This is a genomic window from uncultured Bradyrhizobium sp. (assembly GCF_947648125.1).
GTDB lineage: Bacteria > Pseudomonadota > Alphaproteobacteria > Rhizobiales > Xanthobacteraceae > Bradyrhizobium.
The window spans coordinates 1-56,277 of the sequence record NZ_CANSMR010000015.1 but is presented as its reverse complement, the minus strand read 5'-3'; the positions used below and the strand labels follow the sequence as shown (position 1 = coordinate 56,277).

The 56,277-nt window shown below is 64.4% G+C and carries 50 protein-coding genes, 1 tRNA gene and 2 pseudogenes (1 of these 53 only partly in view); 27 read left to right on the top strand and 26 right to left on the bottom strand.

Translation table 11 applies throughout. The features are described 5' to 3' along the window. From lipA to Q0030_RS24410, 3 genes are all read left to right on the top strand, one after another. Positions 1-336 carry the end of a lipoyl synthase gene (lipA, locus tag Q0030_RS24420; protein ID WP_298372592.1) on the top strand. It extends 624 nt beyond the left edge of the window, so only the last 336 of its 960 coding nucleotides appear in the window; its start codon lies beyond the left edge, outside the window; the stop codon is at positions 334-336. 84 nt (positions 337-420) lie between these two features. Then, the gene (locus Q0030_RS24415) at positions 421-960 is read left to right on the top strand and encodes a DNA topology modulation protein (protein ID WP_298372591.1); all 540 of its coding nucleotides are present in this window, start codon (positions 421-423) and stop codon (positions 958-960) included. Continuing rightward, positions 960-1,424, top strand: a complete 465-nt coding sequence (locus Q0030_RS24410) for an SRPBCC family protein (protein ID WP_298372589.1) — start codon at positions 960-962, stop codon at positions 1,422-1,424. The genes Q0030_RS24415 and Q0030_RS24410 overlap by 1 nt, the downstream gene beginning before the upstream one ends. Before the next feature lie 146 nt (positions 1,425-1,570). On the opposite strand, the gene Q0030_RS24405 is transcribed toward Q0030_RS24410, so the two are convergent. The 3 genes from Q0030_RS24405 to Q0030_RS24395 form a co-directional block, all read right to left on the bottom strand. Continuing rightward, entirely contained in the window at positions 1,571-1,957 is a 387-nt protein-coding gene (locus Q0030_RS24405; RefSeq protein WP_298372587.1) for a BA14K family protein, read from the bottom strand. A 174-nt stretch (positions 1,958-2,131) separates the two neighbouring features. Continuing rightward, positions 2,132-2,731, bottom strand: coding sequence for a CinA family protein (locus tag Q0030_RS24400; RefSeq protein WP_298372584.1), 600 nt, complete (start codon positions 2,729-2,731; stop codon positions 2,132-2,134). Position 2,732: 1 nt separating this feature from the next. After that, positions 2,733-3,929, bottom strand: a complete 1,197-nt coding sequence (locus Q0030_RS24395; protein WP_298372581.1) for a bifunctional 2-C-methyl-D-erythritol 4-phosphate cytidylyltransferase/2-C-methyl-D-erythritol 2,4-cyclodiphosphate synthase — start codon at positions 3,927-3,929, stop codon at positions 2,733-2,735. Positions 3,930-4,214: 285 nt separating this feature from the next. On the opposite strand from Q0030_RS24395, the gene dusB reads away from it, so the two are divergent. The 9 genes from dusB to mgtE all read left to right on the top strand — a co-directional run bounded on the left by dusB (position 4,215) and on the right by mgtE (position 16,632). After that, positions 4,215-5,216: a tRNA dihydrouridine synthase DusB gene (gene dusB, locus Q0030_RS24390; protein ID WP_298372950.1), complete on the top strand. Its 1,002-nt coding sequence runs from the start codon at positions 4,215-4,217 to the stop codon at positions 5,214-5,216. Next, entirely contained in the window at positions 5,213-6,388 is a 1,176-nt protein-coding gene (locus tag Q0030_RS24385) for a nitrogen regulation protein NR(II) (protein ID WP_298372578.1), read from the top strand. The genes dusB and Q0030_RS24385 overlap by 4 nt, the downstream gene beginning before the upstream one ends. Before the next feature lie 9 nt (positions 6,389-6,397). Further along, positions 6,398-7,840: a nitrogen regulation protein NR(I) gene (gene ntrC / locus Q0030_RS24380; protein WP_298372575.1), complete on the top strand. Its 1,443-nt coding sequence runs from the start codon at positions 6,398-6,400 to the stop codon at positions 7,838-7,840. A gap of 178 nt (positions 7,841-8,018) precedes the next feature. Next, positions 8,019-10,475, top strand: coding sequence for a PAS domain-containing sensor histidine kinase (locus tag Q0030_RS24375; RefSeq protein ID WP_298372572.1), 2,457 nt, complete (start codon positions 8,019-8,021; stop codon positions 10,473-10,475). 17 nt (positions 10,476-10,492) lie between these two features. Next, positions 10,493-11,863 carry a sigma-54 dependent transcriptional regulator gene (locus Q0030_RS24370; protein WP_028331957.1) on the top strand — a complete coding sequence of 457 codons (1,371 nt, stop codon included), beginning with the start codon at positions 10,493-10,495 and terminating at the stop codon, positions 11,861-11,863. Positions 11,864-12,235: 372 nt separating this feature from the next. Continuing rightward, positions 12,236-12,484 (top strand): RNA chaperone Hfq, encoded by a 249-nt coding sequence (gene hfq, locus Q0030_RS24365; protein WP_006020546.1) that lies wholly within the window; start codon positions 12,236-12,238, stop codon positions 12,482-12,484. Between the two features lie 11 nt (positions 12,485-12,495). Then, positions 12,496-13,890 (top strand): GTPase HflX, encoded by a 1,395-nt coding sequence (gene hflX, locus Q0030_RS24360; RefSeq protein WP_298372565.1) that lies wholly within the window; start codon positions 12,496-12,498, stop codon positions 13,888-13,890. A 44-nt stretch (positions 13,891-13,934) separates the two neighbouring features. Beyond that, a complete protein-coding gene (locus Q0030_RS24355) occupies positions 13,935-15,110 on the top strand; it encodes an FAD-dependent oxidoreductase (RefSeq protein WP_298372562.1) in 1,176 nt (391 codons plus the stop codon). Between the two features lie 151 nt (positions 15,111-15,261). Then, entirely contained in the window at positions 15,262-16,632 is a 1,371-nt protein-coding gene (gene mgtE / locus Q0030_RS24350) for a magnesium transporter (RefSeq protein WP_298372560.1), read from the top strand. A 171-nt stretch (positions 16,633-16,803) separates the two neighbouring features. Here mgtE and mazG read toward each other — a convergent pair whose 3' ends face one another. Then, entirely contained in the window at positions 16,804-17,658 is an 855-nt protein-coding gene (gene mazG / locus Q0030_RS24345) for a nucleoside triphosphate pyrophosphohydrolase (RefSeq protein WP_298372557.1), read from the bottom strand. 128 nt (positions 17,659-17,786) lie between these two features. On the opposite strand from mazG, the gene queC reads away from it, so the two are divergent. Then, positions 17,787-18,506 carry a 7-cyano-7-deazaguanine synthase QueC gene (queC, locus tag Q0030_RS24340; RefSeq protein ID WP_298372555.1) on the top strand — a complete coding sequence of 240 codons (720 nt, stop codon included), beginning with the start codon at positions 17,787-17,789 and terminating at the stop codon, positions 18,504-18,506. A gap of 375 nt (positions 18,507-18,881) precedes the next feature. Here the strand turns inward: queC and Q0030_RS24335 are convergent, their stop codons facing one another. From Q0030_RS24335 to nthA, 3 genes are read right to left on the bottom strand one after another with little or no spacing between them, the layout of a single operon-like run. Further along, a complete protein-coding gene (locus Q0030_RS24335) occupies positions 18,882-19,256 on the bottom strand; it encodes a nitrile hydratase accessory protein (RefSeq protein WP_298372554.1) in 375 nt (124 codons plus the stop codon). Then, a complete protein-coding gene (nthB, locus tag Q0030_RS24330) occupies positions 19,256-19,915 on the bottom strand; it encodes a nitrile hydratase subunit beta (protein ID WP_298372552.1) in 660 nt (219 codons plus the stop codon). Before nthB ends, Q0030_RS24335 begins: the two co-directional genes overlap by 1 nt. Beyond that, positions 19,912-20,541, bottom strand: a complete 630-nt coding sequence (nthA, locus tag Q0030_RS24325) for a nitrile hydratase subunit alpha (protein ID WP_298372549.1) — start codon at positions 20,539-20,541, stop codon at positions 19,912-19,914. Before nthA ends, nthB begins: the two co-directional genes overlap by 4 nt. Before the next feature lie 74 nt (positions 20,542-20,615). On the opposite strand from nthA, the gene Q0030_RS24320 reads away from it, so the two are divergent. Beyond that, complete coding sequence (locus tag Q0030_RS24320; protein WP_298372547.1) at positions 20,616-21,422, top strand: enoyl-CoA hydratase/isomerase family protein; 807 nt, start codon at positions 20,616-20,618, stop codon at positions 21,420-21,422. A gap of 27 nt (positions 21,423-21,449) precedes the next feature. Here Q0030_RS24320 and Q0030_RS24315 read toward each other — a convergent pair whose 3' ends face one another. After that, positions 21,450-22,697 (bottom strand): DUF763 domain-containing protein, encoded by a 1,248-nt coding sequence (locus Q0030_RS24315; protein WP_298372545.1) that lies wholly within the window; start codon positions 22,695-22,697, stop codon positions 21,450-21,452. Between the two features lie 234 nt (positions 22,698-22,931). Here Q0030_RS24315 and Q0030_RS24310 point away from each other — a divergent pair, with 234 nt between their 5' ends. Continuing rightward, the gene (locus Q0030_RS24310; protein ID WP_298372947.1) at positions 22,932-23,633 is read left to right on the top strand and encodes a L,D-transpeptidase; all 702 of its coding nucleotides are present in this window, start codon (positions 22,932-22,934) and stop codon (positions 23,631-23,633) included. Between the two features lie 141 nt (positions 23,634-23,774). Here the strand turns inward: Q0030_RS24310 and Q0030_RS24305 are convergent. Then, a pseudogene (locus tag Q0030_RS24305) lies at positions 23,775-23,852 on the bottom strand (DUF892 family protein); the annotation flags it as partial. Positions 23,853-24,397: 545 nt separating this feature from the next. On the opposite strand from Q0030_RS24305, the gene Q0030_RS24300 reads away from it, so the two are divergent. From Q0030_RS24300 to Q0030_RS24290, 3 genes are read left to right on the top strand one after another with little or no spacing between them, the layout of a single operon-like run. Then, positions 24,398-25,417, top strand: coding sequence for a TRAP transporter substrate-binding protein (locus tag Q0030_RS24300; RefSeq protein ID WP_298372542.1), 1,020 nt, complete (start codon positions 24,398-24,400; stop codon positions 25,415-25,417). Positions 25,418-25,451: 34 nt separating this feature from the next. Next, positions 25,452-27,338 carry a TRAP transporter large permease subunit gene (locus tag Q0030_RS24295; protein ID WP_298372538.1) on the top strand — a complete coding sequence of 629 codons (1,887 nt, stop codon included), beginning with the start codon at positions 25,452-25,454 and terminating at the stop codon, positions 27,336-27,338. Positions 27,339-27,363: 25 nt separating this feature from the next. Continuing rightward, positions 27,364-29,013: an acyl-CoA synthetase gene (locus Q0030_RS24290; RefSeq protein WP_298372535.1), complete on the top strand. Its 1,650-nt coding sequence runs from the start codon at positions 27,364-27,366 to the stop codon at positions 29,011-29,013. 9 nt (positions 29,014-29,022) lie between these two features. Here the strand turns inward: Q0030_RS24290 and Q0030_RS24285 are convergent, their stop codons facing one another. The 8 genes from Q0030_RS24285 to Q0030_RS24250 form a co-directional block, all read right to left on the bottom strand. Next, positions 29,023-29,490, bottom strand: a complete 468-nt coding sequence (locus Q0030_RS24285) for a MarR family transcriptional regulator (RefSeq protein WP_298372533.1) — start codon at positions 29,488-29,490, stop codon at positions 29,023-29,025. Further along, positions 29,471-30,229: a nitroreductase family protein gene (locus Q0030_RS24280; protein WP_298372530.1), complete on the bottom strand. Its 759-nt coding sequence runs from the start codon at positions 30,227-30,229 to the stop codon at positions 29,471-29,473. The genes Q0030_RS24285 and Q0030_RS24280 overlap by 20 nt, the downstream gene beginning before the upstream one ends. A 150-nt stretch (positions 30,230-30,379) precedes the next feature. Continuing rightward, positions 30,380-31,186: an MBL fold metallo-hydrolase gene (locus tag Q0030_RS24275; RefSeq protein WP_298372528.1), complete on the bottom strand. Its 807-nt coding sequence runs from the start codon at positions 31,184-31,186 to the stop codon at positions 30,380-30,382. After that, positions 31,183-31,974 (bottom strand): TatD family hydrolase, encoded by a 792-nt coding sequence (locus Q0030_RS24270; protein ID WP_298372941.1) that lies wholly within the window; start codon positions 31,972-31,974, stop codon positions 31,183-31,185. Before Q0030_RS24270 ends, Q0030_RS24275 begins: the two co-directional genes overlap by 4 nt. 14 nt (positions 31,975-31,988) lie before the next feature. Next, the gene (gene metG / locus Q0030_RS24265) at positions 31,989-33,947 is read right to left on the bottom strand and encodes a methionine--tRNA ligase (protein ID WP_298372527.1); all 1,959 of its coding nucleotides are present in this window, start codon (positions 33,945-33,947) and stop codon (positions 31,989-31,991) included. 120 nt (positions 33,948-34,067) lie between these two features. Beyond that, positions 34,068-35,108: a DNA polymerase III subunit delta' gene (locus Q0030_RS24260; protein WP_298372526.1), complete on the bottom strand. Its 1,041-nt coding sequence runs from the start codon at positions 35,106-35,108 to the stop codon at positions 34,068-34,070. Continuing rightward, positions 35,105-35,791 (bottom strand): dTMP kinase, encoded by a 687-nt coding sequence (gene tmk / locus Q0030_RS24255; protein WP_298372524.1) that lies wholly within the window; start codon positions 35,789-35,791, stop codon positions 35,105-35,107. Before tmk ends, Q0030_RS24260 begins: the two co-directional genes overlap by 4 nt. Position 35,792: 1 nt before the next feature. Then, positions 35,793-37,052 carry a D-alanyl-D-alanine carboxypeptidase family protein gene (locus Q0030_RS24250; protein ID WP_298372522.1) on the bottom strand — a complete coding sequence of 420 codons (1,260 nt, stop codon included), beginning with the start codon at positions 37,050-37,052 and terminating at the stop codon, positions 35,793-35,795. Between the two features lie 162 nt (positions 37,053-37,214). On the opposite strand from Q0030_RS24250, the gene Q0030_RS24245 reads away from it, so the two are divergent. Continuing rightward, the gene (locus tag Q0030_RS24245; protein WP_298372520.1) at positions 37,215-38,150 is read left to right on the top strand and encodes an alpha/beta hydrolase; all 936 of its coding nucleotides are present in this window, start codon (positions 37,215-37,217) and stop codon (positions 38,148-38,150) included. A 33-nt stretch (positions 38,151-38,183) separates the two neighbouring features. On the opposite strand, the gene Q0030_RS24240 is transcribed toward Q0030_RS24245, so the two are convergent. Further along, entirely contained in the window at positions 38,184-39,092 is a 909-nt protein-coding gene (locus tag Q0030_RS24240) for a septal ring lytic transglycosylase RlpA family protein (protein ID WP_298372518.1), read from the bottom strand. 877 nt (positions 39,093-39,969) lie between these two features. On the opposite strand from Q0030_RS24240, the gene Q0030_RS24235 reads away from it, so the two are divergent. Beyond that, entirely contained in the window at positions 39,970-40,404 is a 435-nt protein-coding gene (locus Q0030_RS24235) for an NUDIX domain-containing protein (RefSeq protein WP_298372516.1), read from the top strand. On the opposite strand, the gene Q0030_RS24230 is transcribed toward Q0030_RS24235, so the two are convergent. The 3 genes and pseudogenes from Q0030_RS24230 to Q0030_RS24220 form a co-directional block, all read right to left on the bottom strand. Next, a complete protein-coding gene (locus Q0030_RS24230) occupies positions 40,397-40,828 on the bottom strand; it encodes a low molecular weight phosphatase family protein (RefSeq protein WP_298372513.1) in 432 nt (143 codons plus the stop codon). The genes Q0030_RS24235 and Q0030_RS24230 overlap by 8 nt on opposite strands. 722 nt (positions 40,829-41,550) lie before the next feature. After that, positions 41,551-41,688 (bottom strand): annotated as a pseudogene (locus Q0030_RS24225) (cold shock domain-containing protein); the annotation flags it as partial. A gap of 488 nt (positions 41,689-42,176) precedes the next feature. After that, positions 42,177-42,548, bottom strand: coding sequence for a hypothetical protein (locus tag Q0030_RS24220; RefSeq protein WP_298372511.1), 372 nt, complete (start codon positions 42,546-42,548; stop codon positions 42,177-42,179). 711 nt (positions 42,549-43,259) lie between these two features. On the opposite strand from Q0030_RS24220, the gene Q0030_RS24215 reads away from it, so the two are divergent. The 4 genes from Q0030_RS24215 to Q0030_RS24200 all read left to right on the top strand — a co-directional run bounded on the left by Q0030_RS24215 (position 43,260) and on the right by Q0030_RS24200 (position 45,668). After that, positions 43,260-43,457, top strand: coding sequence for a hypothetical protein (locus Q0030_RS24215; protein ID WP_298372508.1), 198 nt, complete (start codon positions 43,260-43,262; stop codon positions 43,455-43,457). A 534-nt stretch (positions 43,458-43,991) separates the two neighbouring features. Then, a tRNA-Ser gene (locus Q0030_RS24210) sits at positions 43,992-44,081 on the top strand. 160 nt (positions 44,082-44,241) lie between these two features. Next, positions 44,242-45,222, top strand: a complete 981-nt coding sequence (locus Q0030_RS24205; protein ID WP_298372505.1) for an acyltransferase — start codon at positions 44,242-44,244, stop codon at positions 45,220-45,222. A gap of 158 nt (positions 45,223-45,380) precedes the next feature. Further along, on the top strand, positions 45,381-45,668 hold the full coding sequence (locus tag Q0030_RS24200) for a DUF5658 family protein (RefSeq protein WP_298372503.1): 288 nt from the start codon (positions 45,381-45,383) through the stop codon (positions 45,666-45,668). A gap of 69 nt (positions 45,669-45,737) precedes the next feature. Here the strand turns inward: Q0030_RS24200 and Q0030_RS24195 are convergent, their stop codons facing one another. Continuing rightward, positions 45,738-46,658, bottom strand: coding sequence for an alpha/beta fold hydrolase (locus Q0030_RS24195; protein ID WP_298372501.1), 921 nt, complete (start codon positions 46,656-46,658; stop codon positions 45,738-45,740). A 179-nt stretch (positions 46,659-46,837) separates the two neighbouring features. Here Q0030_RS24195 and Q0030_RS24190 point away from each other — a divergent pair, with 179 nt between their 5' ends. Together Q0030_RS24190 and Q0030_RS24185 are read left to right on the top strand one after the other, a co-directional pair. Beyond that, positions 46,838-47,278, top strand: a complete 441-nt coding sequence (locus tag Q0030_RS24190) for a helix-turn-helix domain-containing protein (RefSeq protein WP_298372939.1) — start codon at positions 46,838-46,840, stop codon at positions 47,276-47,278. 85 nt (positions 47,279-47,363) lie between these two features. Next, positions 47,364-47,531 (top strand): hypothetical protein, encoded by a 168-nt coding sequence (locus tag Q0030_RS24185; RefSeq protein ID WP_298372499.1) that lies wholly within the window; start codon positions 47,364-47,366, stop codon positions 47,529-47,531. A gap of 12 nt (positions 47,532-47,543) precedes the next feature. Here Q0030_RS24185 and Q0030_RS24180 read toward each other — a convergent pair whose 3' ends face one another. Then, positions 47,544-48,362, bottom strand: coding sequence for an aminoglycoside phosphotransferase family protein (locus Q0030_RS24180; protein WP_298372497.1), 819 nt, complete (start codon positions 48,360-48,362; stop codon positions 47,544-47,546). Between the two features lie 200 nt (positions 48,363-48,562). Here Q0030_RS24180 and Q0030_RS24175 point away from each other — a divergent pair, with 200 nt between their 5' ends. Continuing rightward, positions 48,563-48,820, top strand: coding sequence for a hypothetical protein (locus Q0030_RS24175; RefSeq protein WP_194454311.1), 258 nt, complete (start codon positions 48,563-48,565; stop codon positions 48,818-48,820). A 49-nt stretch (positions 48,821-48,869) separates the two neighbouring features. Here the strand turns inward: Q0030_RS24175 and Q0030_RS24170 are convergent, their stop codons facing one another. From Q0030_RS24170 to Q0030_RS24160, 3 genes are all read right to left on the bottom strand, one after another. After that, the gene (locus Q0030_RS24170) at positions 48,870-50,213 is read right to left on the bottom strand and encodes a sorbosone dehydrogenase family protein (protein WP_298372473.1); all 1,344 of its coding nucleotides are present in this window, start codon (positions 50,211-50,213) and stop codon (positions 48,870-48,872) included. Between the two features lie 138 nt (positions 50,214-50,351). Continuing rightward, positions 50,352-51,845: an HWE histidine kinase domain-containing protein gene (locus Q0030_RS24165; RefSeq protein WP_298372936.1), complete on the bottom strand. Its 1,494-nt coding sequence runs from the start codon at positions 51,843-51,845 to the stop codon at positions 50,352-50,354. Between the two features lie 16 nt (positions 51,846-51,861). Continuing rightward, a partial coding sequence (locus tag Q0030_RS24160; protein WP_298372470.1) for a response regulator occupies positions 51,862-56,277 on the bottom strand: 4,416 nt, incomplete at its 5' end.

Sequence of the window (56,277 nt, the reverse complement as noted above, 5' to 3'; positions counted from 1 at the left end):
CTGCTGCAGCGGGTCAAGGAAATGGACCCGACCATCTTCACCAAGTCGGGCATCATGGTCGGTCTCGGCGAGGAGCGGCACGAGGTGCTGCAGGTGATGGACGATCTGCGCTCGGCCGAGGTCGATTTTCTGACCATCGGCCAGTATTTGCAGCCGACGCGCAAGCATCACGCCGTGATGCGCTACGTGACGCCGGACGAATTCGCTGGCTACGAGCGTGTCGCGTATACCAAGGGTTTTCTGATGGTGTCGGCGAGTCCGCTGACGCGCTCGTCGCATCATGCCGGCGAGGATTTTGCGAAACTGCAGGCGGCGCGCACGGCTCGCGGCCGCTAGATTTTTTAAACGGCGGGAGGCCGGCGCCGCCGCGCGCCGTTGCCTGATCGAGCCTCGACCGAACCTTGATCTTGGACGGGACCAATGCAACGCGTGCTGGTGATGGGATCGTCGGGGTCCGGCAAGTCGACCTTTGCGCGACGGCTGTCCGCCATCACGGGCATCCCGACCGTGTCGATCGACGCGCTGTTCTGGAAGCCGGGCTGGGTCGAGTCCGACAAGCATGAATTCGAGCGCCGCATGATCGAGGTCATGCAGGCGCCGCGCTGGATCATGGATGGGAACTACATGAGAAACGGTGCAGGCGAACTGCGCCGGCAGCTCTCCGATACGGTCATCTGGTTCGACCTGCCGCGGCTGACCTGCATGCTCGGAATCCTGGGGCGGATCGCCGGCAGCTATGGCCAGGTTCGCCCCGAGATGGCGGAAGGCTGCCCGGAGAAGATCGATCTCGAATTCTTCCGTTATGTCTGGACTTATCGCCAGCAGCAACGTCCGAAGCTGATCGAATATTTTTCGGGGTTGCGCGCCGATCAATCGCTGGTCTGCTTCACCGATCGGGCCCAGGCGGACGATTATCTGAAGCGTCTCGCACGCCAGCAAAACCGTGCGAGTATCCACTGATGCCACGATTCTCAAGCAAGCGGCGGGTCGGCCACACCGCACCCCAAATGTTCGATCTGGTCGCCGACGTCGAGCGCTATCCGGAGTTTGTGCCGCTGTGCCAGGCGCTCAAGGTCCGCCAGCGGACGCCCAAGGACGACGGTACCGAGGTCGTGGTGGCCGACATGACCGTCTCGTTCAAGCTGGTACGGGAAACCTTCACCAGCAGGGTGACGCTCGACCGGCCCAACCTGAAGATACTGGTCGAATATCTGCGCGGCCCGTTCAGCAATCTGGAAAACCGCTGGAGCTTCGAGCCGAAGTCGGAGACCGAATGCGATGTCGGCTTCTTCCTGAACTACGAATTCAAGAGCCGGATGCTGGCGATGCTGATGGGCTCGATGTTCGACGCCGCATTCTCGCGCTTTGCCGCCGCGTTCGAGAAGCGCGCGGACCAGGTCTACGGCAAGCCGGCCGTGTCGTAGACCCATCCGTCATTGCGAGCGGAGCGAAGCAATCCACCGCACCGCATACGCAGAAAGATGGATTGCTTCGTCGCTGTCGCTCCTCGCAATGACGGGGAGAGACAAGGGGTATCGTCGCCTTCAGCGGTATGCCCCTTTGCGCTTCGTTACGGGCAGGAACGACGTACACCGCCCTTTGCGATGTAGGTGCCCGAAGCCGGGTCGTAGGAGCGGAAACGCTGGGAGCAATAGGCGTCGTTGTTGGCCTTGGCCTGACTTGCCGCGATGGCGCCGCCGATGATCGCGCCGGCGGCAAGCCCGCCGATGATCGCAGCGCCGTTTCCACCGCCGCCGTGACGATGACCGTAGTAGCCGCCGCGGTAGCCGTGACGCGGGCCGCCATGCCAGTGGCGATACTGCACGTGCTCGACGGAGGTCGGCTGATCCTGCAACCGCGCGGGCGCGAGCGGTGCGGCGAACGAGGGGGCAACAGTCGACAGCGTCATGGCGCCAGAGGTGATTGCGGCCACGACCAAAGTTCCCAACTTCATCATTTTCTCCTTGTTGTGGGATTTTGCCGTTTGGAAAAACAATTCAAACGGCAGAGTTGGAACGATAGAAAACGGCGAAGCGACGGCGCAGTTCCACCTGAGATAGGCGGCACTGGGTCGCAGTTGACGTGAGGGTATCGCGAGGCTGTCGCTTGCGCGACCGGACTTGAGTCGGGCCTATCCGCGCGGCGGCCTACGGCGTTTCGCGGCGTGGCTTCGCGGCGACCGCGCCACCCGCGGCCGCAACCGGCTGGCGGCCTCGCGGCGCGGCTTTGCCGCCTGCGGCGGGCGCGCGAGCTCCATCAGCATGCGCAGCGCTTCAACCACCGAGCGTTGCCGCACCGTGCTGCGGCCGATCGCGCCAAATCGTTGCTCACGATGAACGATGCGGCCGTCGCGCGCGGCGACGGCGAAGTGCACCAGGCCGACCGGCTTGCCAGGCGTCGCGCCGCCGGGGCCCGCGATCCCGGTGATCGAGACCGCAAGGTCGACGCCGGCCTTTTCCAGCGCGCCGATCGCCATCGCGGTCGCGGTCTCCTTGCTGACCGCGCCGAACGTCTCCAGCGTCGCCGCCTTGACGCCGAGCATGACCCGCTTGGCCTCGTTCGAATAGGTGACGAAGGCACGATCAATCACGTCGGACGATCCGGGAATGTCGGTGAGCGCGCCGGCGACCAGGCCGCCGGTACAGGATTCGGCAGTCGCGATGGTCAGCTTGCGCATCCGGCACAGGTCGAGCAGCGCGCGGGAGAGGGCACGAGCGTCGCTGCCGCCCATGTCAGGCACTCCAGCCGGTTTCATCCCAGGGGAGGCGAACCGTGGCGCTCGCGGTCGCCGCGATGCCTTCCTCGCGGCCGGTGAAGCCGAGCCGCTCGCTGGTGGTGGCCTTGACCGCCACGCGCGAGATGTGGACGCCGGAGATCTCCGCGATCTTCGCCCGCATGGTGTCGCGCAGCGGCCCGATCTTCGGCCGTTCGCAGATCAGCGTCACCTCGAGATTGGCGATCCGGCCGCCGCGCGCGGTGACGCGCTCGACGGCATATTTCAGGAATTGGTCGGACGAGGCGCCTTTCCACTTGGCGTCGCTCGGCGGGAAGTGCGAGCCGATGTCGCCGTCGGCCAGCGCGCCGAGGATCGCGTCGACCAGCGCATGCAGCCCGACATCGCCGTCGGAATGGGCCAAAAATCCCTTCGTGTGCGGCACGCGCACGCCGCAGATCATGACATGGTCGCCGTCGCCAAAGGCGTGCACGTCGTAGCCGGTGCCGGTCCTGATGTCACCGAGCTGGCTTGCGAGCCGCGCTTCCTCGCGCACGAAGTCTTCGGGTGTGGTGAGTTTCATGTTGGCAGCATCGCCTTCAAACGTCGCAACGGTCAATCCCGCCCATTCGGCAAGCGCGGCATCGTCGGTGAAATCACTGCGGCCCTCGCGCGCAGCACGACGATGCGCCTCCAATATTACGTCGAAACGAAATGCCTGCGGCGTCTGCGCGATCCGCAAGCGGGCGCGCTCCGGCGTCGCCTCGACATCGCCGGTATCGCCGGTGAGCTTGATCGTGTCGGTGACGGGAATGACAGGGATCGCAGCGCCGGTCCGGCCGGCCGCGGCGATCGCACGGGAGATCACTGCCGACGTGACGAAGGGGCGCGCGGCATCGTGGATCAGCACGATGTCGGGCTTCGCGCTGGCGAGCGCCTCGAGCCCGGCATGGACCGAGGCCTGCCGGGTCGCGCCGCCCGGCGTCGGCGGTTGATGGCGGAGGCCTGCGACCGCTTCGTCGAACAGCGCGGCGTCGTCAGGATTGACCACCGGCTGCACCGCGAACACGTCGGGGTGTCCGGAGAACGCCTCCATGGCGCGATAGATCACCGTCTGTCCGCCGATCGTCCGGTACTGCTTTGGTCCGCCTGCGCCGGCGCGCAGTCCACGGCCGGCTGCGACAAGGATGGCTGCGGTACGCTCAGGCTTCGGCATGTTGAACCAGTGACAGACGAATCGGGGATGAGGGGAGCGGCGGGGACCGCCGCGCACAGCCCTTAGCATGACCGCTGCGCAAAAACAGAGCGTTTGCCGATGACTGTGGGAAAAGCAGATTTTGTTGCAGTGCACCTGCACAGGTGGTAGGAATGTCTAAACCGTAGGCATGAGCCTTGACTGCACAAGAATTGTGCGCAGAATAGGCGACGTCAGCTGCAATGGCGTGGCTGACAGAACGACGAGACGGCTGTGACCGGCGTGCAAAGTACTCCTCGTAACCCATTGAAGATAGGTGATATTGCTGTCGCCAACCGGGTTCTCCTGGCGCCCATGTCCGGCATCACCGACGCGCCCTTCCGGCGACTCGCCGCCAGTTTGGGTGCCGGACTGGTGGTCTCCGAGATGACCGCCAGCGACGACCTGGTGAACGGCAAGCCGATGTCGAAGCTGCGTTGTGAGGCAGCCGGGATCGGGCCGCATGTGGTCCAGCTTGCCGGCTGCCAAACCCACTGGATGGCGGAGGGCGCTCGGATCGCCGAAGGCGCCGGCGCCGACATCATTGACATCAACATGGGCTGCCCGGCGCGCCACGTGACCGGCGGCCAGTCCGGCTCGGCCCTGATGCGCGACCTCGACCACGCAGTCACGCTGATCGAGGCGACGCTCTCGGCGGTCAAGGTGCCGGTGACGCTGAAGATGCGGCTCGGCTGGGACGATCGCTCGCTCAATGCGCCCGAACTGGCGCGCCGCGCCGAGGCATCAGGCGTGCAGATGATCACCGTGCATGGCCGCACACGCTGCCAGTTCTACAAGGGCGAGGCCAACTGGAACGCGGTGCGCGCGGTCAAGGATGCCGTCACGATCCCGGTCGTGGTCAATGGCGACATCACCTCGTTCGACAGAGCGGTCGGCGCGCTGGAGATGTCGGGCGCGGACGCCGTCATGATCGGACGCGGCGCGCAGGGGCAGCCCTGGCTGCCCGGCCAGATTGGCCGTCGGCTCGAGACCGGCATCGCCGAGGCTGCGCCGTCGCTCGCCGAGCAGCTCAAGCATGTTCGCGCGCTCTATGACGAGGTGTGCAGCCACTATGGCCTGCGCATTGGGCTCAAGCATGCGCGCAAGCATCTCGGCTGGGCGCTGGAGACCGCTGCCGCCTATAGCTGCGCACCGGCGGCAACGCTGAAGACCTGGCGGCAGGCGATCCTGACCTCCGAGCAGCCATCCAGCGTGCATCGCGCGCTCGAGGACGCCTACGACGATTTTGCCTGGAGTGCTGCCGCATGACGTCAGCCATGGAATTTCGCCGGCCCGTGCCTACCGACGGCGAGGCCATCCTCAATGCACTGCCCAATCCGGTGCTGCTGGTCGCACCCGACGGACGGATCGTTGACGCCAACATCGCCGCCGAATCGTTCTTCGAGATCTCGACGCAGTTCTTGCGCCGGCAGTCGCTGAAGGAGCTGGTGCCGTTCGGCAGCCCGCTGCTCGCGCTGATCGAGCAGGTGCGGGCGAGCGGCTCGCCGGTCAACGAATACAAGGTCGATCTCGGCACGCCACGGATCGGCGGCGATCGCCAGGTCGACCTGCACGTCGCGCCGCTGACCGAGCGGCCCGGGCATATCGTGGTGATGCTGCAGGAGCGCACCATCGCCGACAAGATGGATCGCCAGCTCACCCATCGCAGCGCGGCGCGCTCGGTGATCGCGCTGGCCGCGATGCTCGCCCATGAGATCAAGAACCCGCTGTCCGGCATCCGCGGCGCCGCGCAGCTGCTGGAGCAGCAGGCGTCCTCCGAGGACCGGCTGCTGACGCGGCTGATCTGCGACGAGGCGGACCGTATCGTGACGCTGGTCGACCGTATGGAAGTGTTCGGCGACGACCGCCCGGTGGCGCGCGGGCCGGTCAACATCCATTCCGTGCTCGACCACGTGAAGCGGCTGGCGCAATCGGGCTTCGCCCGCAACGTTCGCTTCATCGAGGACTACGATCCGTCGCTGCCGCCGGTGCTGGCCAACCAGGACCAGCTGATCCAGGTATTCCTCAACCTCGTGAAGAATGCGGCCGAAGCGGTCGCCGATCTCGGCACCGATGCGGAGATCCACCTCACCACGGCGTTCCGGCCGGGCGTGCGGCTGTCGGTGCCCGGCAAGAAATCGCGGGTCTCGCTGCCGCTGGAATTCTGCGTCAAGGACAACGGCTCAGGCGTGCCGGAAGATCTGCTGCCGAACCTGTTCGATCCCTTCGTCACCACCAAGCAGACCGGCAGCGGGCTCGGCCTCGCGCTGGTCGCCAAGATCGTCGGCGATCACGGCGGCATCATCGAATGCGAGTCGCAGCCGCGCAAGACCACCTTCCGCGTGCTGATGCCGATGTACAGCGCCGCCAAACACCACGACCAAAGCAACCGCGATGACGTTCCGGGTACGTCCTCGCCTGCCTCTCAGGATACACGATGAGGAACACCAATGCCTGCAGGTAGCATACTTGTCGCTGACGACGACACCGCCATCCGGACCGTCCTGAACCAGGCGCTGTCGCGCGCCGGCTACGAGGTGCGCCTGACTGGCAACGCTGCCACGCTGTGGCGCTGGGTCAGCCAGGGTGAGGGCGATCTCGTCATCACCGACGTGGTGATGCCCGACGAGAACGCGTTTGACCTGCTGCCCCGCATCAAGAAGATGCGGCCGAACCTGCCGGTCATCGTGATGAGCGCGCAGAACACCTTCATGACCGCGATCCGTGCCTCCGAGCGCGGCGCCTACGAATATCTGCCGAAGCCGTTCGACCTGAAGGAACTGATCACCATCGTCGGCCGCGCGCTGGCCGAGCCGAAGGAGCGGGTCTCCAGTCCCGCCGACGACGGCGAGTTCGACTCGATCCCGCTGGTCGGCCGCTCGCCGGCGATGCAGGAGATCTACCGCGTGCTGGCGCGGCTGATGCAGACCGACCTCACCGTGATGATCTCGGGCGAGTCAGGCACCGGCAAGGAGCTGGTCGCCCGCGCGCTGCACGACTATGGCCGGCGCCGCAACGGCCCGTTCGTCGCGGTCAACATGGCGGCGATCCCGCGCGACCTGATCGAATCCGAATTGTTCGGCCATGAGCGCGGCGCGTTCACCGGCGCCAACACCCGCGCCTCCGGCCGCTTCGAGCAGGCCGAGGGCGGCACGCTGTTCCTCGACGAGATCGGCGACATGCCGATGGAGGCGCAGACCCGGCTGCTCCGCGTGCTGCAGCAGGGCGAATACACCACCGTCGGCGGCCGCACGCCGATCAAGACCGACGTGCGCATCGTCGCGGCCTCCAACAAGGATCTGCGCATCCTGATCCAGCAGGGTCTGTTCCGCGAAGACCTGTTCTTCCGCCTCAACGTGGTGCCGCTGCGGCTGCCGCCGCTGCGCGAGCGCATCGAGGATCTGCCCGACCTGATCCGGCACTTCTTCTCGCTCGCCGAGAAAGACGGTCTGCCGCCGAAGAAGCTCGACACCCAGGCGCTGGAGCGGCTGAAGCAGCACCGCTGGCCGGGCAACGTCCGCGAGCTGGAAAACCTCGCCCGGCGGCTCGCCGCGCTCTATCCGCAGGACGTCATCACCGCCTCGGTCATCGACGGCGAGCTGGCGCCGCCGGCCGTCACCTCCGGCAGCACCGCGACCATCGGCGTCGACAATCTCGGCGGTGCCGTGGAGGCCTATCTGTCCTCGCACTTCTCAGGGTTCCCGAACGGCGTGCCGCCGCCGGGCCTCTACCACCGGATCCTCAAGGAGATCGAGATCCCGCTGTTGACCGCCGCGCTGGCGGCGACCCGCGGCAACCAGATCCGGGCCGCCGACCTGCTCGGATTGAACCGCAATACGCTGCGCAAGAAGATCCGCGACCTCGATATCCAGGTCTACCGGAGCGGCGGCTAGGGCGGACGGGGCGGAGCGCGAGCCCCGCTACCGTTATTGAGTAGTCACAAATGGTTTTGAGGAACACGGCGCCGCACCGCCGTTGGCGCCGCGGAAATGTCGCAATTCGGCAACATTGTGATATGATTGCATCAGTTCGCAATTCCCGCGGGCGATCGCATTCAGCTCAATTGCCGGTATGACCAGCGCAGAGACCACCGCTTCAACGTTACACGCGCCCCCGGCCGAGCCCAATGCAGAGGCGCGGGGCTTCCCGCTGCGGCGCTGGCTGGCGCCGTTCGCCGTGGCGATCGCGCTGCTGTCGGCCTTCCTGACCTTCGTGGTGCTGACCGGCCTGACCCCGATCGAGCCGACCTCCGAGGTCGTCCGCTCCTTCCTGATGATCAACGCCGCCACCATCCTGCTGCTGGTCGGCATCATCGTCCGGGAAGTCTGGCAGATGGTCCAGGCGAGGCGGCGGGGCCGGGCGGCGGCACGGCTGCATGTGCAGATCGTTGGCCTGTTCTCGGTGATCGCGGTGCTGCCCGCCGTGCTGGTGTCGATCGTTGCCAACGTCACCATCGAGCGCGGCCTCGACCGGCTGTTCTCAGGCCCCACCAAGCAGGTGATCCAGAACTCGCTGACGATTGCCAGCGCCTACATGCAGGAGCACGCGCAGCTCATCAACGGCGACACCCTGGCGATGGCCAACGATCTCGCCCATGCGCGGCCGCTCTACGACCAGGATCGCATGACGTTCCTGCAGCTGATGACGGCCGGCGCCGAGTCGCGCAACCTGCCGGTCGCGGTGCTGATGGACAAGGACGGCAAGATCGTCGCCAGCGCCGAAACCGGCGTCCGCCTGAACTATGAGGCGCCGCCGCCGGACATCCTCAAGGACATCAACGAGACCGAGCCGAAGATTTCGGTCTTCCCCGAAAACTACGTCGCCTCCGTGGTCCGCCTGCGGGCCTATGACGACATGTTCCTGTACGTGGCGCGTCTGCTCGATCCGGCTGTCGTCGCCCAGCTCAAGCAGACCCAAACCAGCGCCGCCGAGTATGCCCAGCTCGAGACCCGCCGGCTCGGCATCCAGGTGGCGTTCGCGCTGATGTTCGCGGTGATCGCGCTGACCATCCTGATGGCCTCGGTGCTGATCGGCCTCAATTTCGCCAACGGGCTGGTGTCGCCGATCCGCCAGCTGATGGGCGCAGCGAGCGAGGTCTCGACCGGCAACCTCAATGTCCAGGTGCCGGTCCACAAATCGGCGAGCGACCTCGCGCTGCTCGGCGAGATATTCAACAAGATGACCCAGGAGCTGCGCACCCAGCGCAACGAGCTGGTCGATGCCAGCGAGACCATCGACAGCCGCCGCCGCTTCATCGAAGCGGTGCTGTCGTCGGCCAGCGCAGGGATCATCGGGGTCGATGCCTCCGGGAGCGTCGGCATTCTCAACCGCTCGGCGGAGAAGCTCATCGGGCATGCCGAGTCGGAGACGCTCGGCCATCCGCTCTCGGACGTGCTGCCAGAGCTCGACGAGATGATGAAGACGGCGCGCGAAGGCACGCAGCGCCTGGTGCAGGGGCAGGTCACGATCCTGCGCGACGGCAATGAGCGCAATCTGTCGGTTCGCGTCTCGGCCGAGCAGACCAGCCAGTCGCGCGACAGCTACATCATCACCCTCGACGACATCACCGAATTGGTCTCCGCGCAGCGTACCTCAGCCTGGGGCGACGTCGCCCGCCGCATCGCCCACGAGATCAAGAACCCGCTGACCCCGATCCAGCTCTCCGCCGAGCGCATCCGCCGCAAATTCGGCAAGACCATCACCGAAGAGAAGGACAAGTCGATCTTCGAGCAGTGCACCGATACCATCGTGCGCCAGGTCGACGACATCAGGCGCATGGTCGACGAGTTCTCGCGCTTTGCGCGGATGCCGAAGCCCGTGATGGAAGGCGAGGACGTCGCCGACGTGGTGCGCCAGGCCGTGTTCCTGATGAAGGTCGCGCATCCCGATCTCGACATCGAGGCCGACATCAGGCAGTCGCCGCTGCCGGCACAATTCGACCGCAGGCTGATCTCGCAGGCCTTGACCAACATCATCAAGAACGCGACCGAGGCGATCGAGCAGGTCCCGCGCGAGGAGCTCGGCAAGGGCCGCATCGACGTCGTGGCGCAGCGCGAGGGCGACGACATCCTGATCGATGTCGTCGACAACGGCATCGGCCTGCCCAAGGTCGCCCGTGCGCGCCTGCTCGAGCCCTATGTCACGACGCGGGCCAAGGGCACCGGGCTCGGCCTTGCGATCGTCGGCCGCGTTCTCGAGGACCATGGCGGCCGCATCGAGCTCAAGGACGCGTCCGATTTCCGCGAAGGCCAGCGCGGTGCCTGGATGCGGCTGCGCTTTTCCGTCACGGGCCAGGCCGCCAAGCCGGACAACAAGGAACAAAAGCCGGACGTGAAGTCATCCGACCCCGACAGTGAAAAAAATCCGCCGCAAGAGCCGACCAACGGCCCGGCACAGGCGACCAACAATGAACCAAAAATCCAAGAACGAATCCAAGAACCCGATCAGCAAGAACCAAATAACCAAGAGCCAAATGCACAAGAGCCAACAAGCCAAGAGCCAAGAATCAAAGCCGCGACGGGCGACTGACAACGCAGGTGTAACCCATGGCAAGTGACATTCTGATTGTCGACGACGAAGCTGACATTCGCGACCTCGTTGCGGGTATCCTGGACGATGAGGGGTTCTCCACGCGCACCGCGCGCGACAGCGATTCGGCGCTTGCCGAGATCGCCAACCGCCGCCCGAACCTGGTCTTCCTCGACATCTGGCTGCAGGGCTCCAAGCTCGACGGCCTGCAGCTGCTCGAGCAGATCAAGAAGGACAATGCCGATCTGCCGGTAGTGATGATCTCCGGCCACGGCAACATCGAAACCGCCGTCGCCGCGATCAAGCGCGGCGCCTATGACTTCATCGAGAAGCCGTTCAAGTCGGACCGGCTGATCCTGGTGGCGACACGGGCGCTGGAGACCTCGCGGCTCAAGCGCGAGGTCAAGGAGCTCAAGCAACTGGCGCCGGCAGCCAGCGTCCTGACCGGCCGCTCGGCCTGCATGAACCAGCTGCGCCAGACCATCGACCGCGCCGCCAAGGCCAACAGCCGCATCCTGATCGTCGGTCCGTCCGGCGCCGGCAAGGAGCTTGCCGCGCGCACGCTGCATCATGCGTCCGGGCGCGCCGAGGGGCCGTTCGTGGTGATCAATGCAGCCGCGATCACGCCGGAGCGCATGGAGATCGAGCTGTTCGGCATCGAGGGATCGAACGGCGAGCAGCAGCGCAAGGCCGGCGCGCTCGAGGAAGCGCATGGCGGCACGCTGTTCATCGACGAGATCGCGGACATGCCGCGCGAGACCCAGAACAAGATCCTGCGCGTGCTGGTCGATCAAACCTTCCAGCGCCAGGGCGGCACCGGCAAGGTTCATGTCGACGTTCGCATCATCTCCTCGACGGCGCGCAACCTTGAGGAGGAGATCGCAGCGGGCCGGTTCCGCGAGGATCTCTATCATCGCCTTTCGGTGGTGCCGATCCGGGTGCCGCCGCTGTCGGAGCGCCGCGAGGACATCCCCGAGCTGATCGACTATTTCATGGACCAGATCTCGGCGGCCACCGGCCTGCCGAAGCGGCAGATCGGGCAGGACGCGATGGCCGTGCTGCAGTCGCATGTCTGGCCGGGCAACGTCCGCCAGCTCCGCAACAACGTCGAGCGCGTGATGATCCTAGCCGGCGGCGGCCCGGAGGCGATCATCACTGCCGACATGCTGCCGCAGGACGTCGGCTCCATGGTGCCGGCGATGCCGACCTCCAACAATGGCGAGCACATCATGGGCCTGCCGCTGCGCGAGGCGCGCGAAGTGTTCGAGCGCGATTATCTGATCGCCCAGATCAGCCGCTTCTCCGGCAACATCTCGCGCACCGCGGAGTTCGTCGGCATGGAACGCTCGGCGCTGCATCGCAAGCTGAAGGCGCTCGGGGTCGGCTGACCCCCATACGCTCGGACCGGTAATCGCCGGCGGCCTGGCGCGAAGCCCCGGCGGTCAGCCGCCGGGGAAGCAGGCCAAGCCTGGATACTGGTGGGCTGGCGAACGAGGCGAGGGCAGGGCCGGCACAACCGGGGGATTTATCCACTCTCTACGAGAATATTCCTCTCTTTCCCTGCGCTTTCTTAGAATTGCCACCGTGTTCCTACCGACTGCTGCGCGAACCGGCTTGCCTAAAAACCGCGCGTAGCCTCTAATCCTACCGCTACGCCTGCCAGAGGGGGATCTCAGGGCAGGTGGGCAGCCGGAGGAGGCTCCGTCAGAGAGCCGCAACCGGTTCAATAAAAAGAAGCACAAGCTTGCGGGACAAAAACAATGGCGGCAGACCGCGCACAAAATCTACAAGACACCTTCCTTAATCACGTTCGTAAGACAAAAACGCCACTGACGATTTTTCTGGTCAACGGGGTAAAGCTGCAGGGCATTGTCACATGGTTCGACAATTTCTGCTTGCTGCTGCGGCGCGACGGTCACTCGCAGCTTGTCTACAAGCACGCGATCTCGACCATCATGCCCGGCGCTCCGATTCAGCTGTTCGAAGGTGGTGAGGACGCACCGGCTTGAGAGTGAACTGATTGGAACCCTTCAATCGTGAAGGGGGCGCCGACCGGAGCAAGTCTAGGCCCGGGTCGGCGGGGGACCTGAGCATCGGGCGGGTGATCGTCATCGGCCCGTACCTGCGCACGCGCCGTGGCGACGGCGATGCGCAAACGGATTCTTCTGTCCGCGACTATGAAGCGCGGATCGAGGAAGCCGCCGGCCTCGCCGGTGCGATCGACCTCACCGTGGTGGAATCCGTCGTCGCGCCGATCAGTCAGATCCGGCCCGCGACCTATCTCGGCAAGGGCAAGGTCGACGAGATCAACGGCCTCGTCGCCGGCGACAAGGTCGAGCTCGTGGTGATGGATTGCGCGCTGTCGCCGATCCAGCAGCGCAATCTCGAGAAGGCCTGGAGCACCAAGGTGCTCGACCGCACCGGCCTGATCTTGGAAATCTTCGGCCGCCGCGCCAAGACCAAGGAAGGCGCGCTGCAGGTCGAGCTCGCCCATCTCAATTACCAGCGCAGCCGCCTGGTGCGGTCGTGGACCCATCTCGAGCGCCAGCGCGGCGGCTTCGGCTTCATGGGCGGCCCGGGCGAAACCCAGATCGAGGCCGACCGCCGCCTGATTGGCGACCGCATCACGCGGCTAGAGAACGAGTTGAAGAAGGTGCAGGCGACGCGGCGGTTGCATCGCGCCGGACGCCAGCGCGTGCCGTATCGCGTGGTGGCGCTGGTCGGCTACACCAATGCTGGCAAATCGACCCTGTTCAATCGCCTGACACGCGCCGACGTGCAGGCCGCCGACATGCTGTTTGCGACGCTCGACCCGACCCTGCGCGCACTCAACCTGCCGCATGGCGGCAAGGCGATGCTGTCGGACACGGTCGGCTTCATCTCCAATCTGCCGACCCAGCTGGTGGCGGCGTTCCGCGCCACGCTGGAGGAGGTGCTGGAGGCCGACATCATCCTGCATGTCCGCGACATCTCCCACGAGGATGCCGAGGCGCAGGAGCGCGACGTCGAGGCGGTGCTGCATCAGCTCGGCATCGATCCCGACGCCGATGGCGGCCAGCGCATCATCGAGGTCTGGAACAAGATCGACCGCTTCGATCCCGAGGAGCGGGACAATCTGCGCAACATCGCCGCGCGCCGGCCACCGGAACGGCCGTGCTTCCTGGTCTCGGCTGTGACCGGCGAGGGGATCGAGGAGCTCTTGACCGCGATCGAGGATCGCCTCGCCGCCAAGCGCATCACGCTCAATCTTTCGATCGACGCCTCCGATGGCGCCGGCATCAGCTGGCTGCATCGCAATGCCGAGGTCCTGAACAAGGAGCTCAATGGCGAGCGCTTCGACATGACGGTGCGGGTCGACGAGACCAAGCGCGACATCGTCATGTCACGATTCGATGCTCTGCCGCACGGGACGTAACGTCCCGGACATCCGTGGCGGCAAGGGGGATCGAAGTGGGATCGATGTTCAACCGTCGAACATTTCTCGGCGGCGGCCTGGCGAGCGCTGCGGTCGCGGGCATTTCAACGCGTGGTGTTGCCGACAACGCTGCCTTCGTCGACGCACCCGCGCTCCGGCCTGTCCTTGCGCGTCCGGATCGCATGTTTCGTGTCACCGTATGCCTGCGTCCGTTCCGCGCCGCCGGTCCGCGCATCGAAGCGGAGTGGATCGACAGCAAATATGTCGTCCACAATTACGGGCACGGCGGCAGCGGCTGGTCGCTGTCCTGGGGCGCCGCGCAGGAGGCCGTGCCGCTCGCCCTGCAATTGAGCGCGCGTAACATTGCCGTCCTCGGCGCCGGCGCGATCGGTCTGACGACCGCGATCACCGCCCAGAGGATGGGCGCGACTGTCACGATCTACGCCAAGGAGCGCTTCCCCCAGGTCCGCTCGGCGCGTGCGACCGGGGACTGGTCGCCGGATTCGCGGATCGCGATGGAAGCAGATGTCGCGCCGGACTTTGCCGACCGCTGGGAGCGGATGGCGCGTGCGACCTTTGCCACCCATCAAAGCTATCTCGGCCTTGCCGGCAATCCGATCGAATGGACCGATCGCTATCTACTCTCCGACGATGCGCCCGACGCCGACGGCCGTCCGCACCGGCGTCAGCATGCCTCGGGCGAGGGCCAGAACAAATTCCTCGAATTGCGCGGCCGGATCAGGTCGCTGACGCCGCGATGGGACTTGCTGGCCGCCGGATCGAATCCGTTTCCCGCGCCATACGCCTGGAAGAGCGCCTCTCTCACCTACAACGTCACGGATCTCTACCGTCAGCTCGAAGCGGAGTTTCAGCGCGCCGGGGGACTGTTCGCGCCGATCGAATTGCACTCGCCGTCCGATCTTTCGAAGATCCGCGAAACCGTCATTGTCAACTGCACCGGCTATGGTGCCCGTGCGTTGTTTCATGACGAGAGCATCGTTCCGGTGCGTGGCCAGATCGCCTGGCTCATTCCCCAGCCGGATGTCAATTACGGCGTCTTCTACCGCAACCTCAGCGTCCTCGGCCGGCGCGACGGCATCGTCGTCCAGCCGGTCGGCGAAAATGATTATTTCGGCTTCAACGACGACAACGAGACGCCGGATCTCGCCGCCGCGCGGCAGGCGGTGGACGACGCAGCCAGGTTGTTCAGCCGGGCCTGATCCGGTACGCCGCCTCGCAACCTGCCGAAATATGACGGCGCTGTGACGCGGCCTCACTCCGGTCCGCCTGCGGCGTCCCGCCGCACTTTCCGTTTGAAATCTGCGCCGCCTTGGTTCATTGCGCTGCTGGACGCAAAGGCGAGGGCGATCGATGCAGGACTCCAGCGAAATCAATACGAAGGAGACGCTCGCCGGTCAGAACGGGGACCTGGCCCATGCGCGGGCGCCCGAAATCGTCGATGCCCTCAACGCGCAGGAACCGGCCGATGCCGCGAAGCTGCTGCAATCGCTGCCGTCCGAAAAGGCGATCGAGGTGCTCGACCTGCCCGGGCTCGACAACACCTGCGAGATACTGGCCGAGCTGCCGAAGGACAGGGCGGTCTCGCTGCTGTCCGGTGTTTCCGACGACCGCGCCGCCGACATCTTCAAGGAACTGGTCGAGCCGCTGCGCACCACGCTGCTGAACGGCCTCAATCCGGATACCCGGAGCGTCATTTCGGGGCTGCTGGCCTATCCCGAGCGCAGCGCCGGCAGCATCATGACGACCGAGTTCGTCAGCGTGCCCTCGAACTGGACCATCGCCGAGGTGCTGCATCACATCCGGATGGTCGAGCGCACCCGCGAGACCGTCTACTCGATCTTCGTGATCGACCCGATCAAGAGGACGCTGATCCAGGCCGTGCCGCTGCGGCGCCTGATCTCGGCCGATCCGCACGCCAATGTGCTGACCGCGGCACCGGCGCGGCGGCCCTTGATGATCTCGCCCGAGGCCGATCGCATGGAGGCGGCGCGGCTGATCTCGCGTTACGATCTGCTTGCGGTTGCGGTCGTCGACGGCCCCGGCCATATCCTCGGCATCGTCACGGTCGACGACGTCATCGACGCCATCGTCGAGGAATCGACCGAGGACGCCCAGAAGTTCGGCGGCATGGAGGCGATCGACGAGCCTTATCTGCGGATCGGTTTCGGCGAGATGATCAAGAAGCGCGCCGGCTGGCTGTGCGCGCTGTTTCTGTCGGAAATGCTGACCGCGACCGCGATGCAGTCGTACCAGAGCGAGCTCGAGAAGGCGATCGTCCTGACGCTGTTCATCCCGTTGATCATGAGCTCCGGCGGCAATTCCGGCTCGCAGGCCACCTCGCTCCTGATCCGTTCGCTGGCGCTGCACGAGGTGCGGCTGCGCGACTGGTGGCGTGTCGCGATGCGCGAACTGCCGACCGGTGTCGTCCTAGGTTCCATTTTGGGTCTGATCGGCATTGTCAGGATCACGCTCTGGCAGACGCTTGGTCTGTTCGACTACGGCCCGCATTGGGCGCTGGTGGCCGCAACCGTCGGCGGCGCCCTGATCGGCATCGTCACCTTCGGATCGCTGTGCGGCTCGATGCTGCCGTTCATCCTCAAGCGCATCGGCTTCGATCCGGCCAGCGCATCCGCGCCGTTCGTCGCCACGCTGGTCGACGTCACCGGCCTCGTGATCTATTTCGGCGTTGCGGCGGTTATCCTGCACGGCACGCTGCTGTGAGGTGAGGGACTGCGCATTTTGACGCGGCCCCTCCACATATTCGATGTCGTCCCTGCGAAAGCAGGAACCCATAACCACCGGCCATCGTTAACGCGCTTGGTCGCAGTTCCACACGACAACTTCGCCCGCCGATGACTCGCGCGGGACTGTCATCGTCACCCAATCGTTAGATCACGCGGTATGGGTCCCTGCTTTCGCAGGGACGACAGCAGTGGCGGCGGTTTTGGCCTCGTTCCACAGCGCGTCCATCTCTTCCAGCGTCGCGCCCTCGAGCGAGCGACCCTTCGCGGCGAGCGCCTTTTCGATATAGGCAAAGCGCCGCTCGAACTTTGCGTTGGTCGCGCGCAATGCGGTTTCCGGATCGGCGTCGACGTGGCGGGCGAGGTTGACCAGTGCGAACATTAGGTCGCCGGTTTCCGCCGCGATCTCCGCTTTGTCGTTGCGGTCGAGCGCGGCCTCGATCTCATCGGCTTCCTCGCGGATCTTGGCGAGCACGGCGCGCGGGTCGTTCCAGTCGAAGCCGACGGTGGACGCCTTGCGCTGCAGCTCCATCGCCCGCGTCAGGGCAGGGAGGCCGGCCTTCACGCTAGCTAGCAACGATGTGTGCGCGGTGTCTTCCGGCGGACGCCGCGCCGAACGTTCGGCCTTCTCCTCGGCCTTGATGCGCTCCCAGGCGCTCTTGACGCCGGCCGGCTGGATATTGCCGTCCTTGTCGGCAAAGACGTGCGGATGACGGCGGATCATCTTCGTCGTGATCGCCTCGACCACATCTCCAAATGCAAAGGCGTTCTGCTCTTCCGCCATCCTTGCGTGATAGACTACCTGCAGCAGCAGGTCGCCGAGCTCCTCGCGCAAATCGTCGAGATCGCCGCGGGTGATTGCATCGGCGACCTCATAGGCCTCCTCGATCGTATAGGGCGCGATGGTCTCGAAATTCTGTACGAGGTCCCATGGGCAGCCGGTCACCGGCGTGCGCAGCGCAGCCATGATCTCGATCAGGCGGGAAATGTCGCGGGAAGGGGTCATGGGACACCGGACTGTGAGGGGTGTACGCCTTATGCCAAATCGGCCCTGTCGATCCCAGCAAAACGCGCCGGAATCGCGGCGCTGTCCACCGATTGGCCATGGCGCCAAGGAGTGCTAAATCGCGTTCCATGACCGATCAGAACAATTCCGACACCGCGCTGGTGCTGTTTTCCGGCGGCCAGGATTCCACTACCTGCCTTGCCTGGGCGTTGGACCGCTTCGCGCGCGTCGAGATGCTCGGCTTTACCTACGGCCAGCGCCACGCGATCGAGCTCGATTGCCGCGACCGTCTCCTGGACGGCATCAGGGCGCTGCGGCCGGACTGGGCAGTAAAGCTCGGCGACAGCCACACGCTGGCGATCCCGACGCTGTCGGAGATTTCCGATACCGCGCTGACCCGCGACGTCGCGATTGAAATGGGTGCGGACGGGTTGCCCAACACCTTCGTGCCCGGCCGCAACCTCGTGTTCCTCACCTTCGCTGGGGCGCTGGCCTATCGGCGCGGCATCCGCCACATCATCGGCGGCATGTGCGAGACCGACTATTCTGGCTATCCGGATTGCCGCGACGAAACCATCAAGGCGCTGCAATCCGCGCTCAGCCTCGGCATGGCCAGGGACTTCGAGCTGCACACGCCGCTGATGTGGCTCGACAAGGCCGCGACCTGGCGGCTCGCGCACGAGCTCGGCGGGGCAGGGCTGGTCGATCTGATCCGCGAGCACTCGCACACCTGCTACCTCGGCGAACGCGGCGCCCAGCACGATTGGGGTTATGGCTGCGGCGAGTGCCCGGCCTGCAGCCTGCGCGCCAAGGGCTGGCGGGAATATGTCGCGCAGGGTGGCCCGTAGCCGTGGGCGGATAGCCGTCCGCAGGGGCGCACTGCCAAAATATCGAAAACAACCCCATGCAAAGGAGCCGGTGGCTGCCAGCGTTCGACACGGCAACTTGACACGTCGGGCAACTCAGCGGTACTTTTCCATTATTCAGAAATCGTGCGGGCTCGGCTCGACCGGGCGATCCGGACAGCGCCTTAAAAACGCGAACCCATTCTCATCGTCGTCCTGGCGAAAGCCAGGACCCATTACCCCAAATGAGAATTGTTGCGCGATGCTGGGGGGCGCGATCCCGTCCATCATCAAATGCGGTGGTTATGGGTCCTGGCTTTCGCCAGGACGACGAGTGTGATGAGGCGCGCGACGACGAACGAAAGAGAGAGGGCGCCGCTACTCGAAATCCGCAGCCGTCAGCACGATCGGCTGGCCGTGCGGGGTGCGGTCGGCGGCGTGGTCCCAGGCGTCGCGGTAGCGGTGCAGCGTCTCCGGTGTCGTGACGCCCTTGGCGGCGACGAGATGTTCGAGGGTCGCGAGCCAATGCTGGTAATAGGTCTCGCCGGTGTCGGGATCGCCGGCCGCCTGTGCGCGCTTGATCTGATCGGCAAGCGCCGCCGCCCATTCGGGCCAGGTGAACACGCCGCGGTCATGCAGCGTCAACGCCATCGCAAACGCCTGCGCTTCCCACGGCGCGCGGAACACCGGGCCGTCCTGATCGCGGGGAATGCTGGAGACAGCGCTGGTCGCGCGCGCGGCGGCGGCATCCATTACACGGCCTCCAGATACGGCTCGAATGCGTCGATCGAGACCTTGATGGTCGGATCGGAGTCCGGTCCCCACAATTCGCGTCCGTCGAACACGACGGTGTACAGCCATTGCGGATGCTCGCCGGCATCGTTGGCCACCGTATCGGGAAACACGTGACAGCCATGATCGCGCTCGACCACCCCGACATGCCCGCGCACGTAGCGCGGCAGCCGCGTGTGCGTGGCGGGATGGATGTTCTTCGCCCGTACCCGATCACCGGCCTTGAATTTCGCCGGGGCCTGTGCGGGGCGGCCGAACTTGCCGCGCACCATGATGCGCTCGACATCGGGGATCGAGAACTTGCCGTGCTTGAGCGACTTCGCCGGCGCGACGGAATGACCGGCCGCGACATCGTCGTTGGAGATATAGCCCTTGTCGAGCAGCAAGGCTTCCAGCCCGAGCAGCCATTTCCTGTAATAGGAACTCGACAGATAGACCTGCGGGGGCAGGGTCTCGCGATAGAAGCGGGACGCATCGATGTTGAAGGCGCCGGCCGCGCCCATGGCGCGGACCATGGCGAGCACCCGCGATTCCCATTCCTGATGGAACATCGGCTCGTTCGGCTCGGGCTCGACCTTGCCGAACCCGTCCATGCCGCCCATGTCGTGGACGCCGTTCACGATGGTGCTCCCGGCGCTTTCGGGAATCCGGTGCCGATCATGGAATCGCGCGTCACGAGGTCGGCGAGCTGTTCTTCGCTCCAGCCCTCGGTGCCCGCGGGCCGCATCGGCAGCACCAGGAAGCGTGTTTCAGCCGTAGAGTCCCAGACCCGGATTTCCGTCTCCTTCGGCAGGCTCACGCCGAAATCGGCGAGCACGCCGCGCGGGTCCTTGACCGCGCGCGAGCGATACGGCGAGGCCTTGTACCAGACCGGCGGCAGGCCGAGCATCTCCCAAGGGTAACAGGAGCAGAGTGTGCAGACGACCATGTTGTGACGGCCGGGCGTGTTCTCGATCGCGACCAGATGGTCGCCGACCCGGCTGACATGGCCGAGAGTGCCGACTGCCTTGGAAGCGTCCTCGAGCAACGCCTTCTTGAAGGCGGGATCGGTCCAGGCCTTGGCGACGACCCTGGCGCCGTTATGCGGGCCGATCTTCGTCTCATAGGCCTGCACGATGGCGTCGAGCGCCGCAGCCTCGACATAGCCCTTTTCGGTCAGGATCGATTCCAGCGCGCGAACGCGCAGTTCGGTCTCCGACAGTTCAGAATGGTCGTGATCGTGGTGGTGATGATCATGTTCGCTCATGCCCAGAGAATAGGCGAAACGGCCGTGCTATGTCGAGGCAAGCAGTGCACAACAATGCGAGCTGGGAGGTATGCGTGGTTGACGATGTGACGATCGAGAAGGGCCTCGGACCGGAGGGCCGCATCGCAGTGGTGCAGTTCGACCGTGGTGACGGTATCAACGCGCTGTCGCCAGAGGCGCTCCGGCAGTTGACCGATGCGGCGCGCAGCTTCGAGGACGATGGCGAAACCTCGGTGGTGGTGTTGACCGGCGGTGCCAAATCGTTCAGCGCCGGCTTCGACCTCAAGGATGCCGAAGGGCGCTCGCGCCAGACCATGGATATGGGCACGCTGCGCCGTCACCTGAAGCTCGGGCCGCGGCTGACGCGCGCCTGGCAGGAGATGGAGCAGGTCACGATCGGCGCGATCGAGGGCTTCTGCGTCGGCGGCGGCTTGGCGCTCGCCGTCGCGCTGGATTTCCGGGTCATGGCGCGCGATGCGCATCTGCGCGTGCCGGAGATTGCGCTCGGCATGAACATGAGCTGGCAGAGCGTGCCGCGCATGCTGCATTTGATAGGGCCGGCGCGCACCAAGCAGGCCGTGATTCTGGCCGACGACCGGATCTCGGCTGGCGAGGCTTACGAATGGGGCCTGGTGGAGCAGGTGGTTGATCCGGGCAAATCATATGAGGCCGCGATGGCGCTCGCGGCCAAGGTCGCTGCCCAGCCGCCGATTTCGGTGGCGATGACCAAGCTGACGGTCAACCGCCTGGCACATGCGCTCGACGATCTCGCCAGCCACATGGATCTCGACCAGTTCGCGCTGGCGAGCCTGACCGACGATCACAAGGAGGGCGTCGCGGCGTTCCTCGGACGGCGCAAGCCGCGCTTCCGGGGACGCTGACAGGCGTCACGGTCGACAAGCGCGGCACTAGCGTTTGGTGATGCGGTCGCGGCCGGCGAGGTCGGCCTCCCAGCCGAACACCGAGCGGCCGTCGAGATCAGGCGAACGCGCGCGCTCGTTGGCGACGTAAGCATCGAAGGACGGCCCGGTTGCGGTCAGCTCGAGCCTGCGGGCCTGATCATCGAGCCGCTTCAGCGCCTGCAGCTCCTCGTCGCGGCCGAGCTTCGCCTGCACCACCGCCGATTTCAGCACGCCGATGGTCTCGTCATAGACCTTGATCGGTACCGGAAATGGATGACGGTCCTTGCCGCCATGCGCGAGCGAGAAGCGCGCCGGATCGCGAAACCGGTACGGCGTGCCGTGGACGACCTCAGCGACCATGGCGAGCGACTCCACGGTGCGGGCACCGACGCCGGGCGTGAGCAGCAGTTCGGGGAAATCCAGCGGCCCGCGCTCAGTTGCTGCGGCGAGGGTGCCGTGCAGGCGGCGGATGAAGACGTCGCTCGAGCGCACGTCGTGATGCTCAGGCATGATCAGGTGCAACAGATCGCCCTGCGCCTCCACCTGCTCGGTCAGTTCGGCATATTCACGCGCGATGCCATCGGGACCGAGCGCGGCGAGCAAGTCGAGCTGAGCCTGGCGCGAGGCGTCGGCGCGGCGGTCGGTGAGATTGACGATCTCGCCCTGGGCTGGACCGTCGATCGCGCTGTGTGGCTCGTCGACGAAGCTGCGCAGCCCCTCGGAATGCCAGTGGTAGCGTCGCGCCTGACGCTTGTGGTCGTTCATGCCTTGCTGGACCACGGTCCATTTGCCGTCCGCGGTGACGAAGAAGCCATGCAGGTAGAGCTCGAAGCCGTCCTGGACCGCGGCGCTGTCGACCTTGGCCACCAGACGGCTGGCGCGGGTGAGGGCAACGCCGTCAAAGCCGGTCCGGTCGCCCAGCGCCGACAATTCGTCCGGCGTGCGCCGCGAATGCCTGCCGCGGCCGCCGCAGACATAGATGCCGAGCTCGTCCTGCAGCGGCGCCAGCCCGCGCTTGAGCGCGCCGATGACGCTCGTGGTGATGCCCGATGAATGCCAGTCCATGCCCATCACGGCGCCGAACGACTGAAACCAGAACGGATGCGAGAGCCGCCGCAGGAACGCGTCACGGCCGTAATGATGGACCACGGCCTGCGTGATGATGGCACCCAGCGTCGTCATGCGCTCCGCCAGCCACGGCGGCACACGGCCACCATGGAGGGGCAGATCGGCGCTGCCGGTACGTCGGGCCATCGGTCTCCAAGCCTCGAACTGGTGTCGTTGAGTCGGGGGCAGACTATCAGGCAAAGCTTTCGGGCGTTGCGAATCCCCGCATAAGACCGACCCACAGAACGGAATTCCTTAGCTTTTTCTTGAAAGTTTCCCTTCATAAAAAAGCGCGAAATCCCCCATAAGAGTGTCGTAACGGGGTGGTTCCCCGACATTAGATTGTCGCGCCTTTTGGAAAATCTCGGAAAACCCGAAATCATGATCATGGACCGTGGAATTGCCGGCGCGATGGGCAAGGGCGCTCTGTCTGGGCCTCGTTCGCCGCGTCTCAACCGCCGGGCGTTTCTATTCGGCTCCGCTGCCGGTCTTGCCGCACTGGGCCTGGCCGGTTGTGCATCCGACTACATGAGCCTGGCCGAGGCTGAGAAAGTCTACGGGCCCGTGCCTGACGAGAAATTCCCGATCCCCGCGGTCGATGTTAGCAAGGTCAAACCGCAATATTTTCGCAAGACAGTGCGCTACGACAGCGATGAGGCACCCGGTACGATCATCATCGATCCCAGCAAGTACTATGTTTACCGCATTGAAGGAGAGGGAAACGCGACCCGCTATGGCGCCAATGTCGGCCGCGATGGATTCCGGTGGAGCGGGGAGGCTTATGTCGGGCGCAAAGCCGAATGGCCTACCTGGACGCCACCCAAGGAGATGATCGCGCGCCAGCCGGAGGCGGGCAAATATGCTCGCGGCATGCCGGGAGGTCTCGACAATCCACTCGGCGCCCGCGTGCTCTACCTCTATCAAAACGGGGCGTACACGCTTTACACGATCTATAGCACCAGCGACCCCGAAACGATCGGGAACGGCATTACGAGCGGCTGTACCGGCCTCCTCAGTCAGGACATGATCGACCTCTATTCGCGAACGCCGCTCAAAACGAAGGTGATCGTGCTCCCGGCCTAGGTAACGGCAGGCCGAGGATGCGCTCGCATCGGAGCAGGCGGCCGTCGCAGGGGATCGCAATCACGCACGATGCGGACAAGAGAATATGACGCGCTTTCTGCATCGAAGGCGCGCGCGTATCCGGTCAGCGCGATCCGGCTATTCGCGCAGATGCTTGGTGAAAGCCTTCCGCAGGTCTTTCGATTGTGCCGCCTTCGCCATCTTCGGCAGTGTCTTCACCCGCGGCCGCGGCTATGACCGACACCGGCGTCTCGCTGACGTCGCAAGGATATCGCCCAACTCCGTGGCCAGCCGGACATACCAGGAGCGACCTTAGGGATCGCAGAGCCGATGATCGCTGCGCCCGAACGCGACGGTCTTATAGGATGCGTTGCGACGGCCCTATGGGATGAAACGGCCTCATGGGATGAAATGCGAACCGTATAGGGGAAGCCACGGCTGGGCCGCCAAGCCGGATCGGCTTCCATATCCGAAATTCGCATAAGGTATATTATGGAATATTTATATCTACAATTAGATCAGTTATTTAGTGGGAAATCTTCGCACCGGCTCGCAGCTTGGCGTCGTGCCGGTCGTTGGTTCGGCTCGCCCGGCCACCACAGCGATCCACGCCCACGCGTCTCGTCAGAAAGCCGATATTGCCGCGGCGTACGGACGCTGCAATAAGCGCCAGCTGTGCAGAGATCGCTGGTGACCCCGCGGCATCAGGTCCGTATAGGATGGCATCTCAGAACAACAACAAGCCTCTCGAGGGAGCAAACCCAATGAGCTTTTCACGACGCACGCTGCTGAAGGTTTCCGCCGCTTCCGCCGTCCTGGGCGGAATTGGCGCGCCGTATGTCGCGCGCGCCCAGTCGGCCGAGTTCTCTTACAAGTTCGCCAACAACCTGCCGGAATCGCACCCGCTGGTGGCTCGCGCCCGGGAGATGTCCGCGGCGATCAAGACCGAGACCAACGGCCGGTTCGACCTGCAGGTGTTCCCGAACAACCAGCTCGGCTCGGATACCGACGTGCTGAGCCAGGTGCGCTCCGGCGGCGTCGAGTTCTTCACGTTGTCCGGCCTGATCCTGGCGACCCTGGTGCCGGCGGCTTCGATCAACGGTATCGGTTTCGCATTCCCTGACTATCCCACGGTCTGGAAGGCCATGGATGGCGACCTCGGTGCCTATGTCCGCGGCGAGATCAAGAAGGCCGGCCTCGAGGTCATGGACAAGATCTGGGACAACGGCTTCCGCCAGACCACGTCGTCGACCAAGCCGATCAACGGTCCTGACGATCTCAAGGGCTTCAAGATCCGCGTGCCGGTGTCGCCGCTGTGGACCTCGATGTTCAAGGCGTTCGATGCATCGCCCGCCTCGATCAATTTCAGCGAGGTCTATTCGGCGCTACAGACCAAGATCGTCGAGGGCCAGGAAAACCCGCTGGCGCTGATCTCGACGGCGAAGCTGTACGAAGTCCAGAAGTATTGCTCGCTGACCAACCACATGTGGGACGGCTTCTGGTTCCTGATGAACCGTCGTGCCTGGGCGGCTTTGCCGGACGATATCAAGACCATCGTCGCCAAGCACGTCAACGCGGCCGCCGTCAAGGAGCGCGAGGACACCGAGAAGCTCAACGCCACCGTGAAGCAGGAGCTTACCGGCAAGGGCCTCGTCTTCAACCAGCCCGAGGTCGGGCCGTTCCGCGACAAGCTGCGCTCTGCCGGCTTCTACGCCGAGTGGAAGGGCAAGTACGGCGAGAAGGCCTGGGATCTGCTTGAGAAGTCCGTCGGCAAACTGTCCTGATCGATCAAGCGGGAGGCGTGCCAGGAGGATTGCCATGGCTCATGTCGAGATGACGCCGGCCGTGGCCGGCGAGGCGGCGTCACAGCCCCCTCGCCGCCGCTCTGTTGTCGGTTCCATCGAGGCTGCGCTCGGATGGCTGGTCGAAATCCCGGCGGCGATCCTTGTGGTCGCCGAGGTCGTGATCCTGTTCGCCGGCGTGGTGTCGCGCTACGTGCTGCATGCGCCGCTGATCTGGTCCGACGAACTGGCGTCGATCCTGTTCCTGTGGCTTGCGATGCTCGGGTCCGCGGTGGCGTTCCGCCGCGGTGAGCACATGCGGATGACGGCGCTGGTCGCGAGCGCCGGGCCGAGGCTGTGGGCCTATCTCGACGTCGTCGCGACCTGCGCCGCGCTCGCGTTCCTGATCCTGATCGTCCGGCCGGCCTACGAATATGCCTACGAGGAAAGCTTCATCACCACGCCGGCGCTGCAGATTTCCAACACCTGGCGCGCGGCGGCGCTGCCGGTCGGCATCTGCCTGATGGCGCTGTTCGCGCTGCTGCGGCTGGCGCGGGTCGGCGACTTCAAAACATTCCTGCTGGCGGCGCTGACCGTCGTCGCGCTGATCGGCGTGTTCTGGCTGGCGCAGCCGATGTTGCGGCCGCTCGGCAACCTCAACCTGATCATCTTCTTCGTCGGCGTCGTCGGCTTCTGCGTGTTCGCCGGTGTGCCGATCGGCTTTGCCTTCGGCATGGCGATCTTCGGCTATCTGGCGCTGACGACGCGGACGCCGCTGATGGTGCTGGTCGGCCGGATGGACGAGGGCATGAGCCACCTGATCCTGCTGTCGGTGCCGCTGTTCGTCTTCCTCGGCCTGCTGATCGAGATGACCGGCATGGCGCGCGCGATGGTGGCGTTCCTGGCGAGCCTGCTCGGGCATGTCCGCGGCGGCCTGCATTACGTGCTGGTCGGCGCAATGTACCTGGTGTCCGGCATCTCCGGATCGAAGGCCGCCGACATGGCCGCCGTCGCACCTGTGCTGTTTCCGGAAATGAAAGAGCGCGGCGCCAAGCCGGGCGATCTGGTCGCCCTGCTCGCCGCCACCGGCGCGCAGACCGAAACCATTCCGCCGAGCCTCGTGCTGATCACGATCGGCTCGGTCACCGGCGTCTCGATCTCGGCGCTGTTCACCGGCGGCCTGTTGCCGGGCGTCGTGCTGGCAATCACGCTGTCGGCGCTGGTGTGGTGGCGCTATCGCGGCGAGGACTTGAGCCACGTCCAGCGCGCCACGGGCAGCGAGATCGGCAAGGCGTTGGTGTTCGCCCTGCCCGCATTGGCCCTGCCCTTCGTGATCCGCTACGCGGTGGTCGAAGGCATCGCCACTGCGACCGAAGTCTCGACGATCGGCATCGTCTACGCCTTCGTCATCGGCCTGTTGATCTACCGCCAGTTCAACTGGCGGCGGCTGGTGCCGATTCTGATCGACACGGCGTGCCTGTCGGGCGCGATCCTGTTCATCATCGGCACCGCGACCGGCATGGCCTGGGGCCTGACCCAGTCCGGCTTCTCGCGGGCACTGGCGGCGGCGATGACCGGGCTGCCGGGCGGCTCGGCGACCTTCATCGCGGTCTCGATCCTGGCCTTCGTGATCCTTGGCAGCGTGCTGGAAGGCATTCCGGCGATCGTGCTGTTCGGGCCGCTGCTGTTTCCGATTGCGCGCCAGGTTGGCGTTCACGAGGTGCACTACGCCATGATCATCATCCTGGCGATGGGCATCGGACTGTTCGCGCCGCCGTTCGGCGTCGGCTATTATGCCGCCTGCGCCATCGGGCGCGTCGATCCGGCCGAGGGTATCCGGCCGATCTGGGGTTACATGCTGGCGTTGTTGATCGGCCTGATCATCGTCGCCATCTTCCCCTGGATATCGATCGGTTTCCTTTAAAGCACCTTGCGGATGGGATAGAGCCATGAGTGCAGCTCAAAACCAGTACTCGATCGGGCTCGACAAGACGCCCGCCAACTACGTGCCGCTGACGCCGCTGAGCTTCCTGGCGCGCTCGGCCGCCGTCTATCCCGACCATCTCAGCGCGGTCTATGAGGGCCGCAGCTTCACCTGGAAGGAGACCTACCAGCGCTGCAAGCGCTTTGCGTCCTATCTCGCAAGCCATGGCATCGGGCATGGCGATACGGTCGCCGCGATGCTGCCGAACATCCCGGCGATGAACGAGCTGCATTTCGCGGTGCCGATGACCGGCGCGGTGCTGAATGCGCTGAACATCCGCCTCGATGCAGCGTCGATCGCATTCCAGCTCGACCATGGCGGCGCCAGGATCATCCTGGTCGACCCCGAATTCTCCGGCGTGATCGCGGAAGCCCTGACCCTGATGACGGGCGCGAAGCCGTTCGTGATCGACGTCGATGACGCCGCCTTCGCCGGCGGCAAGCGGATCGGCGAGATCGAGTATGAAGCGGCGGTCGCCTCCGGCGATCCCGCATTTGTGGAGCGGCCGCCGGCCGACGAATGGGATGCGATCGCGCTGAGCTACACGTCGGGCACGACGGGCAATCCGAAGGGCGTCGTGACCCATCACCGCGGCGCCTATCTCAACGCCGTCAGTAACATCCTCGCCGGCAATCTCGGCCAGCATCCGGTCTATCTCTGGACGCTGCCGATGTTTCACTGCAACGGCTGGTGCTTCCCCTGGACGATCGCGGCGACCGCCGGCGTCAATGTCTGCCTGCGCAAGGTCGATCCGGCAAAGATCTTTGAGCTGATCCCGAAGCACGGCGTCACCCACATGTGCGGCGCGCCGATCGTCTACAACACGCTGATCAACGCGCCCGATGCGCCGACGGGCGGCAAGGCGAAGCCCGTCGTCGGTCTGATCGCGGGCGCCGCGCCGCCGGTCGCAGTGCTCGAAGGCGCCGAGCGCATCGGCATCAAGCTGACCCATGTCTATGGGCTGACCGAAGTCTATGGCCCCGCCTCCGTTTGTGCCGAGCAACCGGGCTGGGACGAGTTGTCGGCCGATGCGCGCGCGCAGCTGAAGCGGCGTCAGGGCGTGGCCTATCCGCTGCAGGAAGACGTCACCGTGCTCGATCCCGAGACGATGCGCGAGGTGCCGCGCGACGGCGAGACCATCGGCGAGGTCATGTTCCGCGGCAACATCGTGATGAAGGGCTATCTGAAGAACGAGAAGGCGACGCAGGAAGCCTTCGCCGGCGGCTGGTTTCATACCGGCGATCTCGGCGTGCTCGACGAGCACGGCTACGTCATCATCAAGGACCGCTCGAAAGACATCATCATCTCCGGCGGCGAGAACGTCTCCTCGGTCGAGGTGGAGGATATCCTCTACAAGCACCCGGCCGTGCTGTTTGCCGCTGTTGTCGCGAAGCCCGATCCGAAATGGGGCGAAGTGCCCTGCGCCTTCCTCGAGCTGAAGGACGGCGCCAAGGTGACCGAGGCCGAGATCATCGCCTATTGCCGCGAGCACATGTCGGGCTTCAAGACGCCGAAGTCAGTGGTGTTCGGCGTGATCCCGAAGACCTCCACGGGCAAGATCCAGAAATTCCTGCTGCGCAACCAGGTCGGATCGGCCAAGGCGATCTCGGCCTGAGCGGCGGGCTCAGCCCTCCGCAAGGCGGCCGAGCAGTTCGTACAGCAGTCGCCTCTGGTCGGCCTTGAGCGGCGCCAGCGTGGTCGCGGTGCATTCGATCTCGATCGGGATCAGCTGCTCGACCAGCGCCACGCCGGCCGCGGTCAGGTCGATCAGGATCAGCCGCTTGTCGGTCGCATCGCGCCGGGTCGCAACCAGGCGCCGCTTCTTCAGCCGCAGCACGACGTCGCGGATATTGGCGGGCTCCATCGCAACCAGCCGCCCGAGCAGGTTCTGCGACAGCGCCCCGCGCTCATAGAGCCGGGCCAGCGTGGCATATTGCGGAGCCGTCAGGTCGTAGGAGCCGATCCGGTCGACCAGGTTGGACGAGGCGCGCTGATACGCCTTGCGTAGCAGGAAGCCGACCTGGTCCTCCAGCCGGTAGTCCGACGCAACGCGCCGGACCGGTGCCGCTGCCTTAGTCGACGTTCTCGGCATCCCGGTACATCACCTTGTGGCGCGTGGTCGACACCCATTCGTCGATCTGGGCTTCGGTCATGAAGTGCTGATCATCGAACCTGTTCCGATTGCTGATATCGGCCAGGCTCTTCTTCCAGCGCTTGTACGGCGGCTTCGCGGGCGGACCGAAGCACATGATGTCGAGCACGGATAATTCCTCGGGAATGCCGAGCAGCGGCTTCATCGCCTGCTGCGCCTTCTCCTGCCCGATCGCGGTCACCCACCAGACGTTATAGCCGAGCGCGGCCGCCGCCAGATGCGCCGACATCGTTGCCGCCGCCACGCTCTGCAGCAGGATCCGCTCGGCATTCTCCTTGTACATCTTGTCGAGTTCGGAGCCGTCGTTGAGCACCGGAAACGCCCTGACCCAGCGGAAGTCGCTGGCGACGACGATGAAGCCGGGGGCCGACGCGAGGCCGCGATAATCGGGCGTCGGAAACTTCATCTTGAGCCGGGCGCGGGCGACCTGCTCCTCGCGGAAATACTCCGTGATCCGGTTCTTGAGGTCCTGATCGGTGACCGCAATGAAATGCCAGGGTTGCGCATTGGCGCCCGACGGTGCGTGCCGCGCGGCCTCCAGGATCATGTCGTAATGCTCCGGCGGCATCACGTAACTGGAGTCGAACGCCCGGGTCGTCAGGCGGTTCTTCACGACGTCCATCAGCGCGTCATATCGCGTGCGATCGGTGTAGTCCCGCACTGCCATAGCTTCCGCCATCGAGGCCTCCCGATATTGTTATGATCATAACGATATCGATAATTCACAAGAGGTCAATGCCCGATAGCAGCGCCGGGCGATCATTGACGCGCGGAACCGTGCGCCCGCGATGGGCGCCCAAGTCCGGCTAGCTCTGCGATGTGTGAGGTTTCAGCCTGCCCGATCGAGCGTCAGACGCATGCCGTCATAGGCCGGGATCACGCCGGCCGGCAGGCTCTGCCGCAGCACCTCGTAGTCGAGGTCGGAATGCATGTTGGTGATGACCGCGCGCTTCGGCTTGAAGCGCTCGATCCACGACAGCGCGTCCGCAACACTGAAATGACTGGGATGCTGCGCATAGCGCAGGCCGTCGACGATCCAGAGATCGAGACCTTCCAGCGCCGGCCAGCTCTCCGCGGGAATGTCGTGGAGATCGGGCGTGTAGGCGGCATCGCCGATGCGGTAGCCGAGCGCGGGAATCTGGCCATGCTGCACCAGGAAGGCCTCGAGCTTGAGCGGACCGCCCTTCCCTTGCACCGAGTGGCTCTCGCCGGCCTCGATCGAATGCCGGGTCAGGATCGGCGGATAGTCGCTGCCTTCCGGTGAGATGAAGCAGTAGGAGAACCGCGCCATGATGTCCTTGGCGGTCGACTGGTTGAAGTAGACCGGGATGCGGCGGCGCTGGTGCAGCACCACCGAGCGCAGATCGTCGATGCCGTGGGTCTGGTCGGCATGCTCATGGGTCAGGAACACCGCGTCGATATGCTCGACATTGCCGTCGATCAGCTGCTCACGCAGATCAGGCGAGGTATCGATCACGACCCGCGTGGTGCCGTGTTCCATGGTGCGCTCGGCCATGATCGAGCAGCGTCGGCGGCGATTCCTGGGATTGTTGGGATCGCAGGCGCCCCAACCGAGCGCCGGACGTGGCACGCCGGCGGAAGAGCCGCAGCCCAGAATGGTCAGTGTCAGCGTCATGCAGCAACCTTCGGCGCCGGCACCTTGGAGAACAGCCGGAAGAAGTTTTCAGTGGTCTGCCGCGAGATCTCCTCGAGGGAGACGCCGCGTGTTTCGGCGAGCACCTTGGCGACCTCGACGACGTAGGACGGCTCGTTGCGCTTGCCGCGGAATTTGCCGGGCGCAAGATACGGCGCGTCGGTCTCGACCATGATGCGATCGGCCGGCAGCTCGGCGGCCAGCGCGCGCAAGGCGTCCGACTTCTTGAAGGTCAGGATGCCCGTGAACGAGATCGACAGCCCGAGCGCGATCGCCTTCATCGCGAGCTCACGGCCGCCGGTGTAGCAGTGCAGAACCGCCTTGAACGGCCCCTTCGCGATCTCATCCTCCAGGATGCGGCCGCAATCCTCGTCGGCCTCCCGGGTGTGAATGACAAGCGGCAGGCCGGTTTCGCGCGCCGCAGCGATATGCGCACGAAAGCCGCGCTCCTGCGCCTCGCGCGAGCCATGCTCATAGAAGTAATCGAGCCCCGCTTCGCCGAGTGCCACGACTTTCGGATGCTTGGTCAGCTCGAGTAGTTCGCTGGCCGGGATGCCGTCCTCTTCGTCGGCGTGATGCGGATGGGTGCCGACCGAGCAGTAGACGTCGGGAAAGCGTTCCGTGATCGCAAGCAGGCCGCCGAGCCGCTTCACCCGGGTCGAGATCGTGACCATGCGGCCGATGCCAGCCGCTTCGGCGCGCCCGACGATCCCGTCGAGATCGTCGGCGAAATCAGGGAAATCGAGATGGCAGTGACTGTCGACCAGCATGAATTTCGAACCACTCACTCGGTCTTCGGTTCCACGTAGCGCGGGAATACGCCGACGGGCGCCGGCAGGACGGTACCCGGCCTGATCCGCTCGGCGATCGTGGCAAAGCTGCGCGCATCCACTGATATGCCGAGGCTGTCGAGCATCTTGCCGCAGGATTCCGGCATCACCGCCTGCGCCATGATCGCGATCTGTCGCACCACTTCGGCGGTGACATAGAGCACCGTCTTCTGGCGCGCCGGATCGGTCTTCGCCAAGGCCCACGGCGCCTCGCCGGCAAAGTAGCGATTGGCTTCGGCGACCACGGCCCACACTGTGTTGAGCCATTGATGAATCTGCTGCGTCGCCATCGCGGTCCGCGACGTCTCCAGCATGGCATCGGCCTGCGCCAGGATCGCCTTGTCGGTGTCGCTGAACTCGCCGGGCTCCGGCAGCACGCCGCCCAATTGCTTGGCGATCATCGACAGCGAACGCTGCGCGAGATTGCCAAAATCGTTGGCGAGGTCGGCATTGATACGCGCGACGATGGCCTCGTGGTTGTAGTTGCCGTCCTGGCCGAACGGCACCTCGCGCAGGAAGAAGTAGCGCACCTGGTCGACGCCGTACTGATCGGCGAGATTGAAGGGATCGACCACGTTGCCGACCGACTTCGACATCTTCTCGCCCCTGTTGAACAGGAAGCCGTGCGCATAGACGCGCCTTTGCAACGGGATGCCCGCCGACATCAGGAAGGCCGGCCAGTACACCGCGTGGAAGCGGATGATGTCCTTGCCGATGATGTGCACATCGGCCGGCCAGTAGCGCCAGTGCTTGTCGCTCTCGTCGGGATAGCCGACGCCGGTGATGTAGTTGGTCAGCGCATCGACCCAGACATACATCACGTGCTCGGGATCGCTCGGGACCTTGACGCCCCAGTCGAAGGTGGTGCGGGAGATCGAGAGATCCTTGAGCCCGCCCCGCACAAAGCTCATCACCTCGTTGCGGCGCGAATCCGGGCCGATGAAATCGGGTTGGCTCTCATAGAGCTGCAACAGCTTGTCCTGGTAGGCCGAGAGCTTGAAGAAGTAGCTCTTCTCCTCGACCCATTCGACCGGCGTGCCCTGCGGGCCACGGCGGACATTGTCCTCGCCGACTGTGGTCTCATCCTCAGCGTAATAGGCCTCGTCGCGCACCGAGTACCAGCCGGCATAGGCGTCGATATAGATGTCGCCATTGTCAGCCATCCGCTGCCAGATTGCCTGGCTGGAGCGGTGGTGCTGCTCTTCCGAGGTGCGGATGAATCGGTTGAACGAGACGTTGAGCCGTTCGTCCATCTCCTTGAAGCGTGCGGCGTTGCGGGTCGCGAGATCGTACGGCGTCATCCCCTCGCCGGCCGCGGTCTGGATCATTTTCTGTCCGTGCTCGTCGGTGCCGGTCAGGAAGAACACATCCTTGCCGTCGAGCCGCTGGAAGCGCGCCAGCGCATCGGTCGCGATCGCCTCATAGGCGTGGCCGATATGCGGCTGGCCGTTCGGATAAGCGATCGCGGTCGTGATGTAGTAGGCGTTGCCGCGGTCTGGGGTCGGCGCGGAAGCGGCTGCAGGCGCAGGAGCCGCCGCGGCCTTGGCTCGCTTCGGCGCGCGAACGGCTGGCGCCTTCGGGGCAGCCAGAGGCTTCGGAGGAGCAGGTTTCGTTGCAACGGGTGCGGCTGCAGCAACTGCCTTCTTCGGCGGAGCCTTGGCGGCTTTCGCGGTAGTCTTCTTGGCCGCCTTCTTCGCAACCTTCTTGACGGCCTTTTTGGCGACCTTCTTCGCAGTCGACTTCTTGGCTCCTGTCTTGGCCTTGGTGGCTTTCTTCCCCTTCTTGGTAACGCGCCCACCCTTCTTGGTCTTGGTCGCACGCGACTTCGCCATGGCTTTCCTGGTCGCGCGAGCGGGCGATGCCTTCTTCGTCTTCTTGGCTTTCTTCGACGATTTCTTCTTAGCGGTCGCCACCACGGAATCCTTTGCAGATCGAAACGAGATTGTCGGGAGTGTTGTCAGACGGATGTGTCTTCGGATGAGTGTGTTTTCGGACGAGTGCGCATTCAGACAGATTGTTTTCAGACTTGGCGTCTATCGGGTCGCGTCCGCGAGCATCGAAAACACCGAGAAAACCAGCGGCTTGCGCTCCAGATTGTAGGCTTCGGTATCGCGCGCGGCGCGGACGATCTTTTCCCATACCTCCGCCAGCCGTGCAAGGCGCGGCAGATTGGCATTGGCATCGCCAGTTCGCATGCGCTCGCTCATCCAGCGATCGATGCCGTCGATGAAGGCGGCAAGCGCGACGCGGTCACTGGTGCCGAGTGCATCGCCCAGCGCGTGCAGCTCGCGCGGATCGACGCTCGGAAGCGTTGCCAGCAGCGCGGCCGTGCGTTGCTGCAGCTTGAGCGCGTCGCCGCCGAGCAGCGATAGCGCCCGCCCGACGCTGCCCTCGGACGCTGCCGCGGCTTCCGCCAGCGCAGGATCGTCGGCCTCGATGTCGGTTGCGGCCGCGGCCGCGCGCACCACATCGCCCGTCTCCAGCGGCCGCAGCAGCAATTTGCGGCAGCGGGACAGGATGGTGGGCAGCACCCGTGACGGCGCGTGGCTGACCAGCAGGAACAGCGATTGCTGCGGCGGCTCCTCGAGGATCTTCAGCAGCGCGTTCGCGGCATTGGGATTGAGCTCGTCGACCGTATCGACGATGCAGACCCGCCAGCCGTCGACCGCGGCGGTCGAGCCGAAGAACGAGATCGTCTCGCGCGTCTCGTCGACCGTGATCACGGTGCGCATCACGCCGCGATCGTTGAGGCCACGCTCCAGCACCAGCAGCCCGCCATGGGCGCCCGCCGTGATCTGGCGCGCCACCGGATCGGACGGATCGACCCGCAGCGTCGGCGCCGCCTGCACCTGAGACGACTTCGGATTGCGGAACGCCAGCACGAACCGCGCCATGCGGTAGGCCAGAGTCGCCTTGCCGATGCCCTGCGCGCCGCCGATCAGCCAGGCATGCGGAATTCGTCCGCTGCGATAGGCATCGAGCAACGCGGTCTCCGCCTCGCGATGCCCGAACAGATCGGGCGTTTCGCGCGGGTGGCGAGCGGGGTTCTCCTGTTCGACCTTGCGTGCGCTCATGCGGAAGTGTCTGCGGTGAGCGTTGCGCGCAGATGCTCGCGCAGCGCGGTCCATATCCGGGCCGCGACCGTGTCCTGATCGGCCGTCGAGTCGATTAGCACGCAGCGCTCCGGGTCTTCGGCGGCGATCCGGCGGTAGGCGTCACGCAAATCCCGATGGAACTTGATGCCCTCGGCTTCGAAACGATCCGCCGTGGCATTGCCGCGGCGCATGGCGGCGCGCTGCAACCCGACCTCAACCGGCACATCGAGGATGAAGGTCAGGTCGGGCTTGAGATCGCCGATGGTGACGCGTTGCATGGCATTGACGAGGCCGGCCGGCACCTGCCCAAGCTGGCCTTGATAGGCGCGCGTGGAATCGAAGAAGCGATCGCACAGAACCCAGATGCCCTGGTTGAGCGCCGGCAGGATCACGGTGCGGACATGGTCGTCACGCGCGGCGGCAAACAGCAGCGTCTCGGCTTCCGGCCCGAGCAGCTTGCCCATCCCCGACAGCACGAGGTGACGAATGATCTCGGCCCCGGGCGAGCCGCCGGGCTCACGGGTCACGATCACACGCAGCTTGGCGACATCGAGCCGTTCGGCGAGCTTGCGGATCTGGGTCGATTTCCCCGATCCCTCGCCGCCCTCAAAGGTGATGAAGCGACCGCGCAAGCTCGGCCGTTGGACTGCTGCTTCCGCCATGTCAGAGCTTCTCGACCCCTGCGCGGAACATTCCGATCACAAGCTCCTGGGCGCCGTCGAGCGCGCGGCGCATCGTCGATCCCGTGCCGACGGCATCCGCCGCGAACACCGGAGTTTCCATCGCGACATTGCCGCCGCGCCAGACCCGGACGACACCGATCTGCTGGCCGGCAGTGATCGGTGCCTTGACCGGACCGCTATAGATGACGCGCGCGAGCAGCTTGTCGTTGCCGTTCTTCGAGACCATCACCTTGATCGGATCGGGGCTGACCAGCTTGACCGAGCGGCTCTCGCCGCCGAACACCCGGGCGTAGCCGACCGGCTGGTTGGCCGCGATCAGGACCCGGGTCTCGAAGCTGCGGAACCCCCATTCCAGCATCTTCTTGGCTTCGGTGGCGCGGTCTTCGGAATCCTCAAGGCCGTTGACCACGACGATCAGCCGCGTGTCGTTCTGCACGGCCGAGCCGACCATGCCGTAGCCGCCTTCCTTGGTGTAGCCGGTCTTCAGGCCATCGGCGCCGGGCAGAGCGTTCAGCAGCGGGTTGCGGTTCTGCTGGCGGATCTTGTTCCAGGTGAATTCCTTCTCGCCGAACAGCTTGTAGCGGTCCGGGTAGGTCAGGATGATGTGGCGCGCCAAGACCGCGAGTTCCCGTACCGTCATCTTGTTGGTCGGGTCCGGCAGCCCGTTGGAATTGCCGAAGGTCGACTTCGTCATGCCGAGCTCGCGGGCGCGCTTGGTCATGAAGTCGGTCGCAAACGTATGCTCGTTGCCGGCGATGCCCTCGGCGAGTGCGATGCAGGCGTCGTTGCCGCTCGGGATGATCGCGCCGTGCAGGAGGTCGTCGACCGAGACCTTGCTGTTGATCGCCGCGAACATCGTGGAAGTCCCGGACGGCGCCCCGCCCCGCCGCCAGGCGTTCTCGCTGATGCGATACTCATCTGACAGCTTGATGTCGCCCTTCTTGATGGCGTCGAACACCACTTCGGCCGTCATCAGCTTCATCATGCTGGAGGGCGCACGCAGCTCGTCGGCGTTCTTCTCGAACAGCACGCTGCCCGAGGAGGCCTCGACCAGGATCGCGGTCGGCGCATCGCCGTCGAACCCACCCTCTTCCTTCTTGGCGCCCTGGACGCTGTTGTTGGCGGCATAGACCACCCCGCCGCAACCGATCGCCAGCACGACCGCGGCCGCGACCAGGCCACGCCAGCAACGCCCGGCGCGAGCGAACGACGTGCGGGGAATTTCGGTCTGGGCTGCCATCGGCGATGTCCTGAAAGACTGCGTTCTAACAGCTGGAAGTATCGCAAACAACTGAGGTTTCGCCGCTTGTACACGGCCGGCTGGATTGCCGGCTGCGCTGAACGCCCGTATCCTTGGAACCAGCTAACGACAGCAGAACCGGCAAACAAGGCGGAAACGCGAATGTCATCCTCCCGCACCATTTCCGCCAACGGCATCGACATGTTCGTGCGCGAGGCCGGGCAAGGGCCACTGGTCGTGCTCTGCCATGGCTGGCCGGAGCTGTCCTACTCATGGCGGCACCAGATCGCAGCGCTCGCTGCGGCTGGCTTCCGGGTCGTCGCCCCCGACATGCGCGGTTTCGGCCGGACCACCGCACCGGCCGACATCGGCGCCTACACGATCTTCGATACTGCGGGCGACATGGTCGCGCTGGTGGCCGCGCTCGGCGAGCAGAAGGCGATGATCGTCGGTCACGATTGGGGCGCGCCGGTTGCCTGGCACGCGGCCCTGTTCCGCCCTGATATCTTCACCAAGGTCGCCGGCCTCAGCGTGCCGCCGCCGTTCCGTGGCCGCGGCCGTCCGCTGGAAACCCTGCGCGAGAGCGATATCACCAATTTCTATTGGCAATACTTCCAGCCATCAGGTGTGGCCGAGGCCGAGTTCGAGCGCGACATCGCTCACACCATGCGGTTGGTGCTGGGGCGCGGCGTCTCCGATCCGAGCTCGATGTTCGTCGACGAAGCCAAGGGCTTCCTCGGCAAGCTGCCCGCCGGAATGCCGCTACCGGCCTGGTTGACCGAGGCCGATATCGCCGAATTCGCCGAAGGCTATCGGCAGTCCGGCTTCCGCGGCGGCCTCAACTGGTACCGCAATCTCGATCGCAATTGGGAGCTGACCGCGCCTTGGCAGGACGCGCAGATCCATCAGCCGTCGCTGTTTATCGCCGGCTCCAAGGACTCGGTGATCACAGGATTGATCGGCGCAAAGCGGGTCGCGGACATGGAACGCGTGCTGCCGAACCTGCGGCAGAAGCTGATCATCGAGGGCGCCGGCCACTGGATCCAGCAGGAGCGCCCGGACGAGGTCAACGCGGCGCTGATCGCATTTCTGAAATGATCAGGCCAAGAGCCTGATTCGCAACGGCTTGATTCAATAGAGGCCGCGCCCGCTCAGGACTTCGGCCGGTCCACGCGCGTCGATCGGCACATAGGCCGCCGCCGGGCTCGGGGCCGCGGCGTAGCGTGCGTCACCCTCGTAGGAGACTTCGCGCGGATTGTTCGGCACGCGGCGGTGCGACCGGCTCGAGGCCGACATTTCCGAGGTCGCGTTGACGGAGGCGTAGTCGGCCTGGGTGTTGCCGAGGCTGTAAGGCCGCCCCTCCGGCAACGGAACGTCGCCGCGGACCCGGCTCGACGAGGACGACATCTCAGGCACGAACGGCCGGGCGGAGGCGACCCGGACCATCGACGGAGACGGCGCCGGCGTACCGGTGCGCAGGGTTGCCATCAGCTGGCGGTCGTCGGAGCCTTCGAGTGGCGCCCGGCCGACATATTCGACGCGGACACGCGCGACGCCATTTCCTTTGAAATCAAGCAGTTCGGCGGCTTTGTTCGAGACGTCTATGAGGCGATTGCCGTGGTATGGGCCGCGATCATTGACGCGCACCACCAGCGACTTCCCGTTGCTCAGATTGGTGACGCGCGCGTAGCTCGGCATCGGCAAGGTCGGATGGGCGGCCGTGAGCGAGCCCATGTCGAACACCTCGCCATTGGCGGTCAGGCGGCCGTGGAAATCATCGCCATACCAGGACGCCATGCCCTCGGCGCGATAGTTCTCGTTCTCCTCCGGCACATAGGTGCGGCCGGCGACGACATAGGGCTTGCCGATCCGGTAGGTGCCTCCGCCCTTCGGCACGGGGTCACCGAGCGCCACGACGCGCGGGCTCGAGGACACGCCGTACTTGGGATCGACCCTGCTGGCGAACTGGTTCGAGGAGGCACAATTGGCGAGGACGAGGCACGTGGCCACCGCAACGGCGCCGCGCGCCGTCCGGATCATCGAATCTGGCCGTCTAATCCCCATCTGCCCCAAGTACCATTCTGCCCGGACCCGCGCCTACTCCGAGGCGTCGAGATCGATTCTGTCACTGTGCGGCCCACCTCCGCACCGGATGGTGAAGATATCGCAACCGGAACACGGCGGAAATGGGGTGAGCCATCGGGCGGTGGCACCTTGGTGAATGGTCTGTTGCGCTTCCTCCGTCCTTCTACGGACCTCCATGCGCGCAGAACGCCCTCGCCTGTACCGCTATCAGACACACTGTTGCAGCAAATCATCAGTCGGGGCGCATCTTCAATTCCAACAATTGAATCTTTTTGACTGTGCAAGGCTGCAATCGTTTTCTCTCGGACGTGGGGCGCAAAGGAAGTTTGCGATGATCGAGACGGTTACAGCGGTGATGGGCCTGGTGAGTGCGGCGATCTTCTTGGCGCATGCCGTGGAAGGCTATCGGTACCGGGCCTGACAGCCCGTTGAAGGCGGAAAGACGCGTCACCTCTTTCCAGGAGAGAAGTTCGGAAAGCTTTAATCAATTCGGATGAGCATCGGTAGAAAGCAGGTGTATCATGCGTAGTCACGATTTAGTCTCCGACGGGTTTCTAACCCTGACCGCAGCAAGTCTCGTGCTGCTGTGCTCGAGCCTGCTGGCCTTCGCCTTCGGCTGAACCTTTGGTGCCATGGGCGCCATCTGCGCCCATGCGACAGACCTCGGCTACCCTCACCTCATCCCTCGCCGATCGAACCTTGGCTTCTTCGAGTGCTGGCGATACCAGCCAGGCGCCCACCCAGCTGAGATGTTCCGCGCAGCAGATCCGCCGCCTTCTCCCAGCCCCAGTCCTGACGCACCCCTCCACCCTTCTAGCGAGAGGAGTCGCGCATGACCGGCGGGTTACGAGAGGGAACGTCCGCCCTGCTCGTCAGCACCGATGGCCGGTTGCTGATGCAACTGCGCGACGACCTTCCTCACGTTTCCGATCCCGGCAAGATCAGCCTGTTTGGCGGGCGGCGGGACGGCAGCGAGACCTTCCTGGAATGCGTGGTGCGCGAAATCCACGAGGAAATTGGCTACTACCTGCCGCCCGAGCGTTTTGAGCTGATCGGTCGTTATTTCGGACCTGATCATTCGACGCCAGGCGGCACCCTTCACGGCGAGGTGTTCCTCGCGAGGGACGTGCCGATCGACCGGTTGAAGGTCACCGAAGGCCGCCTCGAGATCGTGGCCATAGACGACCTCGAACGCGTTAGCGCCCTGCTCGCACGCCCAGCAGAATATGCGCTGGCGATCTTCCTGAAGCGCGAACCAATTACCTGAGCGACGAAACCAGCTCGCGGACGAGATCGTCGATCATGGGCAGCGCAACCGCGGGCTGGGCAACGTCGATATCGTGCACATGCCAGTAGGTCACCTTGTCGGCGACCTCGGGGAACCGCCGCTCGATGAGCGGACGATGCTCGGCTTCCTTGAGCGCGATCACCATGTCCACGCCGTCGAAGTCAGCCAATGAACATGGCTGCGGATAGCGCGCTGCGCCCTCCGGAACGATGCCGTTGGCGCGAAGGCGGTCATCAGCAAACACCGACATGGCGCCGACATTGTCGGGCGAGCCCCGTTCGGCGGCGCCTCTCGAGGAGGCGCGCCACGGCAGGTTTTCGCCGCGGGCAAGATGATTGAACAGCTCCTCTGCGTATCGACTGCGGTAGTAGTTGCCGGTGCAAAGGAAAAGGACGCGCTTCATGGGCATCATGATGGCCAACGGCGGTGGTCGCGGTCAACCGTGGTGCCTGCGACGATGACCCGCGGCCCATTGCTGCGGCCCCGGCTCCGTAGCACCGGCTGAAGGCCAACTTTGTCCTCGCGCTCAAATTCAGTCGGTTCGCTGCTGGCGGACCGAGCAAACGGCTCACTTCGGCCCGGTGTTCTCGCCAAGTTCGCGTGCCGCAACGGAAAACGGCCTCAGCGTGGGGATCGCTGAGGCCGTCATTCCGTCTGCCTGGGGCGCGGGCGCCAGTAAGTAGGCCGCCTCGATTCAGCAGAGCGCCGGTACATCCGCGGCAGCCCGAATTGTACTCGACGTCGGAGCGTGCTTGCCGAGGTCTCACGGGGTACCCCACAGGGCGCAACCGGGGGTCTGGTTAGATAATCCGATAGCGCATGTCCTGCTTCGCGCTATTACCGCAACGTAAGCCCCCAGAAGGCGATGAGCAGCAAGGCGCAAGCGCCCAGTCCCATCAGCGGCACGACGGCTTCCAGCATCATGGCCGAATCAACTCCGCCCGTAGCCAAAGCATGCGCGCGAGCGCAGCGTTTGTCGTCGCCCACCTCTAACGCCACCCCAATAAAAACGACCTCGACGCAGGGCGCATCGAGGCCGCATTCAATCTCCCGCAGTCGGGGTTGGGCAACTGAGACGACGGGAGCACTGGACTACTCCCGACCCTCCCACTTGTTCCCGGGGCGTCAACCCACCCTCAAATTTTCAGCGGATGTTTTGCCGCGATTTTCTTGGACTTCGTAGCTTACCTTGGCCCCCTCATCGAGGCTGCTCAGTCCCGCTTTCGAGACCGCTGAGATATGCACGAAGACGCCTTTGCCGCCGCCGGGATGCTGCCCGGCGGCGTACTTTTTGTGATCGTCAGTTGACCGTCCCGCGGTGCGATTGCGCCGGACGGTGAAACGAGACTGCGTCGCTCGGGATATTTGGGCAGCAACGGTGACGCTCGTCTGGCGTTTTCCACACGAAAGACCGGTGGAAGGCCATTTTCGAGGAACGCACGAAACCGGCCTGAAACAATGGACCGATACCACACCTTCCCGAATTGATCGGGGGTAAGCGTCATGATGGAAGCCGCTATCGTCGTATTGCTATGCCTGAGCGCCGCGATCCTGGGTGCCCACGTTTACGACGCCTTCCGCTTTCGCGCTGATTGACAAAGCTGCGTGAGAACCTTGGCGACGACGTTGCCGGACGACACCACCAAGGCTCAACCACGCAACGGATAGCCCCTCGAATGGCGTGAGCCAGCATGCGAGCGCTGCTCGCAGAATCATGGCGCACGCTCGAGCATCTGAGCCGACGGGTACGCCTAAAACTTGCGTCCGGAGGAGTCCATCTTTTTGCATTCCCCGCTGACTGTGAGGGATTTCCGTTCCGTCGACAGGGTTTTGGTAGCTTTGCCTGACTGTCGGGAAATAGTGATCGAAAGCGAAGCTGCGTGATCCTTTCCACCGATGGTAATGTTTGTCGGGCCATCGAAAGAGAAGGAATCCTGGTTCACTCTCCAACCTGCCGCTGTATCGATGTAGTACTGGAGGGTCGACGCGGCCATGGTCCAATCATCAGTTGAGGCAAGCGGAAAATCGCACTCCAATGATGCGACCAGAGTTTGCGCGTGACCTTCCAAGGTCAACGCTCCCAATGCCAGAAGCGATAGAAATCCATTCCGCATGACTTGCACGTAACAACTCCTCGAAGCGGCTTATCGTCATATCGACCGGAGATCTCTCCGTGGCGCGCCTAGAGCGCCCCATTCCATGTAAGCAATCTTGCCTTCTGCATCGAATTCCATAATCGCAGTCGTTGCACCACGCGGTGTAACGAATGATATCGATGTCCCATTCGCGACCGGCTTTAGATCGCTAAGCTCGGACGGAACGCAGTCGTCCAAACGCTCTTTCCAGAAGGCCATCAACCGCGCTTTGCTGGCGACGGTTTCCCTAACGCAGCATCGACAATCCACGACAGCAGAGTCGGCGTGCATCTGTACAATCGCGTTAAGGTCGCGCGCGCGATAGGCGTCCAGCCAATCAATCGCTGCGGCCATCGGGTCAAAGGACATATTTCCTCACTTACATCCGCATCGTAGCTGAGGAATAGAGCGCTTCTGGGAGGAACCGATACTAGGAAAAATACTGCCCGGGTGAAAGCTGCGTCAGTTGGCGGCATCGTTCAAAGGAAGACGCTGCTGCAAATCAATTTGGTCGCGGGCCTGCTATGCCAGACCCAGGCCACCGTCGGCGGCATCGCAGTTTCGTGAGAAATGCCCGATGTACACATACTCCGAATTTGACGGTCGCCGCGAACTGACAGTCATCGTGGCGTCGATTCTTGCATGTAGAGTGATGACCGTAACCGGCGCGAAAGCGCCTCCGAGACACAGGGGGCGTAAATGGAAGAACGAAAGATTGCGAAGTTGCGCGTGCACGAACAAAACATCGAGCATTACCGAGGGTTGCTTCGCACCAGACTTAGCGAAGTCGAGACTCATTTCATCGAACGGCGCTTATCCGAAGAGCGTTTCGCAATCGAGATGCTGAAGTTCATGACCCGTGCGGAAACATCACCCAAGACGGATCTGTTCGCATAAAGGCGACACCACATACCCCTTCGGTAGTAACCCGTTTGCGAGATGAACCTTGGCACGCTTTGTGCCGACCCCTCACATGTCGGGATTTTGCACATCCTTCCCGGGGCTAGGATCAACGCCGCCAGCGAGCATTTTAAGCCTGGCGGCGTTGTTGCGCGTAAGCTCAGGTCATGCCTTCACGCGAAAGCCGATCGAGATCCGGCCGGAATTCGCCCGTCAGTTCGCAGCGGACGCGCCTATCAAGAAACGCTACAGCAAAGGCCTGGAGCGACTTCCAGCCCAACACGGGGTTCCGCAATCTCCGGAACCCCATGCGTCCCTGATCGATGCGGGGGGATATCGTCACTATCTCAAGGCGCCTTGGGCACGGGAGGCCCGGACATCACCTTGCGCGTCTACGCCCACTTGTTTAGGAACGACGACGGCAAGGCGGCGGCGATCAATGAGGCGCTCGCGCGTTAGGTGCCAATCGGGTGCCAATTTTGCGGTTCGCTCTCCTCGAGTCCGCCGCTAAGCACTTGAAACTGTTGGTTTGGAAGGGTGGCCGAGTGGTTTAAGGCACCGGTCTTGAAAACCGGCGTGCCCGCAAGGGTACCGTGGGTTCGAATCCCACCCCTTCCGCCAATAATGCCCGACGGGCACGATCACCCAAGCCACGCATTGCCGTTCAGCAAAGACCGGGAAGCTCCGTAGAGTCCCGGGTTGCCCTCCGCTGTCGGGTGCGGGAGGTTTTCCGTTCCTCCTGAAGGCGGGGCAAGATGGACATTGCTGCCATCGGCGATCCATGAGCACGGAACGCAAGGATCAGTCCGATCGTTCCGAGCCGCTTGACGCGCTCAGGGGGCTGGCCATTTCGCTGGTCATCGCTCGCCACTATTTCGGCTTCAAATACGGCATGCTGGGCGTTGACCTGTTCTTCGTCCTCAGCGGCTTCCTGATCGGCGGCATCCTGTTGGATAGCCGCGAACAGCCCGGCTATTTCTCGTCCTTCTATGGACGGCGGGCGTTTCGAATCTTGCCGCTCTATTGGCTGCTGCTGGCGATCGTGCCGCCGGATCACTGGGGCTACTACCTGTTCTTCATCCAAGCCATACCGTGGCTGGAGTTCGGCTATCCGCAGTCTGACCTGACCTTCGTCACCTGGACGCTGGCCATCGAAGAGCAGTTCTACCTGATCCTGCCCATCCTGATTTACTGGCTGCCGCGCCGATGGCTGATCCGCACCATTTGGGGAGGCGTGCTGCTGGCGCCGGTCTGGCGCTGGCTCTTCCACGCCTATCTGCCGGACCATTCCTGGCAGTTTCTGCTGCCCGGGCGCCTCGACGAACTGTTCGGCGGCGTGCTGCTCGCCTGCTTCATGCGCGGCTACTGTCGCTCCCGCATTGTGTGGATGGTGCTGGCCTGCGTGCCGCCGCTTTGTGACCTGGCGTATGCCGTCACGGTTGAACCCTTCGGCTTTCTCTCAATCGCAGCGTTGGCATGCTGCGCGATTGTGTGGCTGGGCGCCAACATGGACCGGACAGAACTGCTTCGTCCCTTCATATGGCCGGGACGCAGATGCTATTCGCTCTATCTATTCCATATGCTCGTCTACGACGTGTTCTTTGACTTCGGCCGCCCGCTTGCCGGTTGCCTTGCACTTCCGGTCGTCTGCCTCTTGGCGGAGATCACCTGGCGCACGATCGAATCCCCGCTGATCACCTACGCGAGGAGACGATTTGCGAGAGCCGAGCCAGGCACGATCAGGGTGGTTGGTGTCGCTTAGAGCAAATGCAAGGGGGCGACCGGAGCGGCGGCCATGCCAAATGGCTGGGCGCTCATCCTGGTGCCGCGATTGAATCTCCTGCCCGAACAGACAATTAACGAATCAGCTTGAAATAATGGGGGCATTGCCGGTCTGGCGCTCGGCACCGAGGGGCTGAAATGAATTGGGTCAAGGCACTGCTGCTGCTCTCTGTACTGCTCCTTGGATGTGCCGACCTCGCGACCACCAACAGGATTTTGGAGCTCGGGTTCGGTGAGGCGAATCCGTTCATGGAGATGGCGCAGACCTGGTTCGGTGCCTGGTGGCTGATCCCAAAACTGGGTTTGACGTACCTTGTCATCGCGTTGCTTTGGCGCAGCGAAAGCCTTTCCAGGATTGCCCTTGTGGCGGCGTTTTGCGCAACGCCCGTCATCAACAACCTCGTCATTATTGCAGGCGCGAGCTGAACCACGCACACGCCAATCGAGATTTGGCGATGTGAGCGCCCTGCCCCTCGCATGCGATCGGGCACGCAGTCAGGTCTGCCGGATGAACTCCGCGATAAGGCCGCCGATTTCCTCCGGGGCATCCTCAAGACAGTAATGCCCGACGCCGGCAAGTCGCCTGATCGGTGCCGCCGGGAAGATCGCGGAAAACAGCGGCAGGAAATGCTCTGCGTGCAGCGTGCGATCCGCCTCGCCCCAGATGGCGAGCGCAGGCTTGCCGCGGATCGCGCCGTCGGCGGCGGAATCCGGCGCGTCGAACCTGTGCGCACCGGTCGCAAAGCCCTTGGCCCATCCGATCGCACCAAGGCAGTCGGCCGGACGCGCGAAGGGAGCGCCGTAGGCGGCAAGCCAGGCGTCGGTGATGACGGTGTTGTTCTCGAAACCGTTGAGCTTGAGCGTGCTCAGGATGTTGAAGCCGAGTTGGCCGAGCACCGGCTCGAGCTCACCGTTCGCCTCCGCCTTTGCGATCCATTGAAACCACGGCGAAGCCAGCGCATTTGCCGTGACGCGCTCGAACAGATCGCTTTGCCCGAATGGCGTCGGCCCGTTGGCCGAGATGATGCGGCGGATGCGATCCGGATGCCTGGCCGCGAACCCCATGCCGACGGGGCCACCAAAGTCATGCATGACCAGCGTGATGTCGGTGAGATCGAGCGCAAGGACCAGCGCTTCGAGATTGTCGACATGGTCCTGCAGCCAATAGCTGCGCTGCGCCGGCGTCGCGCTCTTGCCGAACCCCATGTGATCCGGAACCACCACGCGCTGCGTCGCGCTGAGGACCGGCACCAGATGGCGAAACAGATAGCCCCAGGTCGGTTCACCATGGAGGCAGAGCACCACCTCGCCGTCCCGCGAGCCTTCGTCGAGATAATGCATCCGAAAGCCCGGCGCCGAGCTGAAATGCGGTTTGAACGGAAAGGTGCCATCGAAGGTGGCGTTGGGTTGGATCATGGTTGGCTCATGACGGTTTTAATTTGAAACCACTGTGTATCGCTTGTGGTTTTACTTTGCAACCGATATATCGAGCTCTGACTTGGGCGGTCTTTCGGGGCCGCGCCACCGATTCAGGACGTGGATTGAGGAGCGTCAGGCGGACCACGATGGCGAAGCGAGTGAGCCACAGGGACTCGATGTGCGGCGTGGCCCGGCCGCTGGATGCGATCGGCGACTGGTGGTCGCTGTTGATCGTGCGCGATGCATTCGACGGGCTGCGCCGGTTCGGCGAATTTCAGAAGAGCCTCGGGCTTGCCAAGAACATCCTCTCCGCCCGGCTCCGCAATCTGCTGGCGCACGGAATCCTGGAGACGGTGCCTGCAGCGGACGGCAGCCCGTATCAGGAATATGTGCTGACGGAAAAGGGACGCGGGCTGTTCCCGCTCCTCGTCGCACTCCGGCAGTGGGGTGAGGATTTCTTCTTCGAGCCCGACGAGGCGCATGTGCTGCTGGTCGACCGCAAGAATGGTCTGCCGGTGCGCCGCCTCGAGCTGCGCGCGCAGGACGGACGCGTCGTCGGCGCAGAAGATACAATGGTGCGACTGCCGCAGTCTTCACATGAGAACGGCAGCGCGTGAGACACGCGTGCGCCGTGCAGGAGCGCTGTCAGCAACCGGATCTTAACCCTCCTTGCCGCAGCATCCGCGCGTGGAGGTTCGACCAATGCAGACATTCCGGATTTCGCTGAGCGATGGGACGCGGAAATTCCACACGGCGATTCAGGCGCCGGATCCCGCGTCCGCGCGCATCAAGGCCGCCTACTTCTTCGACATATCGAAATGGCGGATCTTGAGCGTGTCGCTGAGCGGAGCCAGCGCCGCCGCAGCGTAGTCGCTGCGCGCCCTACGCCATCCGGTCGAGCTCGGCCGCGGCAAGGTTTGCAATCTGCAGGTCGATTTCGGCGAGCGGATCGTCATCGCCGAGGAACCATGCTGCCGACAAGCCGGTCCAGGCGACAATCCACGACAGCAGGCGCCGGCGATCCAGCTTGGCTGCTTCCACGACGATGTCGAGACGCCGCGCAAAACGTCCGGGTTCGGTCGCGACCGGCCGTGCCGGATCGGCCAGATCCGGATTGGTGAAGATGTTGGCGTAGTCGAAGCCACGCTCGCCGACGAGATGCTTGGGATCGATCGCGAGCCAGCCGCGCGCGCCGAAGTCGAGCACATTGTCATGGTGCAGATCGCCATGCAGCACGACGATCTCGCTGACATCGCCGAGCAGCGCTTCGGCGATGTCAGCCGATCGGCTCAGGATGCCGCCATGCGCCCTCGCCGCCGGCCACAGCTCGCGAAACCAGTCTTTCAGTGGCGTCAGGTCCGGCCGCGGTTTCGCCCGCCGGGCGTGAAGCCGATCGGCCGTTGCACAGAGAATTCTGCAGGCCTCATCGTCACGGTCGGTTCGCGCCATGTCGCTGAGCGAAGCCGAGCCCATCGCCCGTTCGAGCAGGAGCGCCTCGCCGTCACGGGCAAGGACCCGCGCCGCACCGTCGCCATCCCACCATTCCATGACGACGGCGCCGGGGCGTTCGTCCGGCTCGTGTGAGAGCTTGAGCATCGCCGGTTCGCCGAGCTGCCGCACCGGCAGCAACCGCGCGGCGTGCGTCACGATCGGATCGCCGTCGGGGACAAGGCTCCAGGCCGAGAGATAAGGTTCGAACATCGGGCGGGCTGATTGGGTGCTGAAGGGACGTAACCGTCGTTCTAAGCATCGCCCGCGCGCCCTGCCACGCTGGTTCCCTGCGGCGCATCGTGGCAGGGCCGCGCCAACCGGTTCCTGGCCGCCCCGCCCATGTTGGCTGATGACAGCCCCCACCCATCTCGCGCTACAATGTCGCAGCCGGTGTGACGGAGGATGTGGCGATGCCGCGAAAGGGAATTACCGGACACGACGATTGGGTGGTCACGGAAGCTCTGGCAACCGCGTTGGTCGCGCTCGAGCAGCTGCCGTCGAAGCATCAGCCGCGCGCGCATATGGAGGACGTCCGGAAGATCCTGACCGCGAGATGTGAGGCCGGTGCCGTCACGCTGCATCTTGCACAAGCCAAGTGCCGGTTGTTTCCCGATACCGATCCCCTGACCATCTACGAGGAATACGGCCTCAAGGACGGACTGGGGTAGCAGCCGCCGTCGCGGCGGGCCCTGAAAAATCCCGGTGAAGATCGAACCGTTAGTCGTGGCTGACGCGCCAGATGGTTCCGTTGCCGTCTTCGGAGACCAGCAGTGCGCCGTCCCGCGCTACGGTGACACCCACCGGACGGCCCCAGACCTCATTGTCGCCGATGACGAAGCCGGTGACGAAATCCTCGTACTCGCCGGTCGGCACGCCGTCCTTCAACCTGATGCGAATGATCTTGTAGCCGGTGCGCTTCGAGCGATTCCACGAGCCGTGTTCGGCCGCAAACGCATCGCCGTGATGTTCGGGCGGAAAACTGCTGCCGGTGTAGAAGGTCAGGCCGAGTGAGGCCGAGTGCGCCTGCAACAGCACGTCGGGGATCGTCACCTTGTCTTTGAGGTCGGGCCGCACGCCGGAATGCGCGGGGTCTTCGTTGGCGCCGATATAGTACCAGGGCCAGCCGTAGAACGCGCCCTCGCGGACACGCGTCACATAGTCGGGCACGAGGTTGTCGCCGCGGCCGTCGCGCTCGTTGGTCGAGCACCAGGGTGTGCCGCTTCCAGGCTGGATCGCAAGTCCGACGCAGTTGCGGATACCGGTGGCGAACAGCTTCTGGTTCTTGCCGTCGGGATCGAAGGCCAGCACGGCCGCACGGTCGGTTTCCGATCCCCAGGCAGCGCCAAGCGCGTGATCGCGACTCCAGCTTTCGATACCTTCCGGCGGCCGGCCAAGGCCCTCGCCTGCGTTGCCGGCCGAGCCGACCGACACCAGCATGCGCTTGTCGTCTGATGTGAACACGATGTCACGCGTGGAATGGCCGTAGCCGTGAGGAAGGTTTGCGACAATGCTCTCAGGCTTTCCCGACGCCTTGAGATCGCCGTTGCGGTAGGCAAAGCGCACGACGCTGTCGGTGTTGGCGACGTAGAGCCATTGCGGATTGTCGCCGTTTGGAAAGAACGCGATGCCGAACGGCCGGTTCAGTCCGGTTGCGTAGACCTCATTGGTCGCCGGCCTGGTGCCGCCGTTGGCGCTGCGCAGGACACGGATGCGACCGGAGCTGGTTTCCACGACGAAGATATCGCCGTTGGGCGCGGTCCGGATAATGCGCGGACCGCTCAGCCCGCTCGCAAACAGCTCGACCTTGAACCCCGCCGGCACCTGCGGCACCGTCGATGCGGGGCGCGACACGACGCGCGACGAATTGCTGCTGGAGGCCGTTGCGCCCGGCTTGGGCAAGTCCTGCGGCGTGATCAGGCGCACCGTGCCCGGTCTGTCGCGCTGCCAGTCGCCGTAGGCATCCGCGCCTTTCAGCACAGGTTCAGCGCCCGACCGCGCGATGCTGGTTGCTGCGAGGATGACGACCGACAGACCTACGCCGGCAAGATTCATTCTTGGCATTTGCTCCTCGCGCGAGGTCCCAGTCAGACGCGCAGCTCATAGCGCAGTTCGCGCGCAAGCTGCGTTCACAATGTCGTCTGCATCAATGGCCATTGGGAGGCGCCGTCGCATCAACAGGCGAGTGCTCCGCAGGATGCGCTATACGGCCCGGGACCTGACCATGGGCTTGCGCTCGGCTGCCGACGGTTCGCGGAACGCCGGCGTGTCTCCAACAAGCGGCTTGAGAGGAACCGTCAGCCGGCAGATCAGGCCCTCCGCGCGCCAATCGAAGTCGGCCCGTCCGCCGAGTTGGGTCTCGATGCTGGCGATGACACTTCGTGTGCCGAAGCCTTTCTGTTTTGGCTTGGTCACCGGAGGCCCACCGGATTCCACCCAGGCCAAGATCAGCGTGTCGTCCGCCACTTCCCAGGTGATCGCGAGCCGGCCCGGCAACACCGACAGGCTGCCATATTTGGCGGAGTTGGTGACGAGCTCGTGCAGCGCCAGTGCCAGCGTCTGCGCGGTCGCGGGCTGCAACTGCACCTCTCCGCCGGCGATCTGGATCTGCCCGGCCTCGGAATAAGGCGCGATCTCTTCGGTCACCAGCCGCCTGATTTCGGCGCCCTGCCAGCTCGACAGCGACAGCACGGTGTGAACGCGCGCCAGCGCCGTGATGCGGCCCTCGACCGCCCGCACATAGGCGGTCACGTTCTGTGCGCGCGTCAGGCGCACGATCGACTGCGCCAGCGCGAGCGCGTTCTTGGCGCGATGGTCGACCTCGCGGGTCAGGAGGCTCTGCCGTTCCTCGGCCTTCTTGCGATCGGTGATGTCGACGGTGACGCCGCTGACCCGCACCACCCGGCCGCTCCTGTCGCTGGTCGCCGCGGCCGTGCCGACGCACCAGCGTATCTCGCCGTCCGGCCGCACGACGCGGAATTCGGCCTCGTACGAGGTGTGGCCATTGCCGAAGCCGGTCCAGCCCTGCCGGAGTTGCTCGACATCGTCGGGATGAAACAGCGCCTGGATATTGTCGGAGGTCAGTGCGAAGGACTTCGGATCGACGCCGAAGATCTTGTATTGCCCCTCGTCCCACATCCAGTCGCCGTTGACCCAATCCCAGTCCCACGAGCCCATCTTGCCCGCGGCAATCGCCATGCTGCGGCGTGCTTCGCTCTCGACCAGCCGGGTGGTCGATTGCTCGAGCTCGGCGGTGCGGGCGCGCACCCGGTCTTCGAGCTCGGCATTGAGGCGTTCGAGTTGCCGCGTCTTGCGGTAGAGCTCGGCGAACACGCGGATTTTTGCGCGCAGCACTTCCGGCACAACCGGCACCGGCACATAATCGACCGCGCCCATCTCGTAGCCGCGCAGCCGGTCGATATCGCTGACCTGGATTGCCGAGATGAAGATCATCGCGGTCTTTTGAAAGCGCGGATGCTCGCGGATCATCGCCGCGAGTTCGAAACCGTCGAGCTCGGGCATGCAGACGTCGACCAGGATGACCGCGACTTCGTTCTTGAGCAGGAACTCCAGCGCCTCGCGGCCCGACGAAGCGGCGACCAGCGTCTCGCCGAGCTCCTTCAGGATGACCTCATAGGCCAGCAGCTTGGCCGGCTGGTCATCGACCAGAAGGATGTTCACCTTTTCGTGGTCCATCATGTTCGATCGCCGATCAGCGGTGCAGCCACATGCGGATCGCCAGCAGCAGTTGCTCGGTATTCACGGGTTTCGCCAGATAGTCGGATGCGCCTGCCTCCAGGCATTTCTCGCGGTCGCCTTTCATCGCTTTCGCGGTCAGTGCAATGATCGGCAGCCGCGCAAAGGCCGGATTTAGCCGGATAGCACCGATGGTCTGGTAACCGTCCATCTGCGGCATCATGATGTCCATCAGGACGATCGCGATCTTCGGATTGGACTCGACCAGCGAGATCGCCTCGTGACCGGTTGTCGCAGTCAACACCTTCATACCTCGCCGCTCGAGCACGCTCGACAGCGCGAAGATGTTGCGGGCGTCGTCGTCGACCAGGAGCGCGGTCTTGCCAATAAGATCCTCATCGGAACTATTGAGCTTCTCCAGCATCCTTTGTTTTTCGACGGGCAATTCCGTGATCACACGGTGCAGGAACAGTGACGTTTCGTCGAGCAGACGTTCCGGCGACTCGACACCTTTGACGACGATGCTGCGCGCCATCGTGTGCAGTTCCGCGTCCTCTTCGGCAGAGAGTTCCCGGCCGGTAAACACGACAACGGGAATATTGGAGAGCGTCTCGTCCTTGCGGATATGATCCAGCACCTCGAAGCCGCTCATGTCGGGCAGGCGCAGATCGAGCACGACACAGTCGCACGGATGCTCGCGCAACGTTGACAGCGCCCCTGCCCCGGTTCCGCTGGTCACGATCTCGATATCCTCGTGGCCGAGCAACTCGGTGATGCTGAGCTGCTCCGCCGCATTGTCCTCCACGATCAGCAGACGCTTGCGACGCGGTCTGGCGTATTCCTTGATCTGCGACAGCGCCGCGCTGACGCCCTCGGTCGTGGTCGGCTTGTTGACGAAGGAGAACGCACCGCGGGCCAGCGCATGTTGCCGGTCCTCGTCGAGCGTGATGATCTGGACTGGAATGTGACGGGTCAGCGGATTGTGCTTGAGCTGGCTCAGCACCGTCCAGCCCAGCATATCGGGCAGGAAAACGTCGAGCGAAACCGCGCTCGGCTGGAACTGCTTGGCGAGATCCAGCGCCTCGGCGCCGCGGCTCGCGACCAGCACCTTGAAGCCCTTGTCCCGCGCCAGATCGATCAGCACCCGCGCGTAATGCGGGTCGTCCTCGACGATCAAGAGGATCGTGTCGCCGGGCTCAAGATCGAGCCGGTCATCAGGCAGCTGCTCGATCACGCGCTCTTGCGCGCTGGACGACTGCAGCGACGGCGCCGCCGCAGCATGCGGCATCGCCAGCGCCTGCGGGCGCAAGGCCACCGACGGTCCGGCATATTTCAGCGGCAGATAGAGCGTGAAGGTCGACCCCTTGCTTGGTGCACTGCGCAGATGGATCTCGCCGCCGAGCAGGCCGGCCAGCTCGCGGCTGATGGCAAGGCCAAGCCCCGTGCCGCCATATTTGCGGCTGGTGCCGGCATCGGCCTGCTGGAACGCCTCGAAGATAAGCTTCTGCTTGTCCTGGGGGATGCCGATGCCGGTATCCGACACTTCGAATGCGACGACGGCCGGCGCGGCGTTCAGGATCGGATGCTCGGCGCTCCAGCCGCCGACCGCGGCCGACACGGTCAGGCTGACGCCGCCATCCGCGGTGAACTTGAACGCGTTCGACAGCAGGTTCTTCAGCACCTGCTGCAACCGCTTGGAGTCGGTCACCATGCTGCGCGCAAGGTTGGCGTCGACATCGATGCTGAAGGACAGATGCCGGTTCTCCGCCTCGTGCCGGAACGGTCGCCCGACGGTCTCGAGCAGGCTCGAGGTGAGAATCTCCTCGGCATCGACCGTCACCGTGCCGGACTCGATCTTGGACAGATCGAGGATGTCGCTGATCAGGTTCAACAGGTCGGTGCCGGCGCCATGAATGGTGCGGGCGAACTCGACCTGCTTGCCGGTCAGATTGCCGTCCGGATTCTCGGTGAGCTGCTGGCCCAGGATCAGGATCGAGTTCAGCGGCGTGCGCAGCTCGTGCGACATGTTGGCGAGGAATTCGGACTTATATTTCGAGGTCAGCGACAGCTCGGTCGCCTTCTCTTCCAGCGCGCGGCGGGCCTGCTCGATTTCCTGGTTCTTGCGCTCGACGTCGACGTTGCGTTCGGCGAGCTGCTGGGCCTTCTGCTCGAGCTGGTCGTTGGTCTGCTGCAGCTCCCTCTGCTGGGTCTGAAGCTCGCCGGCGAGCGTCTGCGACTGCTTGAGGAAGGCCTCGGTCTGCATCGTCGCCTCGATACTGTTGAGCACGATGCCAATGCTGTCGGTCAATTGCTCGAGGAAGGTGATCTGCGACGTCGTGAACGACGAGATCGAGGACAACTCGATCACCGCCTTGACCTGGTTCTCGAACAGCACCGGGAACACGACCAGGTTCTTCGGCATGATCCGCATCAGCGCCGAATTGATCGGCACCGCGTCGCCCGGAATGTCCGAGACCAGGCGCTGGCGCTTGTCGAGCGCACATTGGCCGATCAAGCCCTCGCCGAACTGGACGATCTGCGAATGCGGGTTGCTGCTGTCGTTGGCGTAGGCAGCGAGCAGCCGCAGTTGCGGGCTCTCCGGATTGTCGACCTGGTAGATCACGCCCATATGCGCGTTGATCAGCGGCGCCAGCTCGGTCAGCAGCAGGCGGCCGACGGTCGCAAGGTCGCGCTGGCCCTGCAGCATGTTGGTGAAGCGTGCGAGGTTGGTCTTCAGCCAGTCCTGCTCGGTGTTGCGCTCCGTGGTGAGACGGAGGTTGCCGATCATGGTGTTGATGTTGTCCTTCAATTCCGCGACCTCGCCGCGAACGTCGACCTGAATTGAGCGCGTCAGGTCGCCCTTGGTCACGGCGGTCGCCACCTCCGCGATGGCGCGGACCTGGGACGTCAGGTTGGCGGCCAGCAGGTTGACGTTGCCGGTCAGATCCTTCCAGGTGCCGGCCGCACCGGGCACGTTGGCCTGGCCGCCCAAGCGTCCTTCGACACCGACTTCGCGCGCCACGCTGGTGACCTGGTCGGCGAAGGTCGCAAGCGTCTCGGTCATGTTGTTGATGGTGTCGGCGAGCGCGGCCACCTCGCCCTTCGACTTCACGGTCAGGTTCTGCTTGAGGTCGCCGTCCGCGACCGCGGTCACCACCTTGACGATGCCGCGCACCTGCTCGGTCAGGTTCGCCGCCATGACGTTGACGGTGTCGGTCAGATCCTTCCAGGTGCCGGCAACGCCGCGCACCTCGGCCTGACCGCCGAGCTTGCCCTCGGTGCCGACCTCGCGCGCCACGCGCGTCACCTCGCCGGCGAAGGCGTTGAGCTGGTCGACCATCGTGTTGATGGTGTTCTTCAGCTCGAGGATTTCGCCCTTCACGTCGACCGTGATCTTGCGCGACAAGTCGCCGCGCGCCACGGCCGTCGTCACTTCGGCGATGTTGCGGACCTGGGTGGTCAGGTTCGCGGCCAGGAGGTTGACGTTGTCGGTCAAATCCTTCCAGGTGCCGCCGACGCCGGGCACCACGGCCTGGCCGCCCAGCCGCCCTTCGGTGCCGACCTCGCGCGCCACGCGCGTCACTTCGGCGGCAAACGAGCGCAGCTGCTCGACCATCGTGTTCAGGGTGTCCTTGAGCAGCAGGATCTCGCCGCGCACGTCCACCGTGATCTTCTTCGACAGATCGCCGCCGGCGATCGCGGTCGCGACCTCGGCGATGTTGCGGACCTGCGCGGTCAGGTTCGAGGCCATGAAGTTGACGTTGTCGGTCAGGTCCTTCCAGGTGCCGGCGACGCCGGGCACTTCGGCTTGGCCGCCGAGTTTGCCTTCGGTACCGACCTCGCGCGCCACGCGCGTCACTTCACCCGCGAAACCGTTGAGCTGGTCGACCATCGTGTTGATGGTGTTCTTCAGCTCGAGGATTTCGCCCTTCACGTCGACCGTGATCTTGCGCGACAGGTCGCCGCGCGCCACCGCGGTCGTCACTTCGGCGATGTTGCGGACCTGCGCCGTGAGGTTGCCGGCCATCGAGTTGACGCTGTCGGTCAGGTCCTTCCAGGTGCCGGCAACGCCGGGCACGTTGGCCTGGCCGGCCAGACGTCCCTCGGTGCCGACCTCGCGCGCCACGCGCGTCACCTCGCCCGCGAAGCGGTTGAGCTGGTCGACCATCGTGTTCAGCGTTTCCTTCAGCTGCAGGATCTCGCCGCGGACGTCGACCGTGATCTTGCGCGACAGGTCGCCGCCGGCGATCGCGGTCGCCACTTCCGCAATGTTGCGGACCTGTGCCGTCAGGTTGCCGGCCATCGAGTTGACGCTGTCGGTCAGGTCCTTCCAGGTGCCGCCGACGCCGGGCACTTCGGCCTGGCCGCCGAGCTTGCCATCGGTGCCGACCTCGCGCGCCACGCGCGTCACTTCGCCGGCGAAGGCGTTGAG

What these genes read in the sequence shown, in the direction of transcription:
- Q0030_RS24370 (WP_028331957.1), top strand. Translation starts at nt 10,493, where the DNA reads ATGGCAAGTGACATTCTGATTGTCGACGACGAAGCTGACATTCGCGAC.
- tmk (WP_298372524.1), bottom strand. Translation starts at nt 35,791, where the DNA reads ATGGCGGAAGCAGCAGTCCAACGGCCGAGCTTGCGCGGTCGCTTCATC.
- Q0030_RS24415 (WP_298372591.1), top strand. Translation starts at nt 421, where the DNA reads ATGCAACGCGTGCTGGTGATGGGATCGTCGGGGTCCGGCAAGTCGACC.
- Q0030_RS24295 (WP_298372538.1), top strand. Translation starts at nt 25,452, where the DNA reads ATGGCTCATGTCGAGATGACGCCGGCCGTGGCCGGCGAGGCGGCGTCA.
- Q0030_RS24250 (WP_298372522.1), bottom strand. Translation starts at nt 37,052, where the DNA reads ATGGCAGCCCAGACCGAAATTCCCCGCACGTCGTTCGCTCGCGCCGGG.
- mgtE (WP_298372560.1), top strand. Translation starts at nt 15,262, where the DNA reads ATGCAGGACTCCAGCGAAATCAATACGAAGGAGACGCTCGCCGGTCAG.
- Q0030_RS24405 (WP_298372587.1), bottom strand. Translation starts at nt 1,957, where the DNA reads ATGATGAAGTTGGGAACTTTGGTCGTGGCCGCAATCACCTCTGGCGCC.
- Q0030_RS24335 (WP_298372554.1), bottom strand. Translation starts at nt 19,256, where the DNA reads ATGGATGCCGCCGCCGCGCGCGCGACCAGCGCTGTCTCCAGCATTCCC.
- Q0030_RS24260 (WP_298372526.1), bottom strand. Translation starts at nt 35,108, where the DNA reads ATGAGCGCACGCAAGGTCGAACAGGAGAACCCCGCTCGCCACCCGCGC.
- ntrC (WP_298372575.1), top strand. Translation starts at nt 6,398, where the DNA reads ATGCCTGCAGGTAGCATACTTGTCGCTGACGACGACACCGCCATCCGG.
- Q0030_RS24235 (WP_298372516.1), top strand. Translation starts at nt 39,970, where the DNA reads ATGACCGGCGGGTTACGAGAGGGAACGTCCGCCCTGCTCGTCAGCACC.
- Q0030_RS24270 (WP_298372941.1), bottom strand. Translation starts at nt 31,974, where the DNA reads ATGCTGGTCGACAGTCACTGCCATCTCGATTTCCCTGATTTCGCCGAC.
- Q0030_RS24285 (WP_298372533.1), bottom strand. Translation starts at nt 29,490, where the DNA reads ATGCCGAGAACGTCGACTAAGGCAGCGGCACCGGTCCGGCGCGTTGCG.
- Q0030_RS24375 (WP_298372572.1), top strand. Translation starts at nt 8,019, where the DNA reads ATGACCAGCGCAGAGACCACCGCTTCAACGTTACACGCGCCCCCGGCC.
- Q0030_RS24315 (WP_298372545.1), bottom strand. Translation starts at nt 22,697, where the DNA reads ATGGCCCGACGTACCGGCAGCGCCGATCTGCCCCTCCATGGTGGCCGT.
- Q0030_RS24190 (WP_298372939.1), top strand. Translation starts at nt 46,838, where the DNA reads ATGTGCGGCGTGGCCCGGCCGCTGGATGCGATCGGCGACTGGTGGTCG.
- Q0030_RS24175 (WP_194454311.1), top strand. Translation starts at nt 48,563, where the DNA reads ATGCCGCGAAAGGGAATTACCGGACACGACGATTGGGTGGTCACGGAA.
- Q0030_RS24310 (WP_298372947.1), top strand. Translation starts at nt 22,932, where the DNA reads ATGATCATGGACCGTGGAATTGCCGGCGCGATGGGCAAGGGCGCTCTG.
- Q0030_RS24185 (WP_298372499.1), top strand. Translation starts at nt 47,364, where the DNA reads ATGCAGACATTCCGGATTTCGCTGAGCGATGGGACGCGGAAATTCCAC.
- Q0030_RS24195 (WP_298372501.1), bottom strand. Translation starts at nt 46,658, where the DNA reads ATGATCCAACCCAACGCCACCTTCGATGGCACCTTTCCGTTCAAACCG.
- Q0030_RS24200 (WP_298372503.1), top strand. Translation starts at nt 45,381, where the DNA reads ATGAATTGGGTCAAGGCACTGCTGCTGCTCTCTGTACTGCTCCTTGGA.
- Q0030_RS24165 (WP_298372936.1), bottom strand. Translation starts at nt 51,845, where the DNA reads ATGGACCACGAAAAGGTGAACATCCTTCTGGTCGATGACCAGCCGGCC.
- nthA (WP_298372549.1), bottom strand. Translation starts at nt 20,541, where the DNA reads ATGAGCGAACATGATCATCACCACCACGATCACGACCATTCTGAACTG.
- Q0030_RS24395 (WP_298372581.1), bottom strand. Translation starts at nt 3,929, where the DNA reads ATGCCGAAGCCTGAGCGTACCGCAGCCATCCTTGTCGCAGCCGGCCGT.
- Q0030_RS24205 (WP_298372505.1), top strand. Translation starts at nt 44,242, where the DNA reads ATGAGCACGGAACGCAAGGATCAGTCCGATCGTTCCGAGCCGCTTGAC.
- Q0030_RS24230 (WP_298372513.1), bottom strand. Translation starts at nt 40,828, where the DNA reads ATGAAGCGCGTCCTTTTCCTTTGCACCGGCAACTACTACCGCAGTCGA.
- Q0030_RS24275 (WP_298372528.1), bottom strand. Translation starts at nt 31,186, where the DNA reads ATGACGCTGACACTGACCATTCTGGGCTGCGGCTCTTCCGCCGGCGTG.
- Q0030_RS24240 (WP_298372518.1), bottom strand. Translation starts at nt 39,092, where the DNA reads ATGATCCGGACGGCGCGCGGCGCCGTTGCGGTGGCCACGTGCCTCGTC.
- Q0030_RS24245 (WP_298372520.1), top strand. Translation starts at nt 37,215, where the DNA reads ATGTCATCCTCCCGCACCATTTCCGCCAACGGCATCGACATGTTCGTG.
- Q0030_RS24170 (WP_298372473.1), bottom strand. Translation starts at nt 50,213, where the DNA reads ATGCCAAGAATGAATCTTGCCGGCGTAGGTCTGTCGGTCGTCATCCTC.
- Q0030_RS24280 (WP_298372530.1), bottom strand. Translation starts at nt 30,229, where the DNA reads ATGGCGGAAGCTATGGCAGTGCGGGACTACACCGATCGCACGCGATAT.
- Q0030_RS24180 (WP_298372497.1), bottom strand. Translation starts at nt 48,362, where the DNA reads ATGTTCGAACCTTATCTCTCGGCCTGGAGCCTTGTCCCCGACGGCGAT.
- Q0030_RS24290 (WP_298372535.1), top strand. Translation starts at nt 27,364, where the DNA reads ATGAGTGCAGCTCAAAACCAGTACTCGATCGGGCTCGACAAGACGCCC.
- Q0030_RS24400 (WP_298372584.1), bottom strand. Translation starts at nt 2,731, where the DNA reads ATGGGCGGCAGCGACGCTCGTGCCCTCTCCCGCGCGCTGCTCGACCTG.
- Q0030_RS24410 (WP_298372589.1), top strand. Translation starts at nt 960, where the DNA reads ATGCCACGATTCTCAAGCAAGCGGCGGGTCGGCCACACCGCACCCCAA.
- Q0030_RS24300 (WP_298372542.1), top strand. Translation starts at nt 24,398, where the DNA reads ATGAGCTTTTCACGACGCACGCTGCTGAAGGTTTCCGCCGCTTCCGCC.
- hfq (WP_006020546.1), top strand. Translation starts at nt 12,236, where the DNA reads ATGGCGGCAGACCGCGCACAAAATCTACAAGACACCTTCCTTAATCAC.
- mazG (WP_298372557.1), bottom strand. Translation starts at nt 17,658, where the DNA reads ATGACCCCTTCCCGCGACATTTCCCGCCTGATCGAGATCATGGCTGCG.
- Q0030_RS24385 (WP_298372578.1), top strand. Translation starts at nt 5,213, where the DNA reads ATGACGTCAGCCATGGAATTTCGCCGGCCCGTGCCTACCGACGGCGAG.
- queC (WP_298372555.1), top strand. Translation starts at nt 17,787, where the DNA reads ATGACCGATCAGAACAATTCCGACACCGCGCTGGTGCTGTTTTCCGGC.
- Q0030_RS24355 (WP_298372562.1), top strand. Translation starts at nt 13,935, where the DNA reads ATGTTCAACCGTCGAACATTTCTCGGCGGCGGCCTGGCGAGCGCTGCG.
- Q0030_RS24215 (WP_298372508.1), top strand. Translation starts at nt 43,260, where the DNA reads ATGGAAGAACGAAAGATTGCGAAGTTGCGCGTGCACGAACAAAACATC.